At 67.8% G+C, this 47,597-nt stretch carries 45 protein-coding genes and 1 pseudogene; 25 read left to right on the forward strand and 21 right to left on the reverse strand.

What is annotated here, in order from left to right:
• The 7 genes and pseudogenes from GWG54_RS14615 to GWG54_RS14645 form a co-directional block, all read left to right on the forward strand.
• Window positions 1-262: pseudogene (locus tag GWG54_RS14615) on the forward strand (UPF0104 family protein); the annotation flags it as partial.
• Between the two features lie 102 nt (window positions 263-364).
• Entirely contained in the window at window positions 365-877 is a 513-nt protein-coding gene (gene mobB, locus GWG54_RS14620; protein WP_167938473.1) for a molybdopterin-guanine dinucleotide biosynthesis protein B, read from the forward strand.
• Window positions 878-999: 122 nt separating this feature from the next.
• Window positions 1,000-1,935, forward strand: coding sequence for an extracellular solute-binding protein (locus GWG54_RS14625; protein ID WP_167938474.1), 936 nt, complete (start codon window positions 1,000-1,002; stop codon window positions 1,933-1,935).
• Complete coding sequence (locus GWG54_RS14630) at window positions 1,932-2,810, forward strand: ABC transporter permease (RefSeq protein ID WP_167938475.1); 879 nt, start codon at window positions 1,932-1,934, stop codon at window positions 2,808-2,810. Before GWG54_RS14625 ends, GWG54_RS14630 begins: the two co-directional genes overlap by 4 nt.
• A 119-nt stretch (window positions 2,811-2,929) precedes the next feature.
• Window positions 2,930-3,598, forward strand: coding sequence for a helix-turn-helix domain-containing protein (locus GWG54_RS14635; protein WP_167938476.1), 669 nt, complete (start codon window positions 2,930-2,932; stop codon window positions 3,596-3,598).
• Window positions 3,599-3,707: 109 nt separating this feature from the next.
• Window positions 3,708-4,475, forward strand: coding sequence for an enoyl-CoA hydratase/isomerase family protein (locus GWG54_RS14640; protein WP_167938477.1), 768 nt, complete (start codon window positions 3,708-3,710; stop codon window positions 4,473-4,475).
• An 86-nt stretch (window positions 4,476-4,561) separates the two neighbouring features.
• Window positions 4,562-5,161 (forward strand): PRC-barrel domain containing protein, encoded by a 600-nt coding sequence (locus GWG54_RS14645; RefSeq protein ID WP_167938478.1) that lies wholly within the window; start codon window positions 4,562-4,564, stop codon window positions 5,159-5,161.
• Window positions 5,162-5,452: 291 nt separating this feature from the next.
• On the opposite strand, the gene GWG54_RS14650 is transcribed toward GWG54_RS14645, so the two are convergent.
• The 3 genes from GWG54_RS14650 to pyrB form a co-directional block, all read right to left on the reverse strand.
• A complete protein-coding gene (locus tag GWG54_RS14650) occupies window positions 5,453-6,289 on the reverse strand; it encodes a hypothetical protein (RefSeq protein ID WP_167938479.1) in 837 nt (278 codons plus the stop codon).
• Between the two features lie 228 nt (window positions 6,290-6,517).
• Window positions 6,518-6,988, reverse strand: coding sequence for an aspartate carbamoyltransferase regulatory subunit (gene pyrI / locus GWG54_RS14655; RefSeq protein WP_167938480.1), 471 nt, complete (start codon window positions 6,986-6,988; stop codon window positions 6,518-6,520).
• Entirely contained in the window at window positions 6,981-7,919 is a 939-nt protein-coding gene (pyrB, locus tag GWG54_RS14660) for an aspartate carbamoyltransferase (protein WP_167938481.1), read from the reverse strand. Before pyrB ends, pyrI begins: the two co-directional genes overlap by 8 nt.
• A gap of 90 nt (window positions 7,920-8,009) precedes the next feature.
• Here pyrB and GWG54_RS14665 point away from each other — a divergent pair, with 90 nt between their 5' ends.
• The 3 genes from GWG54_RS14665 to GWG54_RS14675 all read left to right on the forward strand — a co-directional run bounded on the left by GWG54_RS14665 (window position 8,010) and on the right by GWG54_RS14675 (window position 11,090).
• On the forward strand, window positions 8,010-8,630 hold the full coding sequence (locus GWG54_RS14665; RefSeq protein WP_167938482.1) for a transcriptional regulator: 621 nt from the start codon (window positions 8,010-8,012) through the stop codon (window positions 8,628-8,630).
• 123 nt (window positions 8,631-8,753) lie between these two features.
• Window positions 8,754-9,428, forward strand: coding sequence for a helix-turn-helix domain-containing protein (locus GWG54_RS14670; protein WP_167938483.1), 675 nt, complete (start codon window positions 8,754-8,756; stop codon window positions 9,426-9,428).
• A gap of 228 nt (window positions 9,429-9,656) precedes the next feature.
• A complete protein-coding gene (locus GWG54_RS14675) occupies window positions 9,657-11,090 on the forward strand; it encodes an MATE family efflux transporter (RefSeq protein WP_167938484.1) in 1,434 nt (477 codons plus the stop codon).
• An 89-nt stretch (window positions 11,091-11,179) separates the two neighbouring features.
• On the opposite strand, the gene GWG54_RS14680 is transcribed toward GWG54_RS14675, so the two are convergent.
• Entirely contained in the window at window positions 11,180-12,145 is a 966-nt protein-coding gene (locus tag GWG54_RS14680; protein ID WP_167938485.1) for a peptidylprolyl isomerase, read from the reverse strand.
• Between the two features lie 88 nt (window positions 12,146-12,233).
• Between GWG54_RS14680 and cyaB the strand changes: the two genes are divergently transcribed.
• From cyaB to GWG54_RS14715, 7 genes are all read left to right on the forward strand, one after another.
• Window positions 12,234-12,782 (forward strand): class IV adenylate cyclase, encoded by a 549-nt coding sequence (gene cyaB, locus GWG54_RS14685; RefSeq protein WP_167938486.1) that lies wholly within the window; start codon window positions 12,234-12,236, stop codon window positions 12,780-12,782.
• 78 nt (window positions 12,783-12,860) lie between these two features.
• Window positions 12,861-14,081: a methionine adenosyltransferase gene (locus GWG54_RS14690; RefSeq protein WP_167938487.1), complete on the forward strand. Its 1,221-nt coding sequence runs from the start codon at window positions 12,861-12,863 to the stop codon at window positions 14,079-14,081.
• A gap of 121 nt (window positions 14,082-14,202) precedes the next feature.
• Window positions 14,203-15,507: an MFS transporter gene (locus GWG54_RS14695; protein ID WP_167938488.1), complete on the forward strand. Its 1,305-nt coding sequence runs from the start codon at window positions 14,203-14,205 to the stop codon at window positions 15,505-15,507.
• A 77-nt stretch (window positions 15,508-15,584) separates the two neighbouring features.
• Complete coding sequence (locus GWG54_RS14700; RefSeq protein ID WP_167938489.1) at window positions 15,585-16,475, forward strand: dihydrodipicolinate synthase family protein; 891 nt, start codon at window positions 15,585-15,587, stop codon at window positions 16,473-16,475.
• A 49-nt stretch (window positions 16,476-16,524) separates the two neighbouring features.
• A complete protein-coding gene (locus GWG54_RS14705; protein WP_167938490.1) occupies window positions 16,525-17,703 on the forward strand; it encodes a tRNA sulfurtransferase in 1,179 nt (392 codons plus the stop codon).
• Between the two features lie 167 nt (window positions 17,704-17,870).
• Entirely contained in the window at window positions 17,871-18,218 is a 348-nt protein-coding gene (locus GWG54_RS14710; protein WP_167938491.1) for a hypothetical protein, read from the forward strand.
• 49 nt (window positions 18,219-18,267) lie between these two features.
• Window positions 18,268-18,795 (forward strand): DUF5804 family protein, encoded by a 528-nt coding sequence (locus GWG54_RS14715; RefSeq protein ID WP_167938492.1) that lies wholly within the window; start codon window positions 18,268-18,270, stop codon window positions 18,793-18,795.
• A 15-nt stretch (window positions 18,796-18,810) separates the two neighbouring features.
• On the opposite strand, the gene GWG54_RS14720 is transcribed toward GWG54_RS14715, so the two are convergent.
• From GWG54_RS14720 to GWG54_RS14730, 3 genes are all read right to left on the reverse strand, one after another.
• Complete coding sequence (locus GWG54_RS14720) at window positions 18,811-19,425, reverse strand: hypothetical protein (protein WP_167938493.1); 615 nt, start codon at window positions 19,423-19,425, stop codon at window positions 18,811-18,813.
• Window positions 19,426-19,486: 61 nt separating this feature from the next.
• Complete coding sequence (locus tag GWG54_RS14725; RefSeq protein WP_167938494.1) at window positions 19,487-20,464, reverse strand: PLP-dependent cysteine synthase family protein; 978 nt, start codon at window positions 20,462-20,464, stop codon at window positions 19,487-19,489.
• Between the two features lie 98 nt (window positions 20,465-20,562).
• Window positions 20,563-21,621: a Glu/Leu/Phe/Val dehydrogenase dimerization domain-containing protein gene (locus GWG54_RS14730; RefSeq protein WP_167938495.1), complete on the reverse strand. Its 1,059-nt coding sequence runs from the start codon at window positions 21,619-21,621 to the stop codon at window positions 20,563-20,565.
• 90 nt (window positions 21,622-21,711) lie between these two features.
• Between GWG54_RS14730 and GWG54_RS14735 the strand changes: the two genes are divergently transcribed.
• Window positions 21,712-22,098, forward strand: coding sequence for a thioredoxin family protein (locus GWG54_RS14735; RefSeq protein ID WP_167938496.1), 387 nt, complete (start codon window positions 21,712-21,714; stop codon window positions 22,096-22,098).
• A 4-nt stretch (window positions 22,099-22,102) separates the two neighbouring features.
• Here GWG54_RS14735 and GWG54_RS14740 read toward each other — a convergent pair whose 3' ends face one another.
• The 5 genes from GWG54_RS14740 to thyA form a co-directional block, all read right to left on the reverse strand.
• A complete protein-coding gene (locus GWG54_RS14740) occupies window positions 22,103-24,268 on the reverse strand; it encodes a thioredoxin domain-containing protein (protein ID WP_167938497.1) in 2,166 nt (721 codons plus the stop codon).
• Window positions 24,269-24,446: 178 nt separating this feature from the next.
• Window positions 24,447-25,004 (reverse strand): calcium-binding protein, encoded by a 558-nt coding sequence (locus GWG54_RS14745; RefSeq protein WP_209438463.1) that lies wholly within the window; start codon window positions 25,002-25,004, stop codon window positions 24,447-24,449.
• 593 nt (window positions 25,005-25,597) lie between these two features.
• Window positions 25,598-25,999, reverse strand: a complete 402-nt coding sequence (locus tag GWG54_RS14750; RefSeq protein WP_167938498.1) for a calcium-binding protein — start codon at window positions 25,997-25,999, stop codon at window positions 25,598-25,600.
• Between the two features lie 444 nt (window positions 26,000-26,443).
• A complete protein-coding gene (locus GWG54_RS14755) occupies window positions 26,444-26,974 on the reverse strand; it encodes a dihydrofolate reductase (RefSeq protein WP_167938499.1) in 531 nt (176 codons plus the stop codon).
• On the reverse strand, window positions 26,971-27,987 hold the full coding sequence (gene thyA / locus GWG54_RS14760; RefSeq protein ID WP_167938500.1) for a thymidylate synthase: 1,017 nt from the start codon (window positions 27,985-27,987) through the stop codon (window positions 26,971-26,973). The genes GWG54_RS14755 and thyA overlap by 4 nt, the downstream gene beginning before the upstream one ends.
• A 276-nt stretch (window positions 27,988-28,263) precedes the next feature.
• Here thyA and GWG54_RS14765 point away from each other — a divergent pair, with 276 nt between their 5' ends.
• Together GWG54_RS14765 and purD are read left to right on the forward strand one after the other, a co-directional pair.
• Window positions 28,264-29,673, forward strand: coding sequence for an FAD-dependent oxidoreductase (locus GWG54_RS14765; protein WP_167938501.1), 1,410 nt, complete (start codon window positions 28,264-28,266; stop codon window positions 29,671-29,673).
• 99 nt (window positions 29,674-29,772) lie between these two features.
• Window positions 29,773-31,068 (forward strand): phosphoribosylamine--glycine ligase, encoded by a 1,296-nt coding sequence (purD, locus tag GWG54_RS14770; protein WP_167938502.1) that lies wholly within the window; start codon window positions 29,773-29,775, stop codon window positions 31,066-31,068.
• A gap of 33 nt (window positions 31,069-31,101) precedes the next feature.
• Here the strand turns inward: purD and GWG54_RS14775 are convergent, their stop codons facing one another.
• The 7 genes from GWG54_RS14775 to GWG54_RS14805 form a co-directional block, all read right to left on the reverse strand.
• Complete coding sequence (locus GWG54_RS14775) at window positions 31,102-31,269, reverse strand: hypothetical protein (RefSeq protein ID WP_245242819.1); 168 nt, start codon at window positions 31,267-31,269, stop codon at window positions 31,102-31,104.
• 124 nt (window positions 31,270-31,393) lie between these two features.
• Window positions 31,394-33,604, reverse strand: coding sequence for a glycoside hydrolase family 3 C-terminal domain-containing protein (locus tag GWG54_RS14780; RefSeq protein ID WP_167938503.1), 2,211 nt, complete (start codon window positions 33,602-33,604; stop codon window positions 31,394-31,396).
• 68 nt (window positions 33,605-33,672) lie between these two features.
• The gene (locus GWG54_RS14785; RefSeq protein ID WP_167938504.1) at window positions 33,673-33,906 is read right to left on the reverse strand and encodes a hypothetical protein; all 234 of its coding nucleotides are present in this window, start codon (window positions 33,904-33,906) and stop codon (window positions 33,673-33,675) included.
• 53 nt (window positions 33,907-33,959) lie between these two features.
• Window positions 33,960-35,312: an aminotransferase class III-fold pyridoxal phosphate-dependent enzyme gene (locus GWG54_RS14790; RefSeq protein WP_167938505.1), complete on the reverse strand. Its 1,353-nt coding sequence runs from the start codon at window positions 35,310-35,312 to the stop codon at window positions 33,960-33,962.
• 47 nt (window positions 35,313-35,359) lie between these two features.
• Complete coding sequence (locus tag GWG54_RS14795) at window positions 35,360-36,655, reverse strand: MgtC/SapB family protein (RefSeq protein ID WP_167938506.1); 1,296 nt, start codon at window positions 36,653-36,655, stop codon at window positions 35,360-35,362.
• A gap of 155 nt (window positions 36,656-36,810) precedes the next feature.
• A complete protein-coding gene (locus GWG54_RS14800) occupies window positions 36,811-37,086 on the reverse strand; it encodes a PadR family transcriptional regulator (protein WP_008425896.1) in 276 nt (91 codons plus the stop codon).
• A gap of 699 nt (window positions 37,087-37,785) precedes the next feature.
• Window positions 37,786-37,932: a hypothetical protein gene (locus tag GWG54_RS14805; RefSeq protein WP_167938507.1), complete on the reverse strand. Its 147-nt coding sequence runs from the start codon at window positions 37,930-37,932 to the stop codon at window positions 37,786-37,788.
• Window positions 37,933-38,170: 238 nt separating this feature from the next.
• Between GWG54_RS14805 and GWG54_RS14810 the strand changes: the two genes are divergently transcribed.
• The 3 genes from GWG54_RS14810 (at window position 38,171) to GWG54_RS14820 (ending at window position 41,442) form a co-directional block, all read left to right on the forward strand.
• Complete coding sequence (locus GWG54_RS14810; RefSeq protein ID WP_167938508.1) at window positions 38,171-38,881, forward strand: TFIIB-type zinc ribbon-containing protein; 711 nt, start codon at window positions 38,171-38,173, stop codon at window positions 38,879-38,881.
• Between the two features lie 225 nt (window positions 38,882-39,106).
• Window positions 39,107-41,077, forward strand: coding sequence for an OPT family oligopeptide transporter (locus tag GWG54_RS14815; protein ID WP_167938509.1), 1,971 nt, complete (start codon window positions 39,107-39,109; stop codon window positions 41,075-41,077).
• 14 nt (window positions 41,078-41,091) lie between these two features.
• Complete coding sequence (locus GWG54_RS14820) at window positions 41,092-41,442, forward strand: PqqD family protein (protein ID WP_167938510.1); 351 nt, start codon at window positions 41,092-41,094, stop codon at window positions 41,440-41,442.
• A gap of 32 nt (window positions 41,443-41,474) precedes the next feature.
• Here the strand turns inward: GWG54_RS14820 and GWG54_RS14825 are convergent, their stop codons facing one another.
• The gene (locus GWG54_RS14825; protein ID WP_167938511.1) at window positions 41,475-42,368 is read right to left on the reverse strand and encodes a bifunctional methylenetetrahydrofolate dehydrogenase/methenyltetrahydrofolate cyclohydrolase; all 894 of its coding nucleotides are present in this window, start codon (window positions 42,366-42,368) and stop codon (window positions 41,475-41,477) included.
• A gap of 213 nt (window positions 42,369-42,581) precedes the next feature.
• Window positions 42,582-43,829, reverse strand: coding sequence for a serine hydroxymethyltransferase (gene glyA / locus GWG54_RS14830; protein WP_167938512.1), 1,248 nt, complete (start codon window positions 43,827-43,829; stop codon window positions 42,582-42,584).
• A 139-nt stretch (window positions 43,830-43,968) separates the two neighbouring features.
• Between glyA and GWG54_RS14835 the strand changes: the two genes are divergently transcribed.
• Window positions 43,969-46,056: a hypothetical protein gene (locus GWG54_RS14835; RefSeq protein ID WP_167938513.1), complete on the forward strand. Its 2,088-nt coding sequence runs from the start codon at window positions 43,969-43,971 to the stop codon at window positions 46,054-46,056.
• A gap of 365 nt (window positions 46,057-46,421) precedes the next feature.
• The gene (tbsP, locus tag GWG54_RS14840) at window positions 46,422-47,240 is read left to right on the forward strand and encodes a transcriptional regulator TbsP (RefSeq protein WP_167938514.1); all 819 of its coding nucleotides are present in this window, start codon (window positions 46,422-46,424) and stop codon (window positions 47,238-47,240) included.
• Window positions 47,241-47,597: the final 357 nt, after the last annotated feature.

Consider the following 47,597-nt stretch of genomic DNA (forward strand, 5'->3'; position numbering starts at 1 on the left):
CGCCGAGGTCGCGTTGCCCCCGATCCTCGTCGTCGTGCCGCTTCCCCAGGTGGCGAGCGTCGTGCCAATCCCCGGGAGCCCCGGTGCCTACGACCTGTTGCTCGGCGGGGCGCTGGTGCTGGTAACCGGCGCGACGGCGGCCGCGGCCACCGCGGCCGTGCTGGTCGTTCGGACGGTCACGCTCTCGTTCGGCGCGCTCGCCGGCGGCCTCTGCGTCGCGTACCTGCGAGGGTGGCGACCCGTCGGCGAGGCGGACGCCTGATCGCCCCGTCGCGAGCCTCGAGCGGGGAACCCGAACGCCTATCCTGGGCCGGGTTCCACACCAGCGTGTGACCGAGACGATAGTCCGGGGGAGGACGGCGCCGTGAGGGTCGTCTGCCTCGCGGGGCCGAGCGACTCGGGAAAGACCACGCTCGTCGAGGAACTCGTCCCGCGGCTGGCCGAGACCGAACGGGTCGCGACCGTGAAGTCGATCCACCACGATATCGAGATCGACGCGCCGGGCGCGGACACCCACCGCCACCGCACCGCGGGCGCCGAGACGGTCGTCGGCGTCACGCCCGAGTTGACCTTCGGCATCACTACGCGGGGCAAGCGGGAGCCACCCCGCGAGCCCGACGCCGAGTTCTTCGGGGCGGCCGACGGCGAACTGCGGGCGCTCTCGCGGGTGCTCACCCGCCTCGAGCGCCGCGGCTACGACCTCGTCGTCGTCGAGGGCTTCGGCGAGGCGCCGCTGCCGACGATCCTCGTCGGGGACCGCGACCCCGACGCGGTCGGCGGCGAGGTCGTCGGCCGGGGACGTGACGACCTCCCAGACCTCGTCGAGACGGTGCTGGCGCTCGAGCCGCTCGGGGAGCGGTCGGCTGGCGGAAACTGACCCCGGAACCGTAACCGAGTTCGGTTATCTTCCCGCGGGGTAGGAATCGAAACGAGTTATAATGAGCCGCGGGGTAGGAATCGAAACGAGTTATAATGAGCCGCGGGGACCGACGAGGACGTATGCGCGGAGACGAGGGTCGGTCGACCGCGAGCCGGCGAGCGATGCTGGCCGCCGTCGGCGGGCTCGGGCTCGGAGCGGGCTGTCTCGGGAGCGACGGCGATCGGGTGCGGGTCCTCTCGGCGGGGAGCCTCTCGGTCGTCCTCGAGGACCACGTCGGCCCGGCCTTCGAGGCGGACACCGGGATCGCCTACGAGGGGGAGTACCGCGGCACGAACGTCGTCGTGCGGATGGTCGAGGAGGGATCGAAACGCCCCGACGTCGTCGTCGGCGCCGACGTCGGCCTGCTCCGGGATCGGCTCTACCCCGACCACGCCGACTGGGACGTCGCGTTCGCGGGCAACGAGGTCGGGATCGCCTACGCACCCGGAACCGACCTCGGGACCCGCCTCGAGGGCGGGGAGCCGTGGTACGAGGTCCTCGCTGACGCCGACGACGGCGAGCTGGCGATCAGCGATCCCGACCTGGACCCGCTGGGGTACCGGGCGGCCCACCTCTTCGAGCTGGCCGAGCGCGAGCACGGCCTCGAGGGGTTTCGCGACGCCGCGCTCGAGCGGGCCTATCGCGAGCCCAACGAGCCCCAGCTGCTGTCGGGGATCGAGGCCGGGAACCGGGCCTGCGCGGTCGCCTACCGAAACATGGCCGTCGACCACGACGTCCCCTTCCTCGAGCTGCCCGACGCCTACAACTTCGGGAACCCCGCGTATGCCGACCGGTACGCCCGGGCGAGCTACGTCACCGACGAGGGGTACGAGACGACTGGCTCGCCGGCGGTGTACAACGCGACGGTGCGACGCGGCGCCGACCGCGCCGAGGCCGGCCGGCGGTTTCTCTCCGCTCTGCTCGAGAACCCGGGGCTGCTCGAGGAGCGGGGGCTCCGCGTGGGGGAGTCGTTCCCCCGAACCCACGGCGAGGTGCCGGAGGGGATCGAGCAGTGAGCGCCGACGGCGCCGCCTCGAGTCGCGGGGAGGGGACCGGGGCCGATGACGGCGAACCGCCCGATTCGAGGCGGGCATCGGTCGGTCTCGGGCTCGACCGCCTCGCCGGCGGGCTGGGGCTCCCCGCCGTGGTCGGTGCGGTGTTGCTCGCGTACCTCGTCGTTCCGTTCGCGGCCTTCCTCGTGCGGATGCGGTCCGTGGACGTGCCGGCCGCGCTCGCCGAACCCGCGGTTCGGGAGGCGACCGCCGTCTCACTGGTGACCGCGCCGATCTCGACGGCGATCGCGACCGTCTTCGGCGTGCCGCTGGCGTACGTGCTCTCGAGGGGGTCGTTTCCGGGCAAGCGCCTCGTCGAGGCCGCCGTTCTCCTGCCGCTGGTGGTTCCGCCCGTCGTCGGGGGTGCGATGTTGCTGAGCCTCGTGGGCAGGTACACCCCGGTCGGCGCCGCTGCGGCCGCCGTCGGCGTCCCCTTGACCGACGGCTACGCGGGGATCGTCCTCGCCCAGACGTTCGTCGCCGCGCCGTTTCTCGTCGTGACCGCCCGCGCGGGGTTCGACGCCGTCGACCCGCGCCTCGAGGAGGCCGCGCGCACGCTGGGACGGACACCCCTCGAGAGCGCCCGGCTGGTCTCGCTCCCGCTGGCCCGGAACGCGATTGCCGCGGGGATCGTCCTCACCTTCGTCCGGGCGATCGGCGAGTTCGGCGCGACGATGATGGTCGCGTACAACCCGCGGACGATCCCGACCCAGATCTGGGTCGCCTACGTCTCCCGCGGGCTCGAGGCGGTGATCCCGATCGCGCTGGCGCTGCTCGCGATTACGCTGGTCGTCGTCGGGTTCGTCCAGTTCGTCGTCGGCTCCCCGGAGCGATACTGACGCCCGCTCGCTCGAGAACGGTACGTAATAGCGAAAGAACTGAGAGATTGAATTTCACGAACACGGGTGCTGATAACTTTGGAAGTGCGGTTATTGGATAGCCGGCTGTATCCGTGAGTATGACATCGATCGCGGACCTCGAGATTCCGGGCGAAGGAACCGGACTGGGCGAGCTGTTCGACGCCGTTCCGTCGCTCACCTGCGAAACCGAGCAGGTCATCGCCTCGAGCGGCCACGGACTGTGGCTGTCCGGTCCCTCCCGGGAGGAGATCGAAGCCGCGCTGTCGGACGCCGGCGCGGTCGAGGACTACGCGCTGATCAGCGACGACGAGGACCGCTGGCTGTACGACGTCGAGTTCGACCCGGAGACGGTCGACCCCTTCGAGCTCGTCCTCGAGGAGGACGGGACCGTTCTCAGCGCGTCGGCCGCCGGGGGCTCCTGGCTGCTGAGCGTCCGCGTCCGCGAGCGCGAGGGCGTCAGTTCGCTGTACGATCGCCTCGTCGACCACGACCTCACGCCGACGATCGTCCGGCTGTTCGACGTTGCCGACGAGAACCACTCCCAGTGTGGGCTCACCCAGCGCCAGTACGAGACGCTGGTTGCGGCGATCGACCACGGCTACTTCGAGATCCCCCGTGAGGTCTCGATGCAGGAACTCTCCGAGGAACTCGGCATCTCCCACCAGGCCCTCTCCGAGCGCCTGCGACGGGCCTACCGGGCGCTGGTCACCGCCGAGCTCAACGTCGCAGAGGAGGAAGCGACCGCTCCGCCGGTGCCGTCCGACTGACGCCCGCACCGCCTCGTCCGCTCGCGGTCCGTTTTCGTTGCGTCCGTCCCGCGACCGCGCGACTGGTCACACCGCGTACCATTATTAGCCGCCCGCCACATGTTCCCGTATGCACGTCGACAGCGACGACGGCGTCCTCGAGATCACGTTCGATCGACCGGACGTCCGCAACGCGATGGACTGGGCGGTCGCCGCGGAGCTGGCCGAGACGATCGACGGCGCCGATCCCGAAGAGCACCATGCGATCGTCATCTCCGGCGAGGGCGACGCGTTCAGCGCCGGCGGCGATATCGAGGCGATGGCTGACTCGCCCGGCTCGCCCCGAGAGTCCTACGAGGGGGTCGCCGAGACGTTCGGTCGGGTCGTCGAGGCGATGCTCTCCTCGCCCGTGCCGATCGTCGCGAAGGTACGCGGCGACGCCGTCGGCGCGGGACTGGCCCTCGTCGCGCTCGCCGATATCGCCTACGCCGCCGAGGGGGCCAGCTTCTCCTGTGCGTTCGTTCGGATCGGACTCATCCCCGACACCGGCGGCACGTTCGTGCTCCCCCGCATCGTCGGCCTGCGGGCGGCGAAGAAGCTCGCGTTCACCGGCGAGGTCTTCGACGCCGAGCGGGCGGCCGACCTCGAGCTGGTCAACGAGGCCGTTCCCGTCGAGAAGCTCGACGAACGGGTTCGAGAGACCGTCGAGTTGCTCGAACGCCGGCCGACCGACGTGATCGGCATGACCAAGCAGGCGCTCCACGAGAACATGGCCCGCCACTGGCGGGAGGCGCTGGACTACGAGAACGCGCTGCAGGTCCAGGCCAGAGGCTCCGAATCCCACGAAGAGGGCATCGCGGCCTTCCTCGAGGGACGCGAACCCGAGTTCAACCAGTAGTCCGCGATTCGGCCGTCTGAACGCTGGAGTCGCAAGCCAGCGCAAGCAACACCATTGTACCGCTGTTCGTCGTGTTTCAAATCGTAATGTCCCCAGAGTTTACCGACGACGACATCGGAAAGACCGTGATCAACGCCGACGGCGAGGAGGTCGGCCTCGTTGCCGACGTCGAGCACGGCACCGCGCACGTGGAACCGGACCCGGGAATCACGGACACGATCAAGGCAAAACTCGGCTGGGGGGGCACCGACGAGGACACCTACCCCCTTCAGGAGCCGGCGGTCGCCGAGGTAACCGGCGACGAGATCCACCTCGAGCGCGACCTCGAGTCCGGCTCGGGCGCGGCGGCCGGCGCCGGAACGACGGCGGGCGCCGAAGCGGCGACCGGCGCCACCGACACCGCCGATCGCGGCAGCGGCGGACTCGGCGACGACGACGACGAGTTCATCGGTGACGACAACGACGACGACCTCATCGGCGACAACAACGACGACGACCTCATCGGCGACGACAGCAACGATGATGATCTGATCGGCGACGACAACAACGACGACGATCTCATCGGCGACGACAACGACGACGACCTCATCGGTGACGACGACGATGACGACCTCATCGGTGACGACGACGATGACGACCTCATCGGCGACGACGACGACGATCGTCGACGCGGCGACACGCGATAGCGTTTCCGTTCCGCGCCCTCGCTCGAGCGGGGCCCCGACTCTCCTCGATCTATCGTCGCTCGGACGTACCGACCAGTACTACAGGGGACGCGACGAGCTCGAGACCGCTACCCCGGAGACGGCCGCTTCGCGGCTCGAGGCGGTACCGTCGCTGCCAATAGGAAGCCGACGTTCTCGCCGGCGCCTCGATGGGCGATCCGGCCGCTCGTTTCTACCGAAGCCGCGGCGTCGCTACCGTCTCCGGCGACGGCCGTTCGCACGCGACCGGTGCAATCGTGGCGTTCGGCGGTCTCAGTCGCCGTCGGGATCCCCGTGGGTGACGCCGTCGCGCTCGTCGGCCCGACGGCGCCGCAGCGCGGCCCGGGCGTTCGACGCCTCGTAGCCGAAGAAGACGTCCTTTCCGTACTCTTCGGCGACCTCGGTCGCGTGGATCAGGTTGTCGACGTCGACGTCGACGGCGTACAGTTCGATGCTAAAGGGCGTCTCGAGCGCGCTCTCGAACCCCTTCGCGATCGTCTCGAGCCAGTAGGTCGTCTCGTAAGCGGTGTCGTACAGCGGGACGACGAACTCGTCGACGTACTCCTCGAGGGCCTCGAGGTCGATCCCTGCCCGCTCGTAGAGGTGGCCGGGGTAGGGATCGGGGTACAGCGTCATGTAGACCCGCCCCGGAACGTGCTCGACGGCCTCCGCGACGAACTCGGTGATGACGCTGGCGCGCCACTCGAGGCGGTCATCGTACTCGCTCTCCTCGAAGTTTTGCTCACAGACCCCGCAGCGACAGTACTCCTCGCGGGGGAAACCGATGTCGTCCAGTCGGACGTCCCCGTTGGCCGCGGCGCAGTCGTCGATGATCTCGAGCAGTCCCTCGCGGTAGTCCTTGCGGGAGGGACAGACGTAGGCCCAGTCGAAGTACGTCCGATCCCGCGTGGCCGGCCGACCCAGATCGTCGACCGGGACCAGCGACGGATCCGCGTCGGCCGCGGCGTTGTCGCCGAAACAGGAGACCATGTTCACCGCGTCGGTGATCGGTTCGACGGACCTGCCGGTCACGTCTTTAACCTCGTAGAAGCCGCGATCGAACTCCTCCCACCGCACCTCCTCCTCGTTTCGGGTGACGACGCCGTACATACGAACGGTGTACGGCTACGGGGCCGTAAGCCGTTCGGATCGGTTACTCTTCGACGGGCTGGTACTCGTACTCGACGTCCGAGGCGCCCCCGAAGGCGACCTTCCAGACGACGGCGACGGCGAACGTGGCGAGCAGAATCTTGGCTGCGCGGGACATATCCACCCGGAGAGTCGAACGCCGATTACTTATCAATTGTGGCTTCTTTCTCCACCAGTGATCTTTCTGGGTCAGGTATCGATCAGCGACGCGATCCCCTCGCGGACGATCGTGTCGCAGTACTCGCAGCGAACGCCGTCGTCGAGGACCTCGAACCGGGAGTCGACCGGTTCGTCGCCCGCCGAGATACAGCCGTCGTTGGGACAGGAGAGGACGCCCTCGACGACGTCGGGGCGATCGACGCGGTGTTTCTCGACGACGTCGTACTCCCGGACGATGTTGATCGTCGCGTCGGGCGCGATCAGCGAGAGCACGTCGACCTCGTCCTGGCTCAGCTCCCGGTCTTCGACTTTGAGGATGTCCTTGCGGGCGAGCCGATCCGAGGGGACGTTCATCCCGACGGAGAGCTCCTCGCCCTCGCTGCCGTCGATGCCTAGGATCGCCAGCACGTTCAGCGCCTGACCGCCCGGGACGTGGTCGATGACGGTTCCGTTGCGGATCTTGCTGACCCGTAGCTCGTGGTCGTCGCGGTCGTCACTCATCGCGACCACCCCCGCCCTCACTCAACAGGAGATCCAGCAGCGCCATCCGAACCGGCACGCCGTTGTGCGCTTGCTCGAAGTAGGCCGCGTGATCGGTGTCGTCGACCTCGGGCGCGATCTCGTCGACCCGGGGCAGCGGGTGCATCACGGTCAGGTCGTCGGCCGCGTCCTCGAGCGTTTCCGCGTCGATCCGGTACTCGCCCGCGACCTTCCGGTACTCCGACTCGTCAGGGAACCGCTCGCGCTGGATCCGGGTCACGTAGAGGACGTCGAGGTCGGACAGGACCGCCTCGAGGGACTCGTGTTCGCGGATCCCCGTTCGGCCGCCCTGTTGCTGGTGGAGGTCGTAGACGACCTCCCGGGGAAGCTGCAGGCTCTCCGGGCTGACGAAGTGCTGGCGGGTGTCGAAGTTCGACAGCGCGTAGGCCAGCGAGTGGACGGTCCGGCCGTACTTCAGGTCGCCCATGATCCCTATCGTCAGGTCGTCGAGCCCGGCGTTCTCCCGGATCGTGTACAGATCGAGCAGGGTCTGGGTCGGGTGCTGGCCGGCGCCGTCGCCGGCGTTCAGTAGCGGCACGTCGACGAACTCGCTGGCCATCGTCGCGGCCCCCTCCCTGGGGTGGCGCAGGACGAGCGCGTCGGCATAGCCCTCGATGACCCGGACGGTATCGGCGAGGGTCTCGCCTTTCTTCACGCTCGAGGACTCGACGCTCCCCATGTCGACGACGTCCCCGCCCAGGCGTTTCATCGCGGTCTCGAAGCTCATTTTCGTTCGCGTGCTCGGTTCGAAAAAGAGCAACCCGAGTAGGGCCCCGGCGTGGCGATCCGCGACGGCCGACGGATCGGCGGCGATCTCGGCGGCCCGGTCGAGAACCGTCTCGATGTCCCCCCGCGAGAGGTGTTTGCTCGTGATCACGTGGTCGTGGCGCATCTCGTTGGAAACGGAGCCTGCGAACCCCTTGAATCTCCCTGTTCGCGGGGAGAAAAGCTATACCGTCGCTGTCACAACCTCGCCGACCGCATGGCCGATCGGCTCCGGACCGGGATCGACGCGCTGGATCGCAAACTCGAGGGCGGGCTGCCGGCGGGAGCGCTCGTCGCCTCCACCGCCGACCCCGCCAGCCAGTCGGAGCTGCTGCTCTACGAGCTGACCGCCGCCCGCGAGACGCGGTACCTCGCGACCGAGCGTCCGGCCCGGGCCGTTCGGGACGCCCTCGAGCGCTCGCCGACCGCGACCGGCGAGCCGCGGATCGACGCCCTCTCGTCCGACGCCCTCGAGGACGCCGCCGAGGTCGTCGCCGGGCTCTCCGAGGGGGAACTCCTGATCGTCGACCCGGTCGATCGACTCGAACGAGCCGACCCCGACGCTTACGTCGATTTCCTCGCCGCCCTCAAGCGGCGGTTGCTCGAGACCGGCGGCGCGGCCGTGCTCCACTGTCTGCGCGGCGACGCCCCGGCGAACCGGACCCGAACGCTTCACGCGGCGGACGCTGTCTTCGAGTTCCACACCGAACGCGCGGGCGGTCGCCTCGAGACGGCGCTTACAGTCCTGAAGTTCCGTGACGGCGGCCAGCCCACGGAGGCGATCACGCTCGAGCTCACGGCGGGCGTCGCGATCGACACGAGCCGCGACATCGCGTAGGGTCGTTGACCGCGTAATATATAAAAAAGAGAAATAAAATATTATTTTAAACTCACCTCGAGGGCATCAAACCTTTTTGGAAACGATCCTATACCATTTCAGCCCATCGGTAGAACCGAACACATGACCTCGATCGTCAACCTCGAGATTTCCGGCGAGGGGACTGGACTCGCGGAACTGGTCGACGCGGTTCCGTCGCTCACCTGCGAGGCCGAGACCGCCGTGGTCTCGAACGGGCGCGACCTGTGGCTCTCCGGCGCATCGAACGACGAGATCGAGGCCGGTCTGGCGGAGGCCTCGGCGGTCGAGGAGTACGCCCTGATCAACGGCTCCGACGGTGAGTGGCTGTACAACGTCGAGTTCGCCGACGAGACGATCGACGTCTTCGAGCTGGTGCTCGAGGAGGGGGGCACGATCCTCGACGCCTCGGCACCCGACGGCTCCTGGGTACTGAACATCCGTGTCCAGGAGCGCAACGACGCCAGCTCGATCTACGAGGCTCTGGAGGATCGCGAACTCAGCCCGACGATCATCCGGCTGTTCGATACGACCGACGAGAGTCACTCCCAGGCCGGGCTCACGGAGCGCCAGTACGACACGCTGGTCGCGGCCGTCGACCACGGCTACTTCGACATCCCGCGGGAAGTGTCGATGCAGGAGCTGGCCGAGGAGCTCGACATCTCCCACCAGGCACTCTCCGAGCGCCTGCGCCGGGCCTACCGGTCGCTCGTTACCTCCGAACTCGACGTGACGCCGGAGGAGGCGGAACCGGCACCCTCGCCGAGCCTCTCCGACTGATCGCCGCCGGATCGAGAGCCGACGTCCCCCTCGGTACTGACCGACGAACTGATACGATCGCCGCGCCTTCTTCCGACCGTCCGTGCTCTCCCTCGAGCTGGGAGGATCGCAGCCGTCCCGTCGCGGATGCGCCGTAGACTTCGGAGTCCGAAGGTACTTAGTTGACTGAACAGTTAGTCAGTGTATGAACGATCGGAGCGCGTCCAGTTCTGCCGGAGGGATCGGCGAGTGACGGTTCGGGAACACCTCGAGCGAACGTTTTCGGCCCGCGAGGAGGTCGACCTGACCGACGGCGGGATCGTCAAACCGCTGTTGTACCTCTCGCTGCCGCTTATCATCACGAACGTGTTGCAGACGGCGTACAACGTCGCCGACACGTTCTGGCTCGGGCGGTACGGAACGACCGAGGTCGCGGCGATCAGCTTCGCCTTCCCGATCATCTTCCTGTTGATCTCCTTTGCGATCGGGTTCTCGGTCGCGGGCAGCGTCCTCGTCGCCCAGTACGTCGGCGCGAACCGGGAGCGAGACGCCGAGTACGCGGCCTCCCAGACCGTCTCGTTTTCGATCCTCGGGGCGCTCGTTCTCGGCGTGTTCGGCTACACCGTCGTCGACGATGTGCTGGCGCTGTTCGCCGCCGAGCCCGAGGTGACCGCGGCCGCGGCGAACTACATGCGCATCTACGCGCTGGGGCTGGTCTTCGTCTTCGGCTTTTTGATGTTCATGTCGCTCATGCGGGGGTACGGGGACACCGTGACGCCGATGCTGATCATGTTCGTCTCCGTGGCGATCAACGTCGTCCTCGATCCGCTGCTCATCTTCGGGGTCGGCCCGCTCCCCGAGCTCGGCATCGCCGGGGCGGCCTACGCGACGATCATCGCCCGCGGGCTCACGCTCGCGGTCGGCCTCTGGCTCATGCTCCGCGGGTACCGGGGCGTTCGGATCCGACTCCGGGAGCTGGTTCCCGACCCGACCTACGGGCTGAAACTCGTCCGCATCGGGCTGCCGGCGTCGTTCGAGGGCGCCAGCCGGGCCCTCTCGATGTCGCTGTTGCTGTTCGTCGTCGCGCTGTTTGCGACCCCGGTCGTCGCGGCCTACGGGATCGGGACGCGGATCCTCTCGGTGATCGTGCTACCGGCGATGGCGCTGTCCCAGGGCGTCGAGACGATGACCGGTCAGAACGTCGGCGCCGGGAAACCGGATCGCGCGGCGAAGGCGAACCACCTCGCCGCGGCGACGCTGTTCGTGTTCCTGACCGCCACGGGGGTGCTCTCGACGCTGGCCGCCGAACCGATCGTCGCGCTGTTTACCAACGATCCGGCCGTCGTCGACGCCGGCGCGACGTTCCTCGACTACGTGGCGCCCACGTTCGGACTCTTCGGCGCGATGTACATCTACATCGGCGGCTACCGGGGCGCCGGGATGACGGGGACGGCCGCGGGGCTCGTCCTGCTCGCGTTCATGGGCGTCCAGATCCCCGTCGCGTGGGTAGCCGCGAACGCGTTCGGACCGACGGGCGTCTGGCTGTCCTTCGCCGCGGCCCACCTGGTCGGCGCCGTCGGCGCCGCCCTCTGGTTCCGTCGCGGCACCTGGCGTGACGGCGACCTCACCGCGGACGCGGGGGCCGCGTCCGCGTTCGAAAGCAGTGCGCCGACCGACGACTGACGGACGGCTCGGCTCCGAACGAAACGCCGTGAGAACGCGGGACGGCACGCTACCGGACGGCGGTCAAGAAAAACGAAACGGTCGATCCGTTACTCTTCGGCGCCTTCGAGCTCCTCGACGATCTCGTCGGCGTCGACGTCGGCCTCCTCGAGGGCCTCCTCGATGTCGGCCTCGTCGCCGCCCATACCGCCCATGCCGCCCATCATGCCGGGCATACCCATGCCGCCCATGCCGTCGATGACCTCCTGGACGATGACGCGGTCGACGCCCAGCTTGTCGATGACGTCCTGACCGATCTGCTGTTTGCCCATCATCCACTGCTGGTTCATCGTCATCTGGGGCGTGGCCTCGAGGTACAGCGTCTCCTTCTCGACGACCTCGGTCTCGAACTCGGGCTCGCTGTCCTCCTCGTCGTCCTCGTCGGACTCGACGGGAACCTCCTCTTCGACCTCGTCGGTCTCGATCCAGAGGTCGGGCTCCATCCCGAGGTACATCTCGAACAGGCCGGCGGCCTGCTGTTCGACGTCGTCGACCTCCTCGACGACCTCGTACTCGTACTCGACGTCCTCGCCGGCCAGCGGGTGGTTGAAGTCGACGCGGGCGCGGCCGCCGACGATCGTACTGATGTAGCCCTGCTGTCCGTCGACCTGGACGTTCGCGCCGGGGTAGCGGTCGTCCTCGTCGATCTTCTCGGCGCTGACGGTCTGGACGTCGTCGGGGTCGTACTCGCCGAAGGCGTCCTCGGCGGGGATCGTCACGGTGCCGGCGTCGCCGACCTCGCCCCCGATGACCGCGTCCTCGACCTCGTCGAAGATGTGGCCCTCGCCGAGGACGATCGTCCGCGGCTTGAACTCCTCGGCCTGGTCGGCGACGCCTTCCTCCTCGGCGACGTCGGGGTCGGTCGTGTCGACCAGCTGGTCGTCTTCGACGGTGTACGCGGTGTACGCGAGCTTTACGAAATCGCCCGCCTGAAGCCCCTCGGCCTCGGCGGCGTCGTCTCCGTTCTCGACGTCATCGGCCTGCTCATCGAGCTCGGCCTCCTGTTCCTCGGTCATACGTTGTACGTCCGCCCGTCTACATTTAAGTACGACGTTTTCTCCCGAGAGCGACCGATACTTACGGCCCGTCCCCGTTCCCCGACGCATGTACGAGGTCGAGGTCAAGGTCCCCGCCGATCTCGAGGCCGTCCGCGCTCGACTGGACGAACTCGAGGCGACGCCGACGGGTGCCGTCGTCCAGGAGGACACCTACTACGACGCCCCACACCGCTCGTTTCCGGAGACCGACGAGGCGTTGCGCATCCGCACGGAGCGCGCCGAAACGGGGTCGGACGAGGTCCGGCTCACCTACAAGGGACCGCTCGTCGACGACGCCTCGAAGACCCGCGAGGAGATCGAGACGGCCGTCGCGAGCGGCGAAAAGATCGATACCGTCCTGACGAAGCTGGGCTTCGAGCCCGCGGCGACGGTCCGCAAAGAGCGCGAGCGGTTCGAACTCGAGAAGTATACGATCACGCTCGATTCGGTCGAGGGCGTCGGCGAGTACGTCGAGATCGAGACGAACGTCGACGACGAGGCCGACCTCGAGTCCGCACGCGAGGGCGCCTACGACGTCCTCGAGCGCCTCGGCCACGATCCCGACGAGCAGGTCCGGACGTCGTACCTCGGCCTGCTGCTGGCGGACGACGCCTGAGCGGGGATTACCGCGGGGTATTTTCTGCCGAGATTTGTTTCCGGAAGTTATAGAACCTCGAGCCGACTATCCCCGCCAATGAGCGAACGGAACATCCGGATCGAACCGATCGACCGCCGGGCTGTCGAGGACCAGGAGGTCGAGATCGTCGAGCGAAAGGGGATCGGGCACCCCGACTCGATTTGCGACGGCGTCGCCGAGAGCGTCGCCGGCGCGCTCGCGCGCGAGTACATCGACCGCGTCGGCGAGGTACTGCACTTCAACACCGACGAGACCCAGCTGGTCGCCGGCGAGGCCGCGCCCGCCTTCGGCGGCGGCGAGGTCGTCGACCCCATCTACCTGCTGATCGTCGGCCGCGCGACAAAGCGCTACGAGGGCCAAATGATTCCGACCGAGACGATCGCGCTGCGGGCGGCCCGCGAGTACCTCGAGGAGACGATCCCGCAACTCGAGTACGGCGAGGACATCGTCGTCGACGTCAAACTCGGCGAGGGCAGCGGCGACCTTCAGGAAGTGTTCGGCGAGGACGACGAGCTCGACGGCGCAGTGGGCGTCCCGATGGCCAACGACACCAGCTTCGGCGTCGGCCACGCACCGCTGACGGAGACCGAGCGGATCGTCCTCGAGGCCGAGCGCCGACTGAACGGCGAGTACGCCAGCACCCACCCCGAGCTCGGCCCCGACGTGAAGATCATGGGCAAACGCGAGGGAGAGAAGATCGACGTCACCGTCGCGGCGGCGATGATCGACGAGTACGTCGCCGACATCGACGAGTACGCCGACGCGGTCGAGTCGGTGCGGGACTTCGTCGCCGAGGTCGCCCACGAGCACACCAACCGCGAGGTCGACGTCCACGTCAACACCGCCGACGACTACGAGGAGGGCTCGATCTACCTCACCGTCACCGGCACCTCCGCCGAGCAGGGCGACGACGGCTCCGTCGGTCGGGGCAACCGCGCGAACGGGCTCATCACGCCGAACCGATCGATGTCGATGGAAGCGACCAGCGGGAAGAACCCGGTCAACCACATCGGCAAGATCTACAACCTGCTCTCGACGTCGATCGCCGAGTCGGTCGTCGACGACGTCGACGGCATCCGCGACCTGCGGGTGCGGCTGCTCTCCCAGATCGGCCGCCCGATCGACCAGCCCCACGTCGCCGACGTCCACGTCGTCACCGACGAGGGGGTCTCCCTCGAGGACGTCCAGACCGAGGTCGAGGTCATCGTCGACCGAGAGCTCGCCAACGTCACCGAGATCACCCGACAGGTGATCGACGGCGAACTCACCACGTTCTGACGCCGCGTCGCGTTTCTCGCCGCGTTTCGGTTCGAACGAGGGCCGGTACCGGCACGGACTCCGGGCTTCGGAATAGTCAAGAACCGGTCCAGCATATCGAGTTACGGATCGAAACACAGGCATGTCCGAACCGTCCCCGAACTCGAGCGAACCGCTCGACGTCTCTCCCCGATCCGTCGTCCTCGCTATCGTGGCGAGCACCTTCTTCGTCGGCTTCGGCGGGGGCGTCATCTTCCCGATCCTGCCGAACCTCGGGGAGGTTCTGGGTATCTCGGCGTTCATGGTGGGAGCGATCCTCGCGGCCAACCGCTGGACCCGACTGGTCGCGAACGCACCGGCGGGCGTGCTCGTCGATCGGATCGGCACGCGAACGCCGTTCATCGCGGGGCTGGCGATCGAGGGCGTCGCGACGTTCGGCTACGTCGTCGCCCTGCTGGCCGCCCACCCGTCGCTGTGGTTTCTCCCGGACGTGCCCGAGGCCTGGTTCCTGGTCGCTCGAGTCCTGTGGGGCGTCGGCAGCGCGCTCGTGTTCGCGACGGCCTACACGATCACGGCCGACGTCAGCGACTCCGGCTCCCGGGGAACGAGCATGGGGATCGTCCGTGCCGGCATCACGTTCGGCTTCCCCGCGGGACTCGTGCTGGGCGGCGTCGTCAGCGAGAGCTACGGCAACGCCGAGGCGTTCGTCCTCGCGGCCGCCTTCGCCGGACTGGCGAGCGTCATCGCCTACTTCGTGGTCCCCGAAACCCACGTCGAGGAGACGGACACCTCGGTCACGCCCTGGGATCTCGAGTTGACCGTCCCCGCGCTCACCGTCGGGCTGGTCAACTTCGGGCTCTACTTCGCGTACGTCGGTATCCTGTTCTCGACGCTCGTGCTCTACCTGCAGGTCGAGGCGCTGACGATCTCGACGACGGCGTTCGGCTACGCCCTCGAGTACGGCGCCCAGGGGACGTCGGGGATGCTGATGGCGGTGACCGTCCTCGCGGGGGCCGTCTTTACGATCTCCGGCGGCGCGTTGAGCGATTCCGTCGGCGCCCGCGTTCCGGTGCTCGTGGTCTTTCTCACCACGTCCTGCGTCGGGTTCGTCGTGCTCACGCTCGCGCCGTCGTTCCGGTACGTCGTCCTCGCGTGCGTGCTGATCGGCGCCGGGCAGGGCGGCGTCGGCGGCCCGCTGACGGCGCTGTTGGCGGATCTCACGGAGGAGGATCGGATGGGACGGGCGATGGGGACGAACAACGTCCTCGGCGACGTCGGCGGCGGACTCGGGCCGATGATCGCGGTGCCGTTCGCCGAGACGATCGGGTTCGAGGTGATGTACGCGGCGAGCGCCGCCGTCCCGCTGCTGGCCGGCGTGGTCCTCGTGGTCGGCGTCTACAGCCACACCGGGAGCCTGAGCCCGACCGTCGAGGAGTCGGCGGCCTGACCTCTCGTCCCGTTCCCGATCCCTCGCGGTATCGCCGCGAGGGCAACGATTTTCACGCGAGCGATACTGCCCCCACCATGGACCTTCACGACGCGCTCAGCGGGATCACCTGTCCGACCGTCACGCCGTTCGACGACGGCGAGATCGACGAGGACGCGCTCGTCGACCTGCTCGCACACCTCCGCGAGGGCGGGATCGATAGCGTCTTCGCCTGTGGCACCTCCGGCGAGTTTCCCAGCCTCGGCCCCGAGGAGCGCCGCCGCACGATCGAGCTGACCGTCGACCACGCGGACGGCCCGGTGGTCGCCTGCTCGGGTGCGACCAGCGTCGACGAGGCCGTCACACACGTCGGCAACGCCGCGGACGCCGGCGCCGACGCGGCCGCGCTGGTCCCGCCCTACTTCACCCCCGCGAACGCCCCCGAAGGGAACGAACGGTTCTTCGAGCGAGTCGCCGAGGAAACGTCCCTGCCGATCGTCCTCTACAACATCCCCCCGTACACGGGCGGACGGATCGAGCCCGAGACCGTCGCCGCGCTCGCCGAGCGCGAGGCGTTCGTCGGAATCAAGGACTCGAGCGGCGACCTCTCGTACTTCCAGTCGCTGGTCCGCGAGACCCCCGAGGAGTTCCTGTGTCTGATGGGCTACGACTCGCTGCTCGTGCCGTCGATCCGGCTGGGCGGCGACGGCGGGATCAACGCGCTGTCGAACGTGATCCCCGAGACGTTCCGCGAGACAGTCGACGCGGCCGAAACCGACCGCGGGCAGGAGCTGCAGTCGGAAGCGATCGCACCGCTGTTCGAGACCTGCGCGAGCCACGGGTTCGCCCAGGCGACGAAAACCGGACTGGTCCTCCGCGACGTGGTCCCCTCCGACGAGGTCCGCCCGCCGCTGGTCGCGACCGACGACGAGGCGACCGCGGAGATCGAGAACGCGCTCGAGCGCACGCTCTCGAGCGCCGAGCGCTGACGTCCGCCCCTCGTAATCCCCTTATACCCGCGCCCGGCTACGGTCCGGTATGCACCCGCCGGGAGCCGACACCGTCCTCGTCCGCCACGGGGACGTAAACACCAAGAGCAACACCGTCAAGCGGTACATGGAGGGGCTCCTCGCGGAGAATCTCGAGGCCCTGCTGGCGGACCGGTCGGTTCCCGGCGAGGTCGAGCGCCGCTGGAGCCGACCGCTGATCCACACGACCGAGGCGGCGGTCGAAGACGCAACGACGGCCGCGGCCGACACCTTCGGGGTCGTCTCCGCGAGCCCATGTCTGACCACGAGCACCGAGAAGGAACGGATCCTCGAGGCCCTCGCGGAGACGGCGCGGGCCCGCTACGACGGCGGCAGCTTCGCCGTCGACGCTCGGCGGGCGGACAAGGACCTGCCCTACGACAGCGACGACCTCGCCCGCGAGGGTGGGTCCGCGATCTGGGAGGCCGTCGCCGACGAGTTCGAGCCCGAAGTCGACCTCGACGACCCCGACCTCACCTTCGGCGTCGAGGTCCGCGAGGACGTCGCATTCGTCTACCTCGAGAAGCGGGACGGCCCGGGCGGGCTGCCGCTTGGCGCCCAGGAGCCGGTGATCGCGATGATAAGCGGCGGGATCGACTCGCCCGTGGCGGCCTACGAGATCATGAAACGCGGCAGCCCGATCGTCCCGGTGTACGTCGATCTGGGCCCGTTCGGCGGGATCGACCACGAGGCCCGCGCGATGGAGACCGTTCGCGTGCTCTCGCGGTACGCGCCGAACTTCGACACGCAGGTCTACGAGATTCCCGGTGGGGAGACGCTGTCCGTCCTTGTCGAGGAGATGGAGGAGGGGCGGATGCTCTCGATGCGGCGATTTTTCTACCGTGCCGCGGAGGTGCTGGCCGAGCGCGTCGACGCCCACGGGATCGTCACGGGCGAGGCGGTCGGCCAGAAGTCGAGCCAGACGATGCAAAACCTCGCGATCACGAGCCGCGCCACCGAGTTGCCGATCCACCGCCCGCTGCTGACCCGCGACAAGGCCGAGATCGTCGCCCGGGCCCGCGAGATCGGCACGTTCACCGAGTCGACGATCGACGCCGGCTGCAACCGCGTCGCGCCCGATCGAGCCGAGACCAACGCCCGCCTCGAGCCCCTGCTGGCGGCCGAGCCCGACGATCTGTTCGAGCGCGCCGAGGAGGCCGCACGGAACGCCGAACTCGTCGAACCCTGACCGTTCGGGCCGCCCTCGTCGCCTCCCCGCCAGCCGTGAGGACGAACTTTCGTACAAACGGAGACGATACCGGGACGAAAATCGAACTTGTGCTACTATTCGTCGAACAGTCGGCCGATCGGACGGTTTGGCGGAACAGTTTTGTCGCTTCACGCCGGCGATACCCCATGGTCGTCTGGTCAACCGTCGAGGCACTGGTAGCGGTCGTCGCCGCGGTCGACGAAACCGTCGTTCACGCGCTTCATTCCGCCGGGGCGCTCGCCCACACCGCTCGCCGGCGAGCGCTATCGATTCTCCTCGAGCGCGAGCCCCTCGGTCGCGAGCGACTCGCCGCGTTGCTGGCCGCGGACGAGACGGTTCCCCACGACGACGCCGAGCGGATCGAACTCACGCTCCACCACGAGCACCTGCCCCGGCTCGAGGCGGAGCTGTTCGTCGAGTACGACCACCGCAGCGGCGACATCGTCCTCTGGAAGGAACCCGACGCCGTCAGGGAGTCCCTCGAGTCCGTCTGACGGTCGGGAGACGAAACGCCCATTATCGCGATCCGCCAACTCCCCGGCAGTGACCCGCGTCTGTCTCGTCGGCGACCCCGAGGTGAACCTCCGGTACGAGCTCCTGTCCCGGGAGACCTCCCGCGAGGCGCTCGCGACCTACGACCTCGAGCGCCCCTTCGAGAACTCGCTGGCGGTTCGAACCGTCAGCGTCGGCGCGGCGGTCTCGCTGCTGAACGATCTGGACTGGTATCTCACCCGGTTCGTCGACGAGGCCCTGGTTCAGGAGCCCTCGGTCAGCGGGACGGAGTGGCTCTCGCGGTCGCTGGCCGACGAGTTACGAAACGGCGCCCTCGAGGCCGGCGACACCGGGGAGTTCTGCAAGATCTACGGCCTCGAGCGACCCGACCCGGACGAGGACGGCGACGGAACCGACGGCGAGGACGAACCGGTCGCGACCGACGGGTCGCGGGCGAGACCGCGGCTCGTCGAGCCGCTGTACGTCCGCCGAACCGACGGCGAACTCTCGGAGTACGACCTCCGGGACGTCCCGGACACGCTCGTCGTCCGGCTCACCGAAGCCGAGTACTCGCCGTAGCCGACGCGTCGCGGGCTAGGTGTCCGCGCCGAGATCGAACTCGTGGCTCGCGCCGTCGTGGTCGACGACCGTCGCGGTCCCCTCTTCGATCGGTTCGCCACCGTCCGAAGCCCGGACGAGCAGGCCGGCCGTCGCCTCCTGCTGTGCGCAGGCGGCGGCGCCGTCGTCGACGACCGCCTCGAGCGCGATCCCGTCCTCGAGTTCGATCGATTCGACCCGAAGTTCGTAACACAGGTTCGGCGCGCGGGCCTCGACGGCGATCAGGGACGCGTCGTCGAACGCGGTGTTCTCGAGGAACGCGACCGCGTCGTCGCCGACGTCCCGGTCCGCGAGCCAGCCGGCGGCGGCCTCGCGGTCGACGAGCAGCGTCGCGTTCGGCTCCGATCGCGGCTCCGACGTGGTAAACGTCGTTTCGTCCACCGCGTCCGCAGCGTCGCCGCCACCGCTTCCGTCGTCGTCCCCCTCGTCACCACCGCTTTCGTCGTCCCGCTCGTCGTCGCCGTTCGCGTCCGTCCCGCCGTCGCCGTGTTCTCCCGATCTGTCGTCGAGATCGGCCCCGAGACAGCCGGCGAGCAACGCGACCGCTCCCGTCGCCGCGCTCAATACCGTCCGCCTGGATCGGCGTTCCATGCTCGTTCCGATGACGGCCCGTACAAAGAACGTTCTCCACGGTCGAAACGCGACCGTCGTCTCAGTCGAAAAGGCCCGTCGAGAGGTAGCGCTCCCCGCTGTCCCAGAAGACGGTGACGACGAGGGGGCAGTCCTCGGAGGCGCCGCCGTCGGTCTCGGGGGTCGCCTGGGGCTGGCAGTCGAAGACGTCCGGAACCTCCGGACAGTCGGCCTCGGGTTCGGCGATCTCGTCGGCGATCAGGTTCGCGACGAGGCTCGTCGCGCCGCTGGACTGGCCGACGAGGATCCCCTCCTCGCGGGCGAGGCGACGGCACTCGTCCTCGGCGTCCTCGAGGCGGACCGTCTCGACGCGGTCGATCAGGTCGACGTCGAGGTTGTCGCTGACGAACCCCGGCCCCATCCCCTGAAAGTCGTCGTTACCGGACTCGCCCGTCGACAGGACGGCGTTCTCGGCCGGCTCGACGGCGACGATGTCCATCTCGGGGAACTCCTCGCGGAGCCGTCGACCCGTTCCCGAGAGGGTGCCGCCGGTGCCGACGCCGGCGACGAAGGCGTCGATCTCGCGGTCGCCGACCTGTTCGAGGATCTCCTCGCCGGTGGTCCGGTAGTGGGCCTGCGGGTTGGCGGGGTTCTCGAACTGGCCGAGCTGGACGGCCCCCTGGGCCTCGAGCTCGTCGGCGCGCTCGCGGGCTTCCTCCATCTCGCCGTCGACGAGCTCGAGTTCGGCGCCGTAGGCGGCCATGATCCGGCGTCGCTCCTCCGATTTCGAGGCCGGCATCACGATGGTGAGGTCGTACCCTCGGGCGGCCGCGACCAGCGCGAGGCCGATCCCGGTGTTGCCGCTGGTCGGCTCGACGAGCCAGTCGCCGGGCTCGATCTGTCCCTCCTGCTCGGCGGTTCGGATCATCTCGAGGGCCGGCCGATCCTTGGCCGACCCGCCGGGGTTGAAGGATTCGACCTTGGCGGCGACGGTCGCTCCATCCGGCGAGTCGACCTGGACGAGCGGCGAGCCGATCGTGTCCAGGATGCTTCCCTTCATTGCGAGCGCGTAGGAAGCGGAGACGTAAACCCGTACTGGCCCTCGCAGGACGTGCCGGGTCGGCGATCGAGAGCGACCGAACGGACCCGACGGCGCGTCTACGGCCGTGGCGCCGACCGCGACCCGTCGTCGGCGCCCGCGATCCGCTCCTCGGCGTAGGCCTCGGCCGCCTCGAGGACGGTCGTCCCCTCCTCGTCGGCGCGCTCGATCATCCCGCGCAGCCGTCCCTCGATCGCCTCGGCCTCCGCGTAAGCCTCCTCGTAGGTCCCCCCGAAGTGGTCCTTGGCGACGGTGATCAGCCCGCCGGCGTTGATCACGTAGTCGGGGGCGTACAGGATTCCGCGCTCGCGGAGCGCCTCGGCGTGGCGGCGTTCGGCCAGCACGTTGTTCGCGGCGCCTGCGACGATATCGCACTCCAGTTGGGGGATCGTCTCGTCGTCGAGAATCCCGCCGATCGCACAGGGCGCGAAGACGTCGCAGGACCGTTCGTACACCGCGTCGGGCTCGACCGCCTCGGCGCCGTGTTCGGCTGCAAACGCCTCGAGGGCCTCCCGGTCGACGTCCGAGACCGTCACCGCGGCGCCGGTCTCGAGCAACTCCTCGGCCAGCGACCGCCCAACCTTCCCCAGTCCCTGGACGACGACCTCGAGGCCCTCGAGGTCGTCGTCGCCGTAGACGTGGTCGACGCAGGCACGGATCCCGCAGAACACCCCGTGGGCGGTCACCCCCGACGGGTTCTCCAGCCCGTCGCTCGCGCCGACGACGTGGTCGGTCTCCCGGGCGACGACGTCCATCTCCGCGGCGCTCGAGTTGATGTCGACCGACGTGATGTAGCGCCCGCCCAGGCGGTCGACCGCGCGGCCGTAGGCCTCGAGGGTCGCCTCGGTCCTGACCTCGTCGGGGTCCCCGAGGATCACCGCCTTCCCGCCCCCCAGCGGGAGGTCCGCGGCGGCCGCCTTGTACGTCATCGCCTCCGAGAGGCGCAGGACGTCCTCGAGGGCCGCGTCCTCGGATTCGTAGTCGAGGATTCGCGTCCCGCCCAGTGAGGGCCCAAGCGTCGTGTCGTGGATCGCGACGATCGCTCGCAGCCCCGTTTCCGGATCCGTGAAGTACGATACCTGTTCGTGGCCGGCGTCGCCGATCGCGTCGAATACCATGCGTAATAATGGTTTTGTTTCCCGTAAAAATACCACCGGTCCGCTCGGCGAAGCGCGGCCGTTAAGCCGCCGGGGCTGAAATTCGTGGGTATGAGTCTCGAGACCATGCGACCGAACCCGACGTGGGACGCCGCCTCCTATGAAGACGCCGTCGACACCCTCGCGACCCACCGCGACGAACTGACCTACCGGGTCTGGGGCGGCGACTGGTGCAAGGACTGCCGCGCCCTGTTGCCCGACTTCGGCGCGGCGCTCGAGGCGGCCGAGATACCCGACGAGCGAATCGAGGAGATCGGCCTCGACGAGAACAAGGAGGGGCCGAAGGTCGACGCCTACGACGTCGAGTACATCCCGACGATCGTCGTCGAGGACGACGACGGCGAGGAGATCACCCGATTCGTCGAGGAAGAGGCCGTTCCGCCGGCCGTCTGGATCGCTCGGGAGCTCGAGTCCGAACTCGAGACTGAAACGGCCTGAATCGTTAGAACGGTACGTCGTCGTCCAGTTCTCCGCTCGTCTCCGACTCCGCGAGCCACTCGATCGCCTCGTCGACGTCGTGGGTCGGGGGCGAACAGGTCCGATTTCTGCAGACGTACAGCGTCGGCTCGCCGTCGCGAGCCTCGCGGCCGGCCCAGATCGCCGGCGCCGCCTCGAGCCCCAGCTCGTCGAGCCAGCCCTCGAGTCCGTCCTCGGTCGGCGGTCGCGGCGCGAACAGCCGATCGGGCAGGTACCGCGAGCCGAATCGCTCGCGCCACGCCGCGGGCACCTCCTCGGCCGCGACGGTCACCTCGAGGGGGCCCGCCTCGAGGCGGTCGGCGGCGAGACACAGCGTGGCGTGCTCGAGCGCGTTCGACTCGAGGCGGCCCGCGTGGGTCCGCAGGACCGACGTTGCGATCGCCTCGAAGCCGTCGTCCTCGCCCGCAACGTCCTCGAGTGCGAGCAGCGTCTCGACGGCGACGCCCGTCGCCGAGGGCGTCGACTGGTCGTTGAGCTCCTGGGGTCGCGTCACGAGGGACTCGCCGCTCTCGGGCGTGAAGTACAGCGTCCCGCGCTCGGCGTCGTAGAACTCGGCCTCGATCGCGCGGGCCAGCTCGAGGGCGAACGCGAGGTGGTCGACCTCGCCGGTGGCCTCGTAGCAGCCAAGCGCCCCCCGGGCGAGGAAGGCGTAGTCCTCGAGGTAGCCCTGCACGGCGACGTCTCCATCTTTGTACCGTCTCGAGAGCCGCCCCGCCTCCGCGTCCCAGAGCCGATCGCGGACGAACTCGAGGGCGTCGACCGCCATCCCCGCGTGGTGGTCCTCGCCCAGCGCGAGCGCGGCCTCCGCACACGTCGCGATCATCAGGCCGTTCCAGCCCGCCAGCACCTTCTCGTCGCGGTTGGGTCGGGGGCGTTCCTCGCGGGCCTCGAACAGCTTCTCGCGTGCGCTCTCGAGACGCTGCTGGACCTCGCGCTCCTCGAGGTCGAATCGGTCGGCCAGTTCGGAAATCGAGGCCGCGAGGTTGGGCTGGCTCTGCCCCTCGAAGTTGCCCGACTCGGTGATATCGTAGCGGGCACAGAAGAGGTCGGCGTCGGTCTCCGCTCCGAGGACATCCCGTACTTCCGCGGGCGTCCAGACGTAGAAGGCGCCCTCCTCGCGTTCGCCGGTTTCTGAGTCCTCGCTCTGGGCGTCCAGCGTGCTGAAAAATCCCCCCTCAGCGTGGGTCAGCTCCCGCGAGACGAACTCGAGGGTCTCCCGAACGTAATCGGCGTAGCGCTCGTCGCCCGTGAGCCGGTAGCCCGCCAGCAGGGCGCGGGGGATCTCGGCGTTGTCGTACAGCATCTTCTCGAAGTGAGGCACCGTCCAGTCGGCGTCGACGCAGTATCGGTGGAAGCCCCCGCCGACGTGGTCGTAGAGGCCGCCCTCGAGCATCGCGGTGAGCGAGCCCTCGAGGACCTCGCGGAACTCGTCGTTCCCGGTGCGGTCGAACGCCCGGGCGAGGACCCGCAGCCGGGCGGGCTGGGGGAACTTCGGCCCGCCGGAGCCGAAGCCGCCGTTCTGCCGATCGGCGCTGCGGAGGGCGGCGTCGGCCGCCCGCTCGAGGACCTCGCTCGAGGGCGGCTCCGCGGCGCCGATCGAGTCGGGCGTCTCCTCGAGGCGATCCCGCGCGGCCGCGGTCCACTCCTCGGCCCGGTTCTCGATCTCCTCGCGGTCGGTCTCCCAGGAGTCGGCCAGCCCCTCGAGCAGGTCCAGAAAGCCCGGCTGGCCCCGCTTCGAGCGCTTCGGGAAGTAGGTGCCGACGTAGAACGGCTTCCCCTCGGGCGTGAGCCAGACCGACAGGGGCCACCCGCCCCCGCCGCTGACCAGCTGGCAGACGGCCATGTAGATGCTGTCGACGTCGGGTCGCTCCTCGCGGTCGACCTTGATCGAGACGAACTCCTCGTTGAGGAGTTCGGCTACCTCCTCGTCGGCGAAGCTCTCGTCTGCCATGACGTGACACCAGTGACACGCCGAGTAGCCGATCGAGAGGAAGATCGGTTTGTCCTGTTCGCGCGCGGCCTCGAGGGCCCGTTCGTCCCAGGGCTGCCAGTTGACGGGGTTGTCCGCGTGCTGGCGCAGGTAGGGACTTTCCTCCTCGTCGAGCCGGTTGCGGTCGGTCGGCCGGGTCATACCCCCGGGTACGGGCGTCGGTTGTAAAAGCTCGCGGGACGAGAACCGTCATCGCACACCGCTCGTGAATCGCACCCGCCGGTACGGATGGAAGTGGCCGAAAAATACGACGAAGGGGCGTCTCGGGACGGTCCGCCGTCGTCGCGAGACGGCGTCGAACGGATCGGCGATCGAAGCGTCAGTTGCCGCTACCGTTGCCGCCGTTACCGCCGCCGTTACCACCGTTGCCGCCGTTGCCGCCGTTACCACCGTTGCCGCCGTTGCCGCCGTTACCACCGTTGCCGCCGTTGGCAGACGCGCCGGGGGTGGCCTCGACGAGGTTCAGCTCGGCGTTGCGGAAGGATCCGTCGGCGCCCATCGTTTCGGTATCTCCGGCGCTGAGGTCGACGTCTTCGGTCATCAGGTAGCCAAGCGTCGGGGCGGAGCCGCCCGTGTCGTAGCTGATGAGGTAGATGTCCCAGTCGTCCGGCGTGTCGAACTCGTCGGTCAGACCGGCGGTCTCGAACACGTCGTCTTTCGTCCCCTGATCCAACTGGGAGGCGACCTCGAACTCGACGTCCGGGAGGTAGTCGTCTCCGAACACGACCACTTCACCGTCACCGCCGTCATCTTCCTGGGCGGCACCGGTACTTGCGGTCGCACCCGCGCCGAGGGCAACCGCGGTCGTCGCAAGTGCGCCTTTTTTCATGAACGAACGTCTCGAATCGTCGAACAGTCCGCGATCATCTTCTGTCATGTCTCTCACTGGTGTTCCCCCTCTTCGGGGTAGACTGTTCTTGACTCAATTCTGGCATAAGTGAGGCCGATCGTTTCACGGTATAAGACGGGCTGTATTCGTAAAATACCGTCATTGACCGTATCGTGCCGCGATTTCGGCACGTCGAGGTGAGACGGATGCCAGCTGTCAGAAACGGTTGTTTATCGGCCGGAACGGAGTTCAGCGCGTCCGTTTCGGAGCCGTTAAACCCGACTGCCGACAGCGAAGACGATCGGATCGACGCCGACGGGACGAGTAGTGACGAGGGGACGAAGCTCCTTCCGTCGCTCGATTTCGAGAGGGTACGGGGTAGCGGAGCGCGGCTCGGGACCGCTCACCCGGCAAAACAATCGGTTTCCTCGGACTGTCCGTCGGAAGGCGAGCACAGGGAACCGATCGCGCGCCGAGACCGTCCGCGGATCCGACGACGATTCCACCGCGCTCGCGTTCCGTGTTTCGAACCGGGGCCTGGGCGCCGCCCGGCGAACGCGGCCGCGCGATCGAAACGGGTTCGACGCCGGATCGTTCGGTGTTTCGACGACCGCCTCGAGCGGTTCGTCGTCTCGTCCGCGTCAGGGCGTGAACTCGACAAGGTTCAGCTCGGGGTTGCGCATCGTCGCGTCCTCGTCCATCGTTCCGGTATCGCCGCTGTCGACGTCGGAATCCTCGGTCATCAGGAAGCCGGGCGGCGAAGCGGACCCGCTTACGTCGACGGTGATGAGGTAGAGGTCCCAGTCGTCGGGATCGTCGAACTCCTCGTCCAGTCCGGCGGTCTGGAACACGTCGTTCTTTGTCGACTCGTCGGCCTGCGCGGCGACCTCGAAGCCGGCGCCGGGAACGTAATCCTCGCCGAACACGACGACGTCGCCGTCTTCCTGGGCCGCGGCCGTTCCTATCGCGCTCGCGCCGAGAGCGATCCCCGTCGCGGCGAGTGCCTCCTTCTTTCCGACCGAACGTTTCGAGTCGCTGGACATTCTGCTCGTATCTTCTGTCATGTCTCTCACCAGTGGTGCCCCGTTCGGGACGAGCGAGTCTTGACTCAATTTTGGCATAAGTGAGGCAGATCGTTTCACCCTCTAAGGTGACCCGTATCGGTAGGCTGGGACTAGTGAACGGGATATGCGCAGATTTCGGGCCGACCGCGGGCAGTCGTCGGCCGGGACCGACGGTGGCCACGTAGCGTCCGGATAGGCGCCGATGAACGTGTGTTGGGTGTCGTTAAACCGCATCGCTGTCGGCCTCGTCTCGCGTGGGGTGCGGGAGCCGTCGGCGACCCACGGTGCCGAAGCGAATTCGCCGCCGTCGAGCGAATCCCGTGGCGGTCGCTCCTGATCGAATCGTTCCACGCGCCAAAACGCGCCGTTTCCCGCCTCCCGACGAACGAGCGGACCCAGGGCCAGGGACGTCCCGACGGCTCCTCAGTCCTTCCGAACGTACTCGACGAACGAGAACCCGTCGCGGTCGTCCCGTTCAACCTCGCGCCACGTCTCCGGATCGCGCTTCGGAAACGTCGCGTCGCCGGCGGGGTCGTCGTCGATCTCCGTGACGATCAGTCGATCGAGCGCGGGCAGGAACTCCTCGTAGACCGTCGCGCCGCCCGCGACGAAGAGCCGGTTCGTCTCACCGTGGCGTTCGTCGGCCGCGCGCTCGCCCGCCTCGAGCGCCCCCTCGAGGTCGCGCGCGACGACGGCGTTCTCGGGGGTCTCGAGATCGCGGCTCGTCAGCACGACCGTCGTCCGGCCCGGCAGCGGCTCGCCGAGCGCCTCGAGGATTCCCTCGTAGGTCACCCGCCCCATGATCACGGGGTGGTCCATCGTCGTCTCCTTGAAGTGTCGCAGATCCTCGGGGAGGTGCCAGGGCATCTCGCCGTCCCGTCCGATGACGCTGTTGTCGGCGACCGCGACGATGCCGACGAGCTCGCGGTCGGTTTCGAGTTCGGGCGCGGTCATTCGGCCACCGCGAACCGGAGCCCCTCGTGGGAGTCGTAGTTTCGCAACTCGAGGTCGTCGACCGAGAGGTCGTCGATCGACGCGTCCCCGATCTCGAGGGTCGGCCGCTCGAGGGGTTCCCGGGCACACTGCTCGAGCAGGCCGGGGACGTGATCGAGCCGTTCGTCGCCGTCGGCCTCCGCGGGGGCCTCGCGCTCGAGCCACTCCCTGACCGCGAGGTAGTCCTCGCGGGCGTCGACGTCGGCGAGCCGGGACTGCAGGGCCTCGAGGTTGTCGGCGTACCACTCGCCGCGCTCGCCCCGGCCGCAGTAGACGTGGGCGTCGACGACGGTGTGAGCGAAGGTTCCGGGCTCGAACCCGGTCTGTTCGGCGATCACCTTCGTCAGGAGTGCGTAGGCCGCGACGTTGAACGGCACCCCGAGCGCGACGTCGCCCGAGCGCTGGGTCAGATGGCAGTTCAGCCGGTCGCCCTGGACGTTGAAGACGAAGGAGTAGTGACACGGCGGCAGCGTCGAGACGGCCGCGTTCGCGGGGTGCCAGGCGTTGACGACGAGCCGTCGGGAGTTCGGCGAGTCGGAGAGGGTGTCGACGACGTACTGCAGTTGGTCGAACGTGCGGCGACCGTCCGATTCCTCTGTGACCCAGCGGTAGTGCTCGTCGGGCCAGCTCTCGCCCTCGAGACGGCCGTCCTCGTCGGGAACGGGGTACCGCCGCCAGAACCGCCCGTAGGCGGTGTCGAGACGACCCTCGTCGTCGGCCCAGGCGTCCCAGATTTTCGTCTCCTCGCGCAGCTCACGGATGTGTTCCTGCCCCGAGAGGTACCAGGCGACCTCGTGGAGCATCGAGTTCCAGCGGTAGCCGTCCATCTTCTTGGTCGTCAGCAGCGGGAACCCCTCCCGGAGATCGACCTCGTAGTGTTCGCTGAACGACGAGATCGTGTCGACCCCGGTCCGGTTGGGTTTGTGGGTCCCCGTCGAGAGCACCGAGTCGACGAGCTCGAGGTACTGTCGCATTAGCCGCTATTCGAAGCGGTCGGGAAATGGACCTTCCGCTTCGAGACGAGTTCGGATCGACGCGATCCAACGCTGCACTGTTCGTGATACGCCGTATTTCGCTGACAGTAGTGGCGTCAAACGCGGCAACATCAGTTCTGAGCCGGCCGAGAGACTCTCGCTCGAGGGCGGTACACCCCTCGTCGAGAGGGTTTTCGTCGATCGACGAATCTTCCGAGAGAAAAATATGAGTTATACGTCTGGACCGAAGTTGAACACGTAGCGGCCACCACAACAATGTCTGGCAAGTACGACCTCGTTATCGTCGGCGGCGGTATCAGCGGCGCCTCCCTGCTGTACACGACCGCGACGTTCACCGATATCGACTCCATCGCACTGATCGAGAAGGAAGACGAGATCGCGGCGATCAACTCCGACCACACGAACAACTCCCAGACGCTGCACTTCGGGGACATCGAGACCAACTACACCCTCGAGAAAGCCCGGGACGTCAAGGAGGGCGCGGAGATGCTCGCGGGCTACCTCGAGAACCACGACTCCGACCGGGAGATGCACGACAAGCGCAGCAAGATGGTGCTGGGCGTCGGTCGGGAGGAGGTCGCGGAACTCGAGCGACGCTACGAGGGCGACGGCTTCGGCGACCTGTTCCCGAAGCTGCGCTCGATCGGTCGCGAGGAGATCGCCGACCTCGAGCCGAATGTCGTCGAGGGACGGGACCCGGACAAGGAACTGCGCGCGCTCCAGACGCCCGACGGCTACGTCGTCGACTACGGCGCGACGACCCAGTCGTTCGTCGAACTCGCCCGCGAGGAGGCGGGCGTCGACGTCTACACCGGGACGAAGGTCGAGGACATCACGCCGACGCTCGACGGCTACACCATCGAGACGACCGACGGGCGCTTCGACTGCGACGCGACCGTCGTCGCCGCCGGCTCCCACAGCCTCCAGATCGCCAAAGAGCTGGGCTACGGCGAGAACAAGGTGTTGCTCCCGGTCGCGGGTAGTTTCTTCCTGGCGGACGACCTGCTCAACGGGAAGGTCTACACCCTCCAGATGAAGAAACTCCCCTTCGCCGCGGTCCACGGCGACGCCGACGTCCACGACCCCTCGATCACGCGCTTCGGCCCGACCGCGAAGCTCGTCCCGGCTCTCGAGCGCGGGCGTATCTCCACCGTCACGGACTTCCTCGACGTCTTCGGGCTCAACGCCGCGGCGTTTCTCAGCTACGCGAACATCCTCTCGGATCGCATCCTCCTGCCGTACGTCCTTCGAAATCTCGTCTACGACGTGCCCAACGTCGGTCCGAAGCAGTTCCTCCCGCACGTCCAGAAGGTCGTCCCCAGCGTCGAACTCGACGACATCGAGCGCGCGAAGGGGTACGGCGGCGTCCGCCCCCAGATCGTCGACACCGAGACGAAGTCCCTCGACATGGGCGAGGCCAAGATCGTCGGCGACGACATCATCTTCAACATCACTCCCTCGCCGGGCGCCTCGACCTGCCTGAAGAACGCGCGACGGGACACCCTCGAGGTGCTCGAGTTCCTCGAGGGCGAGTACGAGTTCGACGAGGAGGCCTTCCGCGAGCAGACGATCGAGCACTTCCCCCGCCCGGACGGGATCGAGGAGGGCGACACCGACAAGGACGCCGGCGCGCCCCTCGAGCCCTCGCCCGCCGGCGACGACTGAGAGCGACCGCTCGCGACGGCGTCGAATACCCGTACTCGTGCATACTTTTTGCTCGTACAAAGGGCAACGTTTACAGGTTCGTGCGTTTCCCTATCGGGCATGGCAGAGCACGTGCTCCTGATCGGCGGCGGCGGGCGCGAACACGCGATCGCGCGGGCGCTTGCGGCGAGCGAGGCCGACATCCACGCCTGCGCCGGCAACCGAAACCCCGGGATCGCCCGGCTCGCGACCGAGTTCGAGACGCTCGAGACGACCAACCCGAAGGCGGTCCGTGAGTACGCCGAGGCGGTCGGGGTGACGCTTGCCGTCGTCGGCCCCGAGGCGCCCCTCGAGGCCGGCGTCGTCGACGAACTCGAGGACGCGGGGATCTACGCGTTCGGTCCGAAGGCCGACGAGGCCCGCATCGAGACGGACAAGGCCTTCCAGCGGCGGTTCATGGCCGAACACGACGTGCCGGGCTGTCCCGACTTCGAGACCTTCGACGACACGGACGCGGCCTGTGACTTTATCGACGAGTACGACGGCGACCTCGCGATCAAGCCCGCCGGGCTGACGGGCGGAAAGGGCGTGAAGGTCATCGGCGACCAGGTCACCGCCGAGGAGGGCAAGAAGTACATCCGCGAGTCGGACTACGATCGGATCGTCCTCGAGGAGCGGCTGGTCGGCGAGGAGTTCACCGTCCAGGCGTTCGTCGCCGACGGCGAGGTCCGGACCGCCCCCGCCGTTCAGGACCACAAGCGGGCCTACGAGGGCGACGAGGGGCCCAACACCGGGGGGATGGGCAGCTACTCCGACGCCGCATTCGAACTGCCGTTCATGACCGAGGCCGACTACGAGGAGGCCGTCTCGATCATCGAGGCGACCGTCGAGGCCCTCGAGGACTACCGCGGGATCCTCTACGGGCAGTTCATGCTTACCGCCGAGGGGCCGAAGGTGATCGAGTTCAACGCCCGCTTCGGCGACCCCGAGGCGATGAACACCCTGCCCGTGCTCGAGACGGAGTTCCTCGAGGTCCTCACGGCCGCCCGAGACGGTGATGGGCTGCCGGAACTCGAGTTCGCCTCGCAGGCGACGGTCTGTAAGTACGCGGTCCCCGAGGGGTACCCGACGGATCCGAAGGCGGGTGCGAAGGTGCAGGTCGACGAAGAGAGCGCGGGCGACGCCCTGCTGTACTACGCCAGCGTGGACGAGCGCGACGACGGCATCTACACGACGACCTCGCGAGCGTTCGCCCTCATCGGCGTCGCCGACTCGATCACTGAGGCAGAGGAAATCGCGGAAGCGGCCCTCGAGGTCGCCGGCGAGGAGGGACTCCACGTCCGCCACGACATCGGCAAACCCGACCTGGTCCAGCAGCGGATCGACCACGTCGCGGAGCTCCGAGGGAGCCAGTAGACCGGGTCAGTAGTTCGGTACGGATACTGGGCGCTACTCCTCGAGGTCGGCGTAGAGTTGCGTCAACCCACACTCGGGACAGAGAACCGCGTCAAGAGATGTGCTCTCACCGATACCGAGCCGTTTGAGTATTCCGCTCTCTCGTTCAGTTTTGACGTAGAGGCCTCCGGCCTCCGCCGTAGTCACGGCAGTTGCCTCCATCTCGACGTCACAGTTCGGGCAATGTCGGCGAGCCATGGCTCCGACGAGACCGTCCACTCCCATGATAGTTTCCGCCGAACGGACGGTTCCGTGTCCGATCGACACGGACGTCACGACGTCGCTGCTACCCGTCGGTAGGTGGCGGCCCACCAGTCGCGAGCGACTGCCGAACCCGTTCCCGGAACCCCGCCTCGAGGTCCGTTCGCAGGGTCGCACGGATATCGCGCGAGGACCGACCGACCTCGAGGGCGTACTCGCCCGGATCGACCGTCCAGCCCTCACCGTCCTCGCCGTAGCGAGCGAACGCGAGGGCCTCGAGATCGACCGTCACCGAGACGCGCTCGCCGGCCGGGATCGCGACGCTCTCGAAGCCCGCGAGTTCGCGAACGGGGCGATCGACCCCGTCGACGGTCGGCGGGCGGACGTAGACTTGGACGACCTCCCGCCCGTCCCGGTCGGCCGTGTTCTCGACGGTGACGCGAACGGTTCCGTCCTCGAGGTCCGGGTCGGCGTCGACGTACTCGTAGTCGGCGTAGCTGCGGCCGTGGCCGAAGGGGTAGGTCGGCTCCCGCTCGGCCGAATCGAAGTGGCGGTAGCCGACGAAGACCCCCTCGTCGTAGCGGGCCGTCCCGTCGACACCCGGATAGCGCCGTTCGTCCGCCGTCGGGTAGGCGTCCTCGGGCGCGAACGTCACGGGGAGCCGTCCGCCCGGGTCGGCGTCGCCGTAGAGGATCGACGCAACGGCGTCGCCGTGGGCCTGGCCGGGGTACCAGTTCTCGAGGACGGCGGCGACCTCCTCGTGCCAGGGACACTCAATCGGCCCGCTCGAGTTGACGACGACGACCGTGCGGTCGTTTTCCGCGGCGATCGTCTCGACCAGTTCGTTCTGTCGGCCGGGCAGGCGCAGATCCTCGCGGTCGACCGCCTCGCTCGCGGTGTCGCGAACGAAGACGACCGCGACGTCAGCCTCGCGCGCGGCCGCCGCGGCGCCCTCGAGGTCGGGCTCCCGGCTCGGCTCCGCGCGGTCGTCCTCGCCGCCGGTGAACTCCTCGAGCATCGACACACCCTCGATCCGCGGGAGGCCGTGTGCGACCGTCACCTCGCCGTCGGCGCGCTCGGCGAGTCCGGCTTGCGGATCGGTTTCGACGACGGGCGTCGTCTCCGACGAGCCCCCGCCCCCGAGGACGGGCTCGTCGACGTTCGGGCCGATAACGGCGACGTCCGCGTCGTCCGAGAACGGCAGGACCCTGTCGTTCTCGAGCAGGACGGTTCCCCGCGTCGCAACGCGGGTCGCGAGCTCGCGGTGGGCGGGCGTGTCGACCGCGCCGTCCGCGCGGTCGTCGCCGCCCTCGAGCAGGCCGACCCGGTCCATCTCCCGGAGAACCCGTGCGACCATGTCGTCGAGCCGATCCTCGGAAACGGCGCCCGACTCGACGGCCTCGGCCAGCGAGTCGGCGAACCGCTCGCAGCTCTCGTGGTCGGGCATCCCGTCGGCGATCGCGTCCGGGAGCTCGCCCGCTTCGTCGCCGTTTCCGTCCGCGGCGTCGGCGTCGTCGCCCGCCATCGCGGACTGCATCTCCGCCATCGTGATTCCCGGCATCTCGAGGTCGAGGCCGCCGTTGGCCGCGGCGGCCGCGCCCTCGGTGCCGAACCAGTCCGAAACGACGTACCCCTCGAACCCCCACTCGCCCTTCAGCACGTCTCGGAGCAGTCGCTCGTGGTCGCTCATTCGGGTTCCGTTGACGTCGTTGTAGGCGGTCATGATCGAGCCCGCGCCGGCTTCGACGGCCGAGCGAAACGACGGAAGGTACAGTTCGCGCAGCGCGCGCTCGTCGATCTCGGCGTCGACGGCAGCGCGGGCGGTCTCCTGGCTGTTCGCGACGTAGTGTTTCGGCGTCGCGACGACGTCCTGGGACTGGATCCCTGCCACGACGGCTCCCGCGAGCGACGCCGAGAGGACGGGGTCCTCGGCGAAGTACTCGAAGTTCCGGCCGTTGTGGGGGACCCGAACGAGGTTGGCGCCGGGCGCGAGCAGGACGTCCTGTCCCTTGCCCCTAGTCTCGCGTCCGAGGGCTTCCCCGTGCTCGCTCGCGAGGTCTGCGTCGAAGGTCGCGGCCAGCGCCATCGGGGCGGGAAACGCCGTCGCGGACTCGTTGGGGATCCGCACGCCGAGGGGTCCGTCGGCCATCCGCAACGGCGGAATCCCGAGTCGGTCGACGCCCGCCACGTAGCCCGTCGCCCGTCCCTCGGGGTCGTTCGCGCCGTGTGTGAGCCGAACCTTCTTCTCGAGCGCGAGTTCCCCGACGAGCCGTCGGATCCGCGGTTCTCGTGACATCTACCGGCGGTTCGAAGCGGCTGCAGGATAGCGTTGCGGTCGCCGGCGGCGACCGATCGAGTCGCGCGCTAGTTCGACGCGTTCGAGCCGTCTGCCGTCCCGTCGTCGTCCGTTGTCGTCTCCTCGAGTTCGTTCTCGAGGGCCTCGCCGAGCGAGTTCGCGTTCGAGTCGCCCCGCAGCAGGCGGCGGACGGCCACGTAGCCCGCCAGCACGACGCCGCCAGAGAGGATCGCTCCCGGAACGCCGTATCGCTTGTACCCGAACAGTAGCGCCTTCTTGCCGATGGTGTAGGCACCGATCATCGTATCGCCACTGGGTGCGGTAGCGCCAAGTAGCTGCGGCTTTCGTGATCCGCCTACGCGGACCGCGACCGGTCGGCTGCGGCGCTCTCGACGGCCTCGAGCAACAGCTCGACCCCGAGGTCGATCTCCCGTTCGGTGACGTCGAGCGGCGGCAGGAGTCGCAGCGACGCGTGGCCGCAGCCGATCGTGAGCAACCCCCGCTCGAGGGCGGCCGCGACGACGGCCTCGCGTCGCTGCTCGGTGTCGAACTCGACGGCGACCATCAGCCCCTTCCCACGAACGTCGACGGCCCCCGGCAGGTCGGCCGCCTCGAGGCGACGGCGGAGCTGCTCGCCGCGCTCGCGGACGTTCGAAAGCAGGTCGTCCTCGTGGATGGCGTCGATCGTCAGGACCCCCTGCATCGCGGCGATCGCGTCGCCGGCGCCCCACGTCGAGGAGAGCCGCCCCGTCTCCTCGGGGAAGACGTCGGATCGCGAGATCGTCGCGCCGACGCGTAGCCCCTTTCCGGCGGCGATAACGTCGGGTGTCAACTCGAAGTCGTCGACGGCCCACAGCTCCCCGGTGCGGCCGAGCCCGGACTGGATCTCGTCGGCGACGATCTTCAGGTCGTAGCGCTCGCGGAGGTCCTCGAGGTCCCGGGCGAACTCGGGGTGGGCGATGCGGTAGCCGCCCTCGCCCTGAATCGGCTCGAGGATCAGGTAGGCGACCTCGTTGGGGTCGATCACGCCCCGATCGGGGTGGAGCTTGTCGGCGAGGACGTTCCCGCCGGGGCCGTCGGTCAGCCAGCGGGTCTCGTACTCCTCGGGGGTCGCGGGGTAGGGAACGCTGACGACGCCCGGAACCTCGGGATAGCCCCGCCGGTGGACGGTCTTCGAGCGGTTCAGCGAGAGCGCGCCCAGCGTCCGGCCGTGGAAGGCGCCCTCGAAGGTAACGGCGCGATGCCCGCCAGCGGCGTAGCAGATCTTGATCGCGTTCTCGACGGCCTCGGCGCCGGAGTTCGAGAGGAAAACTCGATCCATCCCGTAGTGGTCGGCCATCGCGACTAACCGGTCCATCAACTGCGTCGGGCCCGGAAACTCGGGGTCCTCGGGCGGCCAGCCGCCGCTAACGTAGAAGTCCTGGCCGGCGATCTTCAGCGGATCGACGAGGTCGAACTCGGCGAGCTTCTCGCGGATCGTCGGATTGTTGTAGCCAAGCGGTGCGGCGGCGACGTGGCTCGTAAAATCCAGCAGGACGTTGCCGTCGACGTCGGTGCAGAACGGGCCGACCGCCTCGGCTTGCGCGTCCCAGACGAACTCGTAGACGTACGTGCTCGGCGCGGCGTATCGGTGGTGGTACTCGGCCCAGCGTTTCGCCCGCTCGCCGGGCATCGTCCCCACCTGCGGTTCGACCGTGTCGCGGTCCATGCACGCCGTTGGGGCGCTACCGAGTTAAAGAGACGTTCCCTCGCCCGCTACACGACGACCAGCGCGGCCGCGAGCCCACCCCCGACCAGCAGGACGGCGCTGTAGAGCGCGACCTGATTGCGAAACCCCTCGTTCGAGGACGTCGCCGCCAGCGCCGTCTTGACGACGATGCTCGAGACCGTCGCCAGCAGGATCGCGATCGTCGCCTCCGGGCCGCTGAGCTGACCCCCGCGGTAGAGGACGACCGCCGAGGTCGTCGCGCCCGCGCTCGAGACGAACCCGCTGGCGACTGCGGTCGCGTAGAACCCGAGGGTGCCGAACCACGTCTCGGCGAGCGAGCCGAACACGAGCACGACGAGGAAGACGGCGCCGAATCCGAGGGCGTTTTTCAACGAAAACGGACTCTCGAGTTCCATCGAACCCGACTCGCGCCAGTCGGCGATGAGACCGGCGATGAGGAACGCGAGCAGGATGACTGCCCCGAGTGGGACGATCGCCTCGAGCAGAACGGCGCTGCCGCTGCCGATCGTGAACCCGACCGCGATCGCCAGGTTTCGGGCGGCCATCGCCGCGTTCGCCAGCAAGATTGCGGCGACGGCGTAGGAGGTCGCCTCGGGGCGCTGGTTGACGTGATCGAGCATCGTCCCGACGACGGCCGTCGAGGACGCCAGCCCGCCGAAAAAGCCGGTGACGGCGATCCCGCGGCTGCCGTACGTCGAGACGATCGCGTAATTCGCGATGCCGATTCCGGCGACGGCGACGACCATCAGCCAGATGACCTGGGGCTCGAGCGGGATCGTCAACTCGCCGATCTCGAGGTCGTACCGGGCGGGCAACAGCGGGTAGACGACGAAGGCGAGGATCGCGAACTCCGTCGTCGAGCGCATCTCCTCGCGGTTGAGTCCGCCGGCGAACTGGTGCAGTTCCCGCTTCAAGACGAGCAGCAGCGACGAGAGGACGGCGACGGTGACGCCCTCGATGATAAAGCCGGAGGCGACGAGCGCGCCGACGCCGTAGGCGACCAGCATCGACACCGACGTTGTCAGCGAGAGTCTGGTCTCGTCCTCGTCGCTGGTCAACCCCTGGACGGCGAGTAACACGCCCTGAACGATCACGAGCACTCCGCCCAGCGCCAGCAGGCTCTCTCCGACGTCGGTCTCGAGAACGAGGATCGTAAAGACCGCGGCGAGCAGACTGATCAGCGAGAAGGTGCGGATTCCGGCGGACTTCTGTGACCACTCGCGCTCGAGCCCGAGGAACATACCCAGCGCCCCGGCCAGCGCGATGCGGGCGACGGTGGCGTCGAGCGGTCCCTCGGCCAGCTGCAGCGTAACCCCGTTCACTCCACGTAGTTTCGCACGGGCGTATATAAGCCGACCGCCGTCGCCCAAGGCGATCCGAACGGACGGGCACGCTCGCCTCGCCCCGTTCGGCGCCGGCGAGGAGGCCGGACCGACAGGAACCGACGGGTCTGGTCGTCCGGACGGGTCAGCGCGCCTTACAGATCGACGTACTGCGCTTCCCACTCCCGGCGCGCCTCGAGCTCCCGGCGACCGCGACGGGTGAGCGTGTAGAAGTTGGTCCGACGGTCGCGGCTCCCCTTCTCGACGAGCCCCTTGTCGACGAGCGTGTCGAGGTTGGGATACAGCCGACCGTGGTGGATCTCCTTCTCGTAGTACTCCTCGAGTTCCTCCTTGATGGCCAGCCCGTGTGGTTCTTCCTCGCCGGCGATGACGTAGAGGAGATCGCGCTGGAATCCTGTCAGGTCGTACATTGGGAAAGTACCACTCCTACTTACTGTCGAATTTTAATAAGGCTATCGGGTCGTTTCGACCGAAACGGGGATATTACCATCGAGGATAGCTGTTTCGGCCAGTTTCAAATGATAACCTGTTTGAGATTTAGATCGGAGACGGATCGTAACTCCGCTTTCATGTCGTCTGGCCTCCAGTTCGAACCGACCGGTTTTGGGCAGGGTTGGAACACGCACACGTATCGGTCGATAGACGGTGATTGTGGAAACAGGAAAGCAGGCCGCGCGACGGAAAAATGTCGCGCGGCCGCTTGCCGCCCTGAATTGGTCCCCGCTGACGCTTCGGCCCTCCAAGCGAAGCGTCACTCGAAAGATTCCGTTCCCCATACTTAAGTTTGTCGCAAACCGATCGGGAGACGAGAGGTTCCGTTCAGGAAGACTCCTCGTACTGCCGACAGACGGTAGTGAACGTCCAATCGGAGCTCACGACCCGTCCCAGGCGACGGCCGCGTGCGATCGGTGCGCGGAAAGCGTTTCCGACAGTAGCGGTCTCCTCCGAGGCGGAGCCCCCCGGTTCACGGTGGTCGAGGAGAAAGCCCACTATCTCGGTCTGGGATCGGAATGGCACGACCCCACCGTCTTCGACGAGTGTGGAACCGCTCCAACCCGTGGGACCCCCGTCTGTGACGGGAACGCAACGACGCCAGTCGCGGGAGGACGTTACATGTGTTCCTCCTCGAGCACCCACCCCAGGGCTCGCTTGTAGTAGGTAAACATCTCTCTGACGCCGTCGTGGCGCATCTCCTCGCTCTCGAGGTGCTCCTCGAGGAACTCGTACTGCTCCCGGATTTCCTCTTCGTCGCGCATGCCGACCACTACCGGACCGATCGCAAAAAAGGTCGCCGTGGCGGACGCTAATCCGCGATTGGCGGCGTCGGGGCCGCGGATCCGACACGGGGCCGTTCGATTTCGAAAGTAAGTGGCGGTTTTCCGGTCGGCAATCGATCGCTTGCGGCTCGGTGGCGGGGCCCGTTCGCACTCGGACGGACGGTCTCGCTGCCGGGGTCCGCCGGGACTTTTTGCCGACCCGCCCGTACCGTCGAGCATGAAGGTCAGGGGCGAACGCGAGTGCAAGGAGTGTGGAACCAGGTGGTCGTACTACGAGACGGGCAGCGTCGGCTGTCCCGCCTGCGGGAGCCTCCGCAGCGTCGGCCTCGACGCGCGCACCGAACACACCGACCTCGCCGTCGAGTTCGATCTCACCCCCGTCCGAAACGCCATCGACGAGGCGTCGACCGACGAACTCGCGAGACGCGCACGCGACCGCACGAAAGCGTACGTTCGGCGGCGGGGGTTCATCAACGCCGGCAACCTCCGCGAGCTCGACGACGACTACCTGGCCGCGATCGAACTGCTCCACGTCGCCGACGTCGTCGGTCGCGCGACCGACCTGGAGGACCGCGAGGAGCTGTACTTCCTCTCGCTGCTACGGGGGGCCGACGAGGGCGAGCGTCCGCCCGCCGAGGACGTGCCGCCGTCGCTACGGGGCGCTCGCGGGCTCGCCTACGCGAACGCGGTTCGAGAGTACCGACGCGACGTCCGCGACTGGAGCGAGAGCCGGGAGCTAACCGGCGCCGAGCGCGGCGCCCTCGAGACGCTGGGCGAGCACGTCAAACGAGTTCGGATGCTCGACGGCGACGTCGAGGCGCACACGGCCGAGCGGCTGGTCGAGGCGACCCGCGACCTCGCGAACGGGCTGCGGGGTGACGAACTGGCGTTCGCCCGGGCCCAGGAGCGACTCGAGGAGCTCGAGTGACCGCTTCGGGGTCGGCCGCCGTCGCGTCGCCCTCCGACGCCGTGAAACGGACCCGCCCATACCCACTCGATCGACCCACATCACTTGTGAAACGATAGCATATCGTGTACGGCCGGGTAGATCTTGCCGCATTTATACCCGCGACCGGTTAGCGTCGAAGCGACCGCAGGGACGCTCGACCGTCGCCGCGCCGGCGGCTCGCGGGAGCGTCCACTGGGCTCTATCATGTCACACGGACCATCTGAGGACGGAGCGGTACGAACCGACGATCGTACAGCCAGCGAATCGGCGGCGGGGCCGAGTCCCTACGTCCCCGCGGGACGCAGCGTCGCCGAGCTCACGATCAAGGCGGTGCTCATCGGGCTCGCGCTCAACGTCGTGATGCTGACGGCGAACATGTACCTCGGGATGCGCTCGGGGATGACCATCAGCGCCTCGATTCCGGCCGCGGTTATCAGTATGGGCGTCTTCTACGGCCTTCGACGGGTCGGTATCGGCGGAACGATCCTCGAGAACAACATCGTCCAGACGATGACCTCCGCCGGCGAGGCGCTCGCGGCCGGCGTCATCTTCACCATCGCGGGGGTTACCTTCCTCGATCAGCCCATCGACGTCGTCAACACCGCGGTAGTCGCGGTTCTGGGCGGGCTGCTCGGAGTTCTCTTCATGGTCCCGATGCGCCGGTACCTCATCGTCGACCGCCACGAGGAGCTCCCCTACCCGGAGGGGACCGCCTGTGCGGACGTGCTCGAGGCCGGGTCCCGCGGCGACGAGGGCGTGAAGCTCATCTCCTTCGGCTTTCTGGTGAGCTTCCTCTACATGTGGCTGGCCAACGGGATGGCCGCGTTCCGGACGACGATCCAGACGGCGTTCTCGGTCGGCGAGACCGACGGGTTCGCCATCGGCGGCGACTTCACGCCCGCGCTGCTGGGCGTCGGCTACATCATCGGGCCGCGGATCGCCGGCTACGTCTTCGGCGGCGGGCTGGTCGCCTGGCTGATGCTGATCCCGCTGTTGATCACCGGCGGGTTCGTCCCCGAGTCGGCCGCCGACGCGGCGCTGATGGCCCAGGCCGACGCCGTCTGGGACGAGTACGTCCGCTACGTCGGCGCGGGCGCGATGATCGTCGGCGGCTTCTACGCCATCCTCTCGATGCGGGGCACCATCGTCGACGCGCTGGGGACCGCCGCGGCGGAGATCGGCGGCTCCGGCGCGGCCGCGACCGCCGACGCGAAACGGACCCAGCGCGACCTGCCGATGAAGGTCGTCGTGGTCGGCGCCGTCCTGATCGCGCTCGCGCTGGTCGCGGTGCCTCAGGTGCAGGTCGGCCTCGTCGGCGGGTTCATCGCCGTGATCGCGGCGTTCCTCTTCGTCGCCGTCTCGGCGTACCTCGTCGGGATCGTTGGCAGCTCCTCGAATCCCGTCTCCGGGATGGCCGTGGCCACGATCCTGATCGCCGCGCTGGCGCTGCGGTCGGTCGGCGCGACCGACCCCGTCGTCGTGTTGATGACGGCCTCGGTCGTCGCGATCGCCGCGGCGGTCGCGGGCGACACCTCCCAGGACCTCAAGACGGGCCAGCTCCTCGGCGCGACGCCGCGAAAACAACAGCTCGCGCAGGTGATCGGGATCGCGCTGTCGGCGCTGTTCGCGGGCTGGGTCCTGTCCTTTTTCGACCAGGCCTACGGTATCGGGAGCGATACCATTCCCGCGCCCCAGGCCGGGATGATGGCGCTGATTTCCGAGGGCGTGCTCACGGGCACCGCCCAGTGGGGAATGATCCTCATCGGCGCCGTCTTCGCGTTGGTCCTGATCCTCATGGACGTCCCCGTCCTCCCGTTCGCGGTGGGCATCTACCTGCCGATCACGCTCGCGACGCCGATCTTCCTCGGGGGACTGCTCCGGGCCGGGATCGACCGGTACGTCGAACGACGCGACGACGAGGAGGGAACGCTCGCCGAACGGACGACCTCGAGGGGGCGGATCGTCGCGGCCGGGCTGATCACCGGCGAGGCGATCATGGGGATCGTCATCGGCGCGCTCTACGTCGGCGGGATCGGGAACGCCGAGGGCGCCCCGTTCCCGCTCGGACTCGACGGCGCGACTCAGGCGACGCTCGGCGTCGTCGCCCTCGCCGTCCTCGTGGGCCTGTTCGCGGCGAGCGTGCTCTGGAACGCGTCCGAGCCGGAGGGCGCCTGATCGACCGTCCGACGATGGGCGGACACGCGCCGAGCGCGGTTCCGCGGCGGGACGACGACGACTGGCGGGAGACGACCGTCGACGGCGAGTCCCGGGTCGAGATCACCTGGACGAAAACGCCGCGAAACCGGCTCGATCGGTTCCTGTTCGACCTCTTCGGAACGAGCAGGGAACGCGAACTGACGCTGGACTCCGTCGGGGCGACCGTCTGGCGTCACTGCGATGGCGACCACACGATATCGGAGATCGCCGCGATCGTCGCCGACGCGCACGACGCCGACCGGGTCGAACCCGTCGACGAGACGCTCGCGTACTTCCTCATGCAACTCGAGGAGCGCGGCCTGATCCGATTCGAGGACGGCTGAAGGGAGTCTCTCCTCGGCCTCGAATCTGCAGCTCAGGGCAGGTCGACGGCCACGTCCTCCTGCAGGCTCGCGGCCTCGACAGTGTTGTAGAGCAACATCGCGCGGGTCATCGGCCCGACCCCCCCGGGGACGGGCGTGATCGCGCTCGCCCGCTCTCTGGCGCTCTCGAACTCGACGTCGCCGACGAGCTCGTACCCCTTCTCGGTGTCGGCGTCGACGCGGTTGACGCCGACGTCGATCACGACCGCGCCCTCGCCGATCATCGAGCCGTCGACCAGCTCGGGCGCGCCCGCGGCCGCGACGACGATATCGGCGCCGCGGGTCTTCTCGGCGAGGTCCTCGGTGCGGGAGTGACAGACGGTGACCGTCGCGTTCCCGTCGTCAGCCTTCTGGATCAGCAGGTTTGCCAGCGGCTTGCCGACGATATCGGAGCGGCCGACGATGGTCACGTCCGCGCCCTCCGTCTCGACGCCGGCGGCCTCGAGCAGCTTCTGGACGCCGTGGGGCGTGCAGGGACGGAACCGGGCGTCGCCGGCGACCAGTCGACCGACGTTCTCGGGGTGGAAGCCGTCGACGTCCTTCGCGGGATCGACCCGGCGGATCACATCGCGGTAGTCGACGTGGTCGGGAACCGGGGCCTGGACGATGTAGCCGTGGACGTCGTCGTTCCCGTTGAGATCGGCGATCGCGTCGTACAGTTCCTCGGCGGGGGCGTCGCCGTCGACGTCGACGTGGTGGCTCTCGATGCCGACCTCCTCGCAGTCGCGTTGTTTCATGTTCACGTACGTCTGGCTCGCGGGATCGTCGCCCATCAGCACCGTCGCCAGCCCGGGCCGGGCGCCGGCATCCGCGAGTCGCTCGATCGATTCCGTCAGATCGTCGCGGATCCGGCTCGCGACCGCCTTCCCGTCGATGATCTCGGTCATACTCGAGGAGGCGACCGCGAGGGTAATCAACGCTCGGATTCGTGCTCATCTCCGCCCGCGGACGGAACTCGATACCCACGTCCGTGGACAGGTCGAGGATCGGCGCCCCTCGTCGAACGCGTCGACGGGGTCGGGTGTACAGGAACTGGTCGGAAAAGGCGCGCGCCGGCGGCCTGTCGGTCGCCGGCTACCGAAACGGATCGCTATCGATCGCTACTCGTAGAGCGGGTTCGCCTCGCAAAGCGTCGCGACCTCGTCGCGAACGTCGGCGATGACGTCCTCGTCGTCGGGCGCGTCGATCACGCGGGCGATCAGGTCGGCGACCTCGCGGCAGTCGTCCTCGTCGAATCCCCGGGTCGTCAGCCCGGGCGTACCGGCGCGGATCCCCGAGGGGTCGAACGGCGAGCGCGTCTCGCCGGGCACCGTGTTCCCGTTGAGGACGATCCCGGCGTCCTCGAGGGCCTCCTCGGCGTCGCCCCCGCTGGTGTCGGGGTGGCTCTCCCGGAGGTCGACGAGCACGAGGTGGTTGTCGGTCCCGTCCGAGACCAGCGAGAACCCGTGCTCGGAGAGCTGATCGCCAAGCGCCTTCGCGTTCGCGACGGTCTGGGAGGCGTACTCCTCGAACTCCGGCTGGAGTGCTTCCTTGAACCCGACCGCCTTGCCGGCGACGTTGTGCATCAGCGGGCCGCCCTGTCCGCCGGGGAAGACGGCGGCGTCGATGTCGTCGGCGTACTCCTCGTCGCACATCACGATCCCGCCCCGTCCGGAGCGGATCGTCTTGTGGGTGCTGCCGGTGACGAAGTCGGCGACGCCGACGGGCGATTCGTGGACGCCCGCGGCGACCAGGCCCGTGATGTGGGCGATGTCGGCGAGGTGGTAGGCGCCGACGTCGTCGGCGGCCTCCTGGATGCGCTCCCACTCGACCTCGCGGGGGTACGCCGAGTACCCCGAGACGATGACGTCGGGCTCGAACTCGGCGGCGTGGTCGGCCAGGCCCTCGTAGTCGAGATACCCCGTCTCCGGGTCGACCTCGTACTGTTCGACCTCGTAGAGCTGGCCGACGAAGTTCGCGGGGTGGCCGTGGCTCAGGTGGCCGCCGTGGTTCAGATCCAGCGAGAGGATCTTGTCGCCGGGCTCGAGCATCGCGAAGTAGACGGCCTGGTTGGCCTGGGTGCCCGAGTGGGGCTGGACGTTGACGTGCTCGGCTCCGAACAGTTCCGTCGCGCGCTCGATGGCGAGTTCCTCGACCTCGTCGGCGTACTCGCAGCCGCCGTAGTACCGGGCGCCCGGGTAGCCCTCGGCGTACTTGTTGGTGAGGGCGCTGCCCTGGGCGTCGAGGACGGCGCGGCTGACGTGGTTCTCGCTGGCGATCATCTGGAGCGAATCGCGCTGTCGGTCGATCTCTCCCTCGAGTGCGTCGGCGACGGCGGGATCGACGTCCCGGACGTGCTCGTGATCCATGTCTGGTGTGCGGTTCGGACTCCGTATAAGTGTACCCGTCTACGGCAAGTCGGGTCGATACGTTCAGCCGGGGAGACGTTTCGGGCGGAGAGGAACGTCCGATACACCTAACTAATCGGGCGGGCATTCAGTATATCGAATGATAGAGTGGGCGATGGCCGGGGACGCGCTCCACGTCATGGACACGGACAACGCCGAGCTCACCGTCGTCGGTAGCGATCTCTCGGTCGTCGGTACCGGGCGCGAGCTCCCGCGTCCCGTCGACGAGACGATTACCGTCACGACCGACGAGCTCCGGTTTCCGAACGCGGTCGTCTACGCGTTCGCGCTCGGCTCGAGCGCCCGGTACGAGCTCGATCCCGGCGGTCGACCGCTCTCGTTGCCGACCGACGAGTACGTGATCGACGTCGACACGGAGATCAAGAGCTACCTCCGGTTCTCGGGGCGCGCGACGATTCGAAAGACCGACGACTTCGAGTCGATCGTCGTCTCGTTCCCGGAGCCGGTTCGCGTCGTCGTCGGACTCAGGAGCCGCCACGAACGCCCCGCGGGGACGATCACCGTCTCCGACTCGCCGGCCGACGTCGCGTCGGCCATCTCGTATCTCTCCTCGTCGTACAAGACCGCCAGCCCCGACCGCACCTACCCGACGCTCCGGGGCCATCCGCCGCTGATCGAGTTCGGCGACGACCTCGAGATTCCGGACGCCATCCGCTCGGAGCGCCGGGACAGCGGGATCGAACTCGTCGTTCCACCCTGCTACGAGTCGCTGTACGTCACCGCCCCGCTCGCGTACCACCTCCAGGCGACGGTGCGAACGACGAACGGCGCCGACGGCGTCGGAACGCGCCCTCGACTCCGGGTTCCCGAGGAGGGCGTCGAAACGGAGCTGTCGCCGATGCCCGGCCTCGAGCGCAACGTGGAACGACTCCTCCGGAAGACGTTCTTTCTGGACTGTCTGGTCCGCAACGCCGGTCCGTACGGAACGCAACTCGCCGAGGCGGGTCTGCTCGACGCGCTGGAGTTCGACGCCGAGCGGCTGTACGAGGCGACGCCGGCGACCCGGCTCGCGGCCTACCTCGAGACCCCCTTCGACGCGATCGAACACCGACTCCCGGAGTGGCACCTCGCGACGTACGTCACCCCGGAGTACGAGACCGCCGAGACGCTCCCGTTCCTGCTCGATCGGATGAGCCTCCTCTACACGCCGCGGACCTCCGAACTCGAGGGTCAGGAGCTAATCGAGCGCTCGCTGACAGACTTCTACCGGGGTGGAAACGGCTCGCCGGGCGGAGCCCACTCGGGGCAGGTCGCGTCGGTCGACATCGTCAAACCGGACCTGCGGGACGCGCGGGCCCACGGCTGGCTCGCCGACGGCGTGCCGATCGACGTCTTCAAATCGACCGCCGCGGCCTACCACAACCGGCTGTCGTACCTCGAGCGCTCGAGCGAGGCGACGTCGATCTGCGTCGTCCTGAACGACCCCGACATGGCCGGCGAACACGACGACGTCGCCGAGATTTACCGACAGCGATCGAACGAGGTCCGGATGGACGTCACCGTCGAAGAGGGGCTGACGCGAAACGAACTCGCCGCCGTCTTCGAGAGCGACTACGACTTCGTCCACTACATCGGTCACTGCGAGACCGACGGCCTGCGTTGCACCGACGGGATGCTCTCGGCCTCGAGCCTGGATCGGAGTTCCGCACAGACGTTCTTCCTCAACGCCTGTGGCTCCTACTACGAGGGGATGGAACTGATCGAGAAGGGCAGCGTCGCGGGCGCGGTGACGTTCCGGAAGGTGCTGAACGACCACGCCATCAAGGTCGGTTCGACGTTCGCCAGGCTGCTCGTCCACGGGTTCAGCATCGAGCGCGCGCTCCGACTCGCTCGCCGCCGGATCATGATGGGCAAGGACTACGCCGTCGTCGGCGACGGTACCCACTCGCTCACCCAAAGCGAGAGTCGCTTGCCGACGACGATCACCCTCGAGGAACTCGAGGACGACCGCTACCTGGTTACCTTCGACTGCTATTCGACCCGCGCGACGGGATCGTACTACGTGCCCCACACGGCCGACAGCGAGTACGCCTACCTCTGCGGGAACGAGTCGAGTTTTACGATCGAACGGACCGAACTCGTGTCGCTGCTGAAGAGTACGGGGTCGTCGGTCATCTACGACGGCGATATCTACTGGTCCGGCGAACTGTGGTCGCGGTTCGTCTGAGCGGCTAGGGGCCGCTGTACGTACTGATAGCGCTGGTCCGGAAGAGCGGTCGGTCCGGATCCGTTCGAAGTCGCTGTTCCACACACACCTGCACCGAGTCGATCAGGTCACCAATTGCACCCATGCAACCCTACAATACCAGAACCCCAACATAAGTTTTGTCGTAATTTCAAAGATAAGTAGACACAAGGTGAGCTATACTATTAATGTGATGTCATAAATTATAGAATTTAATATGGCTCGAGGCGGCAGAACCCGCCGGCGGGCTCGCGTTCACGCCGGGCGATCGAACGGAACGCGGCGGTTCTGCCGGAAAAACGGCCACCAAAATTAAGTAACTGTACCTCGTTTACTTCTGTATTGGCATGACCTCGAATTTACTCAATCACCAGATTGACGATATCCTCGAATCGGTCCTCGAAGACGCGAGCGGTGACGTCTACATGGTCAACCCCTCGCGCGAGGCCATCGAGGAGTTCGTCTCCGTCGCGACCGCCTTCGACGGCGAGCTCCCGTCGGTACACATGCTCGCCGACGAGCGCACGCTCAAAGACGTCATGGACGACTTCATCGTCGCCTCGAACGCCGCCGACCTCGTCAGCCAGGGGTCGCTCTCGCTGCGCTCGCTCGAGGAGGCGCCCGAGAACTCCCTGCTCGTCACGGAAGACAGCGTCGTCGCCATCGTCCACGCCAACGACCGCGTCGGCGGGCTGGTCACCGACGACGAGAGCTTCGTCGCGGACACCCACGACGCGTACGCGATCCGCTGGGAGGACGCCACGGAGTACAACCTCCGGACGCCGCCGATTTCGGACGTACAGAACACGCTCTCCGACGAGATCAGCCCCGACGCCCAGGAGGACTTCAGCGCCATCCTCGACTCGCTCGAGACCGCCCGCGGCGACGGCGACGGGCTCGACGAGGTGACGATCTCGCTGCTCGTGGCCGCCAAGAACGAGGCGCTGCTGTACGACATCAGCAAGTGGGGCGAGGACGTCGGCATCGCCAGCAAGGCGACCTTTAGCCGCACGAAGACCAAGCTCGAGGACATGGGCCTGATCGACACTGAGAAGGTTCCCATCGACGTCGGCCGCCCGCGCCTGCGCCTGAAGATCGGCGACGAGCGACTCACCGAGGCCGACAACGGCCAGCTCGCGACCGTGGCGCAGTCGATTCTCAACTAACAACCTTTTACTCTGCGGTCTTGCACGCTGACGGCAGCAGAGCTGCCGCCAGCGCGCTGTCCCTCGGTAAAATCCTCAAAAGAGCGCAGCTCTTTTGGACCTCGCGGGAGCTTCGCTCCCGCTCAGGGTTGATCAAAAGCACTCCTCCTTTCTCTTCGTTCGTTTCACTCACTCCGAGTCAGTCGTCGGCCCGCTCGCTCACCCTTCGGGTTCGCTCGCGGTGAGTGCCGGGAGTCTGCCTGCCCTTCCCCGAGTCGCGCGCTCGCCGAAGAGTGATCAGCGCAACCTTTGAACATCTGGAAGGAACGTCTCAATCCAATCGCTAGCGAAACTCAGCCGATGGCTCAAGCGAAGAAA

Origin of the sequence: Natronococcus sp. JC468, assembly GCF_012163165.1 — an archaeon.
Taxonomy (GTDB): Archaea; Halobacteriota; Halobacteria; order Halobacteriales; family Natrialbaceae; genus Natronococcus; species Natronococcus jeotgali.

What these genes read in the sequence shown, in the direction of transcription:
- glyA (WP_167938512.1), bottom strand. Translation starts at nt 43,829, where the DNA reads ATGGATCACGAGCACGTCCGGGACGTCGATCCCGCCGTCGCCGACGCA.
- GWG54_RS14735 (WP_167938496.1), top strand. Translation starts at nt 21,712, where the DNA reads ATGAGTCTCGAGACCATGCGACCGAACCCGACGTGGGACGCCGCCTCC.
- GWG54_RS14710 (WP_167938491.1), top strand. Translation starts at nt 17,871, where the DNA reads ATGGTCGTCTGGTCAACCGTCGAGGCACTGGTAGCGGTCGTCGCCGCG.
- GWG54_RS14755 (WP_167938499.1), bottom strand. Translation starts at nt 26,974, where the DNA reads ATGACCGCGCCCGAACTCGAAACCGACCGCGAGCTCGTCGGCATCGTC.
- GWG54_RS14635 (WP_167938476.1), top strand. Translation starts at nt 2,930, where the DNA reads ATGACATCGATCGCGGACCTCGAGATTCCGGGCGAAGGAACCGGACTG.
- thyA (WP_167938500.1), bottom strand. Translation starts at nt 27,987, where the DNA reads ATGCGACAGTACCTCGAGCTCGTCGACTCGGTGCTCTCGACGGGGACC.
- tbsP (WP_167938514.1), top strand. Translation starts at nt 46,422, where the DNA reads ATGACCTCGAATTTACTCAATCACCAGATTGACGATATCCTCGAATCG.
- GWG54_RS14785 (WP_167938504.1), bottom strand. Translation starts at nt 33,906, where the DNA reads ATGATCGGTGCCTACACCATCGGCAAGAAGGCGCTACTGTTCGGGTAC.
- GWG54_RS14740 (WP_167938497.1), bottom strand. Translation starts at nt 24,268, where the DNA reads ATGACCCGGCCGACCGACCGCAACCGGCTCGACGAGGAGGAAAGTCCC.
- GWG54_RS14705 (WP_167938490.1), top strand. Translation starts at nt 16,525, where the DNA reads ATGCACCCGCCGGGAGCCGACACCGTCCTCGTCCGCCACGGGGACGTA.
- GWG54_RS14625 (WP_167938474.1), top strand. Translation starts at nt 1,000, where the DNA reads ATGCGCGGAGACGAGGGTCGGTCGACCGCGAGCCGGCGAGCGATGCTG.
- GWG54_RS14650 (WP_167938479.1), bottom strand. Translation starts at nt 6,289, where the DNA reads ATGTACGGCGTCGTCACCCGAAACGAGGAGGAGGTGCGGTGGGAGGAG.
- GWG54_RS14720 (WP_167938493.1), bottom strand. Translation starts at nt 19,425, where the DNA reads ATGGAACGCCGATCCAGGCGGACGGTATTGAGCGCGGCGACGGGAGCG.
- GWG54_RS14680 (WP_167938485.1), bottom strand. Translation starts at nt 12,145, where the DNA reads ATGACCGAGGAACAGGAGGCCGAGCTCGATGAGCAGGCCGATGACGTC.
- GWG54_RS14825 (WP_167938511.1), bottom strand. Translation starts at nt 42,368, where the DNA reads ATGACCGAGATCATCGACGGGAAGGCGGTCGCGAGCCGGATCCGCGAC.
- GWG54_RS14690 (WP_167938487.1), top strand. Translation starts at nt 12,861, where the DNA reads ATGAGCGAACGGAACATCCGGATCGAACCGATCGACCGCCGGGCTGTC.
- GWG54_RS14815 (WP_167938509.1), top strand. Translation starts at nt 39,107, where the DNA reads ATGTCACACGGACCATCTGAGGACGGAGCGGTACGAACCGACGATCGT.
- GWG54_RS14700 (WP_167938489.1), top strand. Translation starts at nt 15,585, where the DNA reads ATGGACCTTCACGACGCGCTCAGCGGGATCACCTGTCCGACCGTCACG.
- cyaB (WP_167938486.1), top strand. Translation starts at nt 12,234, where the DNA reads ATGTACGAGGTCGAGGTCAAGGTCCCCGCCGATCTCGAGGCCGTCCGC.
- pyrI (WP_167938480.1), bottom strand. Translation starts at nt 6,988, where the DNA reads ATGAGTGACGACCGCGACGACCACGAGCTACGGGTCAGCAAGATCCGC.
- GWG54_RS14725 (WP_167938494.1), bottom strand. Translation starts at nt 20,464, where the DNA reads ATGAAGGGAAGCATCCTGGACACGATCGGCTCGCCGCTCGTCCAGGTC.
- GWG54_RS14790 (WP_167938505.1), bottom strand. Translation starts at nt 35,312, where the DNA reads ATGGACCGCGACACGGTCGAACCGCAGGTGGGGACGATGCCCGGCGAG.
- GWG54_RS14750 (WP_167938498.1), bottom strand. Translation starts at nt 25,999, where the DNA reads ATGTCCAGCGACTCGAAACGTTCGGTCGGAAAGAAGGAGGCACTCGCC.
- GWG54_RS14800 (WP_008425896.1), bottom strand. Translation starts at nt 37,086, where the DNA reads ATGTACGACCTGACAGGATTCCAGCGCGATCTCCTCTACGTCATCGCC.
- GWG54_RS14780 (WP_167938503.1), bottom strand. Translation starts at nt 33,604, where the DNA reads ATGTCACGAGAACCGCGGATCCGACGGCTCGTCGGGGAACTCGCGCTC.
- GWG54_RS14810 (WP_167938508.1), top strand. Translation starts at nt 38,171, where the DNA reads ATGAAGGTCAGGGGCGAACGCGAGTGCAAGGAGTGTGGAACCAGGTGG.
- GWG54_RS14665 (WP_167938482.1), top strand. Translation starts at nt 8,010, where the DNA reads ATGGCCGATCGGCTCCGGACCGGGATCGACGCGCTGGATCGCAAACTC.
- GWG54_RS14835 (WP_167938513.1), top strand. Translation starts at nt 43,969, where the DNA reads ATGATAGAGTGGGCGATGGCCGGGGACGCGCTCCACGTCATGGACACG.
- GWG54_RS14765 (WP_167938501.1), top strand. Translation starts at nt 28,264, where the DNA reads ATGTCTGGCAAGTACGACCTCGTTATCGTCGGCGGCGGTATCAGCGGC.
- GWG54_RS14820 (WP_167938510.1), top strand. Translation starts at nt 41,092, where the DNA reads ATGGGCGGACACGCGCCGAGCGCGGTTCCGCGGCGGGACGACGACGAC.
- GWG54_RS14645 (WP_167938478.1), top strand. Translation starts at nt 4,562, where the DNA reads ATGTCCCCAGAGTTTACCGACGACGACATCGGAAAGACCGTGATCAAC.
- GWG54_RS14695 (WP_167938488.1), top strand. Translation starts at nt 14,203, where the DNA reads ATGTCCGAACCGTCCCCGAACTCGAGCGAACCGCTCGACGTCTCTCCC.
- GWG54_RS14775 (WP_245242819.1), bottom strand. Translation starts at nt 31,269, where the DNA reads ATGGAGGCAACTGCCGTGACTACGGCGGAGGCCGGAGGCCTCTACGTC.
- purD (WP_167938502.1), top strand. Translation starts at nt 29,773, where the DNA reads ATGGCAGAGCACGTGCTCCTGATCGGCGGCGGCGGGCGCGAACACGCG.
- GWG54_RS14670 (WP_167938483.1), top strand. Translation starts at nt 8,754, where the DNA reads ATGACCTCGATCGTCAACCTCGAGATTTCCGGCGAGGGGACTGGACTC.
- pyrB (WP_167938481.1), bottom strand. Translation starts at nt 7,919, where the DNA reads ATGCGCCACGACCACGTGATCACGAGCAAACACCTCTCGCGGGGGGAC.
- GWG54_RS14805 (WP_167938507.1), bottom strand. Translation starts at nt 37,932, where the DNA reads ATGCGCGACGAAGAGGAAATCCGGGAGCAGTACGAGTTCCTCGAGGAG.
- GWG54_RS14730 (WP_167938495.1), bottom strand. Translation starts at nt 21,621, where the DNA reads ATGGTATTCGACGCGATCGGCGACGCCGGCCACGAACAGGTATCGTAC.
- GWG54_RS14745 (WP_209438463.1), bottom strand. Translation starts at nt 25,004, where the DNA reads ATGACAGAAGATGATCGCGGACTGTTCGACGATTCGAGACGTTCGTTC.
- GWG54_RS14640 (WP_167938477.1), top strand. Translation starts at nt 3,708, where the DNA reads ATGCACGTCGACAGCGACGACGGCGTCCTCGAGATCACGTTCGATCGA.